The following is a 57,215-nucleotide window of genomic DNA, read 5'->3' as shown; positions in this document are numbered from 1 at the left end:
CAGTCGGAGGTGTCCGAAGCGTCGTCGTACCCGGCCAAGTACAGGGATTGGCGGCGCAGCAGGAATTGGTCCCCGCCCCGTGACTGCTCAGCGGCTCGGCGCATGCGCGAGAAGAAGAGCTTGCGGTCGGCAGCGGATAGTTCCGGCCCCTGCGGAGTGGGGCCTCTGCGCGGCCGCGAAGGGGCGGGAAGGGAACGCAGAGGTGTCGGAGCCACCCCGTTGAGTGGCCAGGACAGCAGCTCGACCAGCTCGCGCTGCATAACCCACGCGCCGATCGGGCTGGCCTCAATGCGTACGTTTTCGTTGAGAACGGACGCCAGCAGTACGTCGGCCTCCGTGGCTCTTTCCAGAGCCAGGAGCAAGGCAGGCGGACTGCCCAGGCGCAAGAGCTGATGGCGATGCACGAGCATCTGCCCGACAGGAACAGCCGTCAAGGATCGACGGCCCGATTCCCACCCTGCGACGGTGTCGGGCGAAACGCGCAACTGCTCTGCCAGGGTCTCCTGCGTGTGGCTCAACTGCTCCCGGATCAGACGGAATACGTACCCGGACACTGTGCCACTGCGGCTCGTCCGGGGCATTCCCCGACTGCTGGTCAGGGCGGCGCGTGATCCGCTGGCCATGGCGCCCCCTTTGCCCGGATGTCGCGGCTGGACACCCGTACCCACCGTCAGTTCAAGCGCTGATTGCTGCTCCGTACCGTCGTGAGGACAGTGACGAAACAACGACTGACGGTAGCGGAAGGCAGTTGTCGTGACGATGACGATCAAGGTGTACGAGGTGGATCGCGAGGGCCGTACTCAGGTCCTCCGACCGCAAAGCGAGGTGATTCCGCTGACGGAGCCGGAGCACTCGCACGCGTTTCCGGCCTGCGAGTGCCACATCTGCATCGGGTACGTGATGAAGACCGGCGCCGCGGAAGATGCGGCGTACCGAACGTGGCTCGGACACACTCAGTCCTGTGCGACCTGTCGTGTCGGAGTCTGTTGCCCGACGGCTGTGAGTCTGGGGCGGGCTTGGCGGGAGGCGCGGCGCGGATGAAGTGGTACGTGAACGGAGGGTCGCGTGAGTTCGCGTTCGACGACGGGGCGGGGGCTTGCTGTCCGGAGCGTGGGGTGACGTTGCTGTGGCGTGGTGATCCGATCACTGCCGGCGACAGGGCCGGAGGGCGGGTCGTTGCTCTGGATGCGTTGTCGGCGAGGCCGGACGGTCCGTGCAGTGTTGTCTGCCGTAGTGGGCTGGTGACGGACCTGGCCGGCGTGCACGCTCTGTGCCGCCTGCCGGGGTGTGCCTGCCCGTGCCACGCGGTGGCCGCCGCTCTTCGGAGCGGCGGGTGACGCTGGACTCGTCGGTCCCGGATGTCCGTGTCTGCGAGGCGTGCTGGCGATCCCCGGTGACCGCCGTGCGGCGCACCGCCGTCGGCCGGGATCCGTTGTGCCGGGCGTGTGCCGGGGGAGGTTGGCCGTGTCGGGTCGATCTGCTTCCGCCGTACGGGATCTTCCGGCTTCGCCGCCCGGTGAGCCGGTCCGTTGTACCGCATGCATCGATCAGAGGAGATGGATGATGACCACTGCTCCCGTACCGGTTGAGGCCGGGAAGCACGGCGGGGCTCCGTCGGACAGGCCGTGGACTCCGCCGCAGGAGCCGAAGCCGTCGCCGGACGGCAGCCGCCCTCAGTTCGTGCCGCAGTCGTGAGCGGCGTACCGCAGGCACCTACGTACCCGGATCTGGTGCGGGATCTCGCTGATCGCGGGCTGCTCACGGGTGGTTGGCGGCGGGTGTTCGAGGCTGTGCCGCGCAGCCGGTTCGTTCCGGCCGATGTGTGGCGGCAGCTTGCCGACCGGTGTGAGCCGGTGGTGGGGGCGGATGCGTGGTTGGCGTTGGTGAACAGTGATGAGCCGGTGGTGACGCAGCTCGACGACGGGGCCGAGGGCGGGCCCGGTGTGGCGACGTCGTCGAACTCGATGCCGTCGATGGTGGCCCGGATGCTCGGGCTGCTCGATGTCCGGGACGGGCAGCGGGTGCTGGAGATCGGCACCGGGACCGGGTACGTGTGCGCGCTGCTGTGCGAGAGGCTCGGCGATGATCTCGTCCACAGTGTCGAGCTGGATCCGGTCGTGGCCCGGCAGGCGGCGGAGGCGCTGGCCCAGGCCGGGTACCGGCCGCATCTGCGGGTTGGGGACGGTGAGCAGCCGTGGCCGGGGCTGGGTGTGGTGGACCGGCTGATCGCCACGTGCGCTCTGCGGTATGTCCCGTACGCGCTGCTGCGGCAGGTCCGTCCCGGCGGGGTGGTGGTGGCGCCGCTGGCCCGGGAGTTCTGGTCCGGGGCGCTGGTCCAGCTCCACGTCCGGGGCGACGGTACCGCCTCCGGCCCGTTCTGTGGCGGGGCCACGTACATGCCGATGCGGTCCCATCGTGTGCCCGACCTTCACGACGTGCGGGGGAAGGGGCGGGCGCGTGCGGCTGGTCTGGATCCCGCCCGGCTCCTGGATCTCGGGTTCGCCCTGTTCGCGGGGGCTCGGCTGCCCGGCGTGCGGCTCATTCACCAGGAGACTGCCGATGGTGTTCAGGTGTGGGTGACGCGTGAGGGCGGAGTCGGGGCCACGGCTGTTACGGGGGAGGAGGTGTGGCAGTACGGGCCGGGGCTGTTGTGGGAGGAGATCGAGCAGGCGTGGTGGGAGTACGAGGTGGCGGGCCGGCCCGATGCCGGGCAGTTCGGGCTGACCGTCACCGACCGGGGTCAGCACGTGTGGCTCCGGGACCCGGGTGAGGTCATCCGGCCCGCCAGGACGTGACTCCCAGGCTCCGGACGGGCCGGGTCTCTCCCCGGTCTCGTGCTGACTGCTCGCCGTCCCGGCGCGTGTGCCGGTCACCGCCCCGGGGGCCGGCGGCCGCTCCCCCGGCTCCACTCGTGCGCGGCCACCACCAGGCACACCGCCACCAGGACCACGTTCTTGACGACGTACTGCCCCTCCATCGTCGGGGCCGGCGAGTGGGGTTGCCACATCGCGTCGGGGAGGAGGAAGAGGGTCGAGAACACGCCGCCCATGTGCAGGAAGAACGCGACGAGGGCGGGGCGCAGCAGGCGGCGGCCGGCGATCAGGCCGATGCCGATGGCCGTTTCGAGTGCTGCGAGGGAGAGCAGCAGCACCGTCTCCGGGACGAGGCCCAGGGTCATCTTCGTCGCCGCGTCGACGGCCAGCTGCTCCGCCGGGCTGGCCGAGGGGAACAGCTTCAGGACGCCGAAGCCGACGAAGACGATACCGACCGTCGCCCTCAGCAGGGTGAGGGCGTGGACGTCGACCAGCTCGGCGAACCGCCCGGGGAACCGAGGGCCGGGAGGGCGGTGGGCCCGAGCCCGTTCCGGGCGCGGCAGCAGGGGTTCAGGCTCTCCGCCGGGCGGGGGCAGGCTCGGCTCTACGGTGTGGCTGCTCATGTGCGGTCTCCCGTGATGTCCGTGGGGGTGGGGAAACGTGCGTGGGTGGACCCGTGCGGCTCGTCGGGTTCCTGGAGGGGGGGAGCGGAGGGGGTGCTGTGCGTCAGGGCCGGGGCAGGTGGGTGCGCGCCTGGAGATGGGGCGGGGGCCGTACGTGATCGACGTGGCCCGACGCCCTTCCCTACTTGGTCTAGACCATACGGACGAGGGTTGGGCGGTCGTCAAGGGGCGTGTCTCGTGGCCTCCACCGTGAGCGGCGCATTCGCGCCATGTTGCTTCAGGGAGGGGAAGCGGTTGCCGATGCGGTCGCCGTACGGGGTGGGGAGCGACCTCCGTGGAGGTGGGCAGCGTTCATGCTCGGTTCACCGGGACGGATGGGCCACCGTTCGCCCGGACCCCCGTTTGGCCGCTGGTCCTGGCGCCGGCACCCCTCCCGTGCGACCCCGACCCTTCATCCGGCCGAAAGCCGCCCGGCCGAATCCGGGAGGAATCGGCCGCCGGGCACGCCGAAGAGCCCCGGAGCGTCCGCGCGCACTCCGGGGCCCTTCGACGGGTCGGGGGATCAGGCCCGCGCCAGCCCGCCCCGCCCGATCACCTCCGCGTACCACCGCGCGCTGTCCTTCACCGTCCGCCGCTGGGACGCGAAGTCCACGTGCACGATGCCGAACCGCTTGCTGTAGCCGTACGCCCACTCGAAGTTGTCCAGCAGCGACCAGAGGAAGTAGCCGCGTACGTCGACCCCGTCCTCGATCGCCCGGTGGACGGCCTCCAGATGCCCGTCCAGGTACGCCACCCGCTCCGGGTCGTGCACCTCGCCCTCCGGGTCCGCGTAGTCGTCGTACGCCGCCCCGTTCTCCGTCACCAGCACCGGCAGGGACGGGAGTTCGTCGCGCAGGCGGGTCAGCAGATCGTACAGGCCGTCCGCGTCCACCGGCCAGTCCATCGCCGTGCGCGGGCCCGCCGCCGGGGTGAACGCCACATGCTGCTCCGCGCCCGCCCACGGGGACGGGGACTCCGACGTACCCGCCGAGACCACGCTCGGCGAGTAGTAGTTGATGCCCAGCGAGTCGATGGGCGTCGACGCGACCTCCAGGTCGCCGTCCTTCACGAACGACCAGTCCGTCACCGCCGCCGTGTCCGCCACCAGGTCCTGCGGCAGCCGGCCGTGGAACACCGGGTCCAGGAAGATCCGGTTCGCCACCGCGTCGATCCTGCGCACCGCGTCCCGGTCCGCCTCGGTGTCGGTCAGGGGGCGCAGCGCGTGGAGGTTCAGGGTGAGGGAGACCTCCGCCGTCTCCGGGAGGCGTTCGCGCAGGACCTTCGCTCCCGCGCCGTGCGCCAGGTTCAGGTGGTGGGCGGCGCGCAGGGCCGCCAGGTCGCTGGTGCGTCCGGGGGCGTGGACCCCGTTGCCGTACCCCAGAAACGCCGCGCACCAGGGCTCGTTGAGCGTCGTCCACGTCGGCACCCGGTCACCCAGCGCCCCCGCCACCAGGCCCGCGTACTCCGCGAACCGGTGCGCCGTGTCCCGCTCCGGCCAGCCGCCCGCGTCCTCCAGCTCCTGCGGCAGGTCCCAGTGGTAGAGCGTCGCCACCGGCCTGATCCCGGCCGCCAGCAGCTCGTCCACCAGACGGCGGTAGAAGTCGAGGCCGCGCTCGACGGCCGGGCCCCGGCCGGTCGGCTGGACCCGGGGCCAGGAGACGGAGAACCGGTAGTCCGTGACGCCGAGTTCCTTCATCAGGCGTACGTCGTCCGGCATCCGGTGCAGATGGTCGGCGGCGATGTCTCCGGTGTCGCCGTTGCGCACCTTGCCGGGCGTCCGGCTGAAGGTGTCCCAGATGGACGGCGTCCGGCCGTCCTCGGCGGCCCCGCCCTCGATCTGATAGGCGGCGGTCGCCGTGCCCCAGCGGAAACCGGCCGGGAAGCGGAGCACCGTACCGGTCTCGGGGCGGGCAGCCGGGGTGGTCGCCGGGCGGGCTTCGTCGACAGCGGTCATGAGACGGACACTCCAGGGTGAGGGGAGGAGGGAGGGTGAGAAGAGGGAGAGGAGGGGAGGCGGGCGCTCGGATCAGCCCTTCACCGCGCCCTGCATGATGCCGCCGACGATCTGCCGGCCCAGCAGGCCGAAGACGAGCAGCACCGGTAGCGTGCCGAGCAGCGTGCCGGCCATGATCACCGACTGGTCGTTGACGTAACCGCCGCCGAGCTGGCGCAGCGCGACCTGCACGGTCGGCTCCTGCGAGGACAGCGCGATGATCGGCCAGAAGAAGTCGTTCCACGCCGTCATGAAGGTGAGCATCCCGAGCACCGCCATCCCCGGCCGGGCGATCGGGATGACGATCGACCAGAAGATGCGCGCGGTGGACGCGCCGTCGACCCGGGCCGCCTCGATCAGCTCGTCCGGCAGCGACTGCACCAGGTACTGGCGCATGAAGAAGACACCGAAGGCCGAGACCAGACCCGGCAGGATCACCGCCTGGAGCTGGTTCACCCACTGGAGTTCGGCGATCAGCATGAAGAGGGGGATCACACCGAGCTGCGGCGGGATCATCATCGTCCCGATCGTCAGCGTCAGCAGCGCGTTCCGGCCCTTGAACTTCAGCTTGGCGAAGGCGAAGCCGGCCAGCGTGCAGCACAGGACCGTGCCGATCGTGATCGACCCCGACACGATCAGCGAGTTCAGCAGCGCCTTGCCGATGTCCGCCTCTTCGAGGACCTGCTCGAAGTTCTTGATCAGGTTCGGGCCCGGCAGCAGGCTCGGCGGGACCTTCGCCATGTCCGCGTTGGACCGGCTGGCCGTGACGATCGTCCAGTAGAACGGGAACGCCGAGATGAGGAGGGCGAAGCCGAGGATGAGGTAGGAGAGCCAGCCGCCCTTCATCGTGCGGCCCGCGCCTGCCCTGCCGATGCGGCGGCCCGGCGGCGGGGTCTGCGCCGGCTCGCCCTTCGCGGGCGTGGCCGGCGGTGCGGCGAGTGCGGTCATCGGCCGGCCTCCTTGCGTGCGCGGCGGCGCGCGATCAGGGCGTTGACCCCGACGAGCACCACGATGAGGACGAACATCACCCAGGCGATGGCCGCGGCCCTGCCCAGGTGGAAGAAGCCCCAGCCCTGCTCGTACATGTACAGGCCCAACGTCTGGTACTGGTGCGAGATACCGCCCGACATCGACCCCTCGAACAGCAGCGGCTCACCGAAGAGCTGCGTCGCGCCGATCGTCGAGATGATGGCGGTGAAGACGATCGTGGGGCGCAGGCCGGGCAGCGTGACGTGCAGGAACTGGCGCCAGCGCGACGCCCCGTCCATCTCCGCCGCCTCGTACAGCTCGTGCGGGATCGACTGCATGCCCGCCAGATAGATCAGCGCGTTGTAGCCGGTCCACCGCCACACGACGATCGACGACACCGCGATCTGCGAGGCCACCGTGCCCGTCTGCCAGTCCACCGGGTCGAAGCCGACCAGCCCCAGCACGTAGTTGATCAGCCCGAAGTCCTTGCCGAAGAGCTGCGCGAAGACGAGCGTCGCGGCGGCCACGGAGGTCGCGTACGGGAGCAGGATCGCGGTCCGGATGAAGGTCCGGCCGCGCAGCTTGTAGTTGAGCAGGTGCGCGAGCCCCAGCGCCATCGCCAGCTGCGGGACCGTGGACAGCACGCCGATGGTGAACGTGTTGCGCAGCGCGGTCCAGAAGTACGCGTCGGTGAACAGCGCCGTGTAGTTGGCGATGCCCCGCCACTCCATCTCGCCGCTCGTCTGGAGCTCGACCCGGTAGAGCGAGACGAACGCGGTGTAGAGGAGCGGGAAGAGGCCGAAGGCCAGGAAGAGCGTGAAGAACGGGGCGATGTAGGCGTACGGGGAGGCCGTGCGCCAGGTGCGCCGGAGCGCGGCGGCCCGGCCGTCGTCGGGGCCGGGTCCGGTTCCGGCGGGCCTGCGGGGCCCGGCCTTCGCGGTGGCGGTGAGGGACACGGTGCGGCCCTTCGGGATCGGGGGCGGGAGTCACGGAGCCGGGGCCGGTCCGCCCGCGCGCTGCGGGGGCGGACCGGCCCGGGTGGGAGCGGGGGGATCGGGAGCGGCGTGTGCCGGTGTCGGACGGGCCGCCCGTTCCCGGGGGAGTGGCGGGGGCGGCGTGTGCCGGTGTCGGCTGGCGGGCCGTCCCGGGGCAGGGGGAGGGGCCGCGTGTGCCGGTGGCCGGGCCGCCCGTCCCGGGGAAGGGGGAGGGGCGGCGTGTGCCGGCGCCGGCCGGGCCGCCCGTCCGGGGCAGGGGGAGGGACAGCGCGTGCCGGCGTCAGCCGATCACGTTGTCCACGCCCTTCTTCGCCGTCCCCCACGCCTTGTCCGAGGACACGCCCTTGCGCTCGACCTCGCTCAGCGCGTTCGTGATCTGCTGCATCACGTTCTGGTCGTGCACACCCAGCACCTGGACCGGGGCCTCCTTCGCCGCGTCACCGAAGATCTGGCCGATCGGCGCGCCCGAGAAGTACGCGTCCTTCGCGTCCGCGATCGTCTCGATGGCGCCCGTCGAGGACGGGAAGTTGCCCTGCTTCTGGAAGACCTTCGCCTGCTGCTCGGGGGCGGTCAGCCACTCGATCAGCTGGTACGCCTCCTTCTTGTGCTTGGCCGCACGCGGGATGGAGAGGTACGAGCCGCCCCAGTTGCCCGCGCCGCCGGGCAGCTCGGCGATGTCCCACTTGCCCTGGCCGCCGTCACCGGCCTGGCCCTTGATGTAGCCGAGCATCCAGGCCGGGCAGGGGATGGTGGCGAAGGAACCGGCGGCGAACGCCTGGTTCCACTGCGGGGACCACTGGTCGAGCTCGGCGCTCAGGCCCGCCTCGGCCGCCTCCACCGAGGTGTCCCAGGCTTCCTTGACCGCCGGGTTCTTGTCGTAGATCAGCTCGCCGGAGGCGTCGTAGTATCGCTCCTCCTCCTGGCCGATCATGATCCCGTAGAGCGAGCCGACGCTGTCCAGCCAGGCGCTCTTGGCGGGGGCCTTCTTCTTGTACTCCTTGCCCAGCTCCAGGTAGCCGTCCCACGTGGCCCACTTCTCGGCGAGCTCCTCGCGGTCCGTGGGCAGCCCGGCCTCCTTGAAGAGGTCCGTGCGGTAGCACATCGCCTCGGGGCCGACGTCCGTGCCGAGACCGAGGATCTTGCCGTCCTCGGTGGTCGCCGCCGACCACTTGGCCTCGGCGAACTCGCCCTTGAGCTTGTCGGCCCCGAACTCCTTCAGGTCCTGGAACTTGTCGGACTGCTGCTGGGTGACCGACGCGATACGGCCCACCTCCACGCCCTGCACGTCCGCCAGGCCGCCGCCGCCCGCGAGCCGGGTCTGGAGCGACTTCCAGTAGTCCGCCTCGTCCTGGGTGTCGCTCTGCTTGATCGTGATGTTCGGGTTGAGCTTCTGGTACTCCTCGTAGAGCCCGGCCTCCTTGAAGCCGAAGGACCCGAAGAGGTCGACGTTGAGCGTGACCTTTCCGCCCGCGCTGTCGGAGGAGTCCGACGAGTCGCTGGATCCACAGGCGGCGAGGAGGGCCCCGGCGAGGACGACCGCGCCGAGGCGGGCGGTGGCTCTCTTGGCGGCTCGGGCGATGGGCATGGGAAGCCTCCCTTGGCTTCGGGATGAACCGAGCGCTTTGAGAGCGCTCTCAAACCTGCGTCTGGAGCGTCTCCCACCACCCCCCTCCCGTCAAGACTCGAACGCATAACAGCTTGGGGTTACATCGGACCACCTCCCAACTACCGCCCGTGTGCGTTCTCTTGACACTCACGTTTCAGGAGTTTTACGTTCCATGGCACCTGAGAGCGCTCTCGAACGCGCTCTTCCCCCCCCATGATCGAGGTGCTGCTCGTGCTGACCTCCCTCTCCGGACTCGTTCCCCGAGTCACTCCCAGACCCGCGGCCGCGACGCTCCTCGCGATCGCCGTGGCCGCCGTGGGCCTGGGCCCCGCCGCTTCCCCCGCTGCCGCCGCCACCGTCCCCGCCGGCGCCGGCAGCTACACCGACGCGCGCCCGGCCGGCGCCCAGGGGCCGACGACCAACACCGGGGCCCCCGTCACCCCGAAGGTCACCGCGGCCGCCCGGTCCAAGCCGGTCCCGACCAACGACTGGTGGTCCTCGCTGGCCTTCCAGCGCTACGGCGACAACCCGTACAGCACCCCCATGTACGGTCACCCGCTCACGTACCAGGCCAGGGCGTCCGGCCTGGAGGTCGGCTATCCGACCACGCCCGCGATCGTCGGCGACGGCCGCCAGTACGAGTACGCCCACAAGGCCGACCTCACCGTCGGGCTCTCCGGCCTGAACTCCCCCGACACCAAGGCCGACGCCTGGTCCGACTGGACCGTCACGCCCTACTGGGCCGACGGATCGCGCACCTTCCGGGCCACCATCGGCCACGGCATGCCCTTCGTGTACGCCAAGGGCTCCGGCGGCGACGCCCGCGTCACCACCGCCTCCGCGCCCACCGTCTTCTCCGACCAGGGCAACGTCCTCGGCATCACCGTCGCCGGGCACCACTACGCGCTCTTCGCGCCGACCGGCAGCGACTGGAACGTCTCCGGTTCCACGATCACCGCGGGCCTCGGCTCCAAGGACTACTTCTCGCTCGCCGTGCTGCCCTCCACCAACGCGCTGGCCACCTACCGGAAGTACGCCTTCAGCTTCGTCACCGGCTCCCAGGTGGCCTGGCAGACCACCGGCGGCACCGTGCGGGCGACCTACAGCCTGACCACCGAGGCCAAGGAGGGCACCGAGCGCGGCACGCTCCAGGCCCTCTACCGCCACCAGTGGCTGCACACCTCCGACGCGCTGACCCCGTACACGTACGTCTCGCCGCGCGGCACGATGAAGGTGCGCGAGTCCGCCACCTTCACCACCAGCCAGAAGAACAACGGCGTCGTGCCCGCCCTGCCCGCCTCCAGCGGCGTCGACAAGGCCCGGCTGACCGGCTATCTCAACGAGGTCGCGAACGCCTCCGACCCGCTCGTAGGGGCCACCGACACCTACTGGACCGGCAAGGCGCTCGGCCGGCTCGCCCAGCTGGTGCCCGTCGCCGACCAGATCGGTCAGACCGCTACCCGCGACAAGCTCCTCGGCCTGATGAAGGGCCGCCTCCAGGAGTGGTTCACGGCGGGCGGGGCCAGTGAGTTCAGCTACGACAAGGACTGGAAGACCCTCACCGGCTACCCGGCCTCGTACGGCAGCGACACCGAGCTCAACGACCACCACTTCCACTACAGCTACTACGTCTACGCGGCGGCGGTCATCGCCCAGTACGACCAGGCCTGGGCGGCCGACCCGGCCTGGGGCACGATGGTCAAGCACCTGATCCGCGACACCGCCAACCCCAGCCGCACCGACTCGGCCTACCCCTTCCTGCGCGGCTTCGACGTGTACGCGGGCCACAGCTGGGCCTCCGGCCACCAGGGCTTCGCGGCGGGCAACAACCAGGAGTCGTCCTCGGAGTCCATCAACCTCAGCGCCGGTCTGGTGCTCTGGGGCTCGGCCACCGGTGACAACGCGCTGCGGGACCTCGGCAGCTACCTGCTGACCACCGAGTCCGAGGCGATCACCCAGTACTGGTTCGACGCCTCGCAGCAGGTCTTCCCCGCCTCCTTCGGCCACGACACGGTCGGCATGGTCTGGGGCAGCGGCGGCGCCTACTCCACCTGGTGGACCGCCAACCCGGAGGAGATCCACGGCATCAACGTCCTTCCGGTGACCGGCGGTTCGCTCCACCTCGCCCGTGAGAAGGCCGCCATCAAGCGGAACATCGCCGAGATGGAGCGCGAGAACGGCGGGCCCGCCCAGGAGTGGCGCGACCTGCTCTGGGAGTTCGAGTCGCTCTCCGACCCGGCGGCCGCAAAGGCCAAGTGGGACGGGGTGAACGGGAACTACACCCCCGAGCAGGGCGAGTCCAGGGCGCACACCTACCACTGGATCAACACCCTCGCGGCGGTCGGCGCCCCCGACATGACGGTCAGCGGCGACATCCCGACCTCCGCCGTGTTCTCCAAGGACGGGACGCGCACCTACACCGCGCACAACCACGGCTCCACCGCCCGTACGGTGACCTTCTCCGACGGCAAGACCCTGTCCGTGCCCGCCCGTTCGACGGCCACGAGCACGGGCCCCGGCGGCAGTGACCCGGACCCGGGGGAGCCCGGGGAGCCGGGCACCGGCAACACCTTCCGCCTCAAGACCGGCGGCGTCCTCACCACCGCCACCACCGACCCGGCGGGCGTGGACACCATCGCCTCGGCCGACGGCGTCAACCGGGACGGCACCCCGTACCGCCCGAACGTCTACGAGGTGAAGAAGGTCAACGGCAAGGTCGCCGCCGGGGCCGCCACCACGTTCCGCCTCCGGGTGGACGCGGGCACGCGGGTCGGGCTCGCCCCGCAGGTCCGGGTCAGCTACGACCTGACCGGCGACGGCACGTTCGACCGGACCGAAACCTTCCGCTACTTCGCCACCGACCCGGTGAACGGGTGGGAGGAGTACACGCAGGCGTCCGGGGTCAAGGCGACCACCGGCAGCCTGGGCGAGCTGCGGAACGGCACGGTCCGGCTGGAGATCTGGAACGCGCTCGGCAACGGCACGTCCCAGGTGCAGACCGGCACGGACGCGGCGGTGCTGCGGATTCCGTACCAGTGACCGGCGGCCGGTGACCTGTACCGGGCGAGGGCCAGGGGGAGGCGGCCGGTACAGGTGACGCAGACACGGCGGGTCTCCGGTTCCTCAGGCGGAGGCCCGCCGTACGCGTGCGGGTGCGCGGGGCCGGGGCCGCTGCCCCGTACGTGTGGGCCTGCGGGCGCGTGTACGCGTGTACGTGTACATGTTCGCTCGGGGCCGGGGCCCACGAGCCCGGCCGCGCTGGAGTACGTACGTCTGTGCGGGTGCGGGTGCGGGTGCGGGTGCGGGTGCGGGTGCGCGGGCCGGGCTCGTGGGCCCTCAGGCCGAGGCCCGCCGGACCAGGGTGGTCGGGGTGATCACCGACTCCGGGACGTCGCCGTCGCCCGTGCGCTCCCGGTCCAGGGTGCGCAGCAGCAGGCGGGCCATGAGCCGCCCCTGTCCCTCGATCTCCTGGCCCACGGTCGTCAGCGGCGGATCGGTCTCCGAGGCCACCGAGTCCATGTCGTCGAACCCGACCAGCGCCACCTGCTCCGGCACGGAGATCCCCCGCTCGCGCAGGACCCGCAGCGCGCCCGACGCCATCAGGTCGTTGGCGGCGAACACCGCGTCCAGGTCGGGCCGCCGCTCCAGCAGCTCCGCCATCGCCCGGGCCCCGCTCTCCACGGTGAACGCCCCGTCGGCGACGAGCGTCGGGTCCACGTCCAGCAGCACGTCCCGGTAGCCGTCCAGCCGGTCCATCGCCGAGGTCTGGTCGGCGGGCCCGGCGATGTGCGCGATGCGCCGACGCCCCAGGTCCCGCAGATACTGCACGGCCAGCCGCGCCCCGCCCCGGTTGTCCGCGTCGACGTAGGGAACGGCCTGGTCGCCCGGGTCGGCGGTCCAGCTCGGCCGGCCTCCGTACACCGCCGGGATGCCCGCCCTGCGGGTGATCGCGGGCACCGGGTCGTCGGTGTGCAGCGAGAACGCGAGGGCCCCGTCGACATGCCCGCCGGCCAGATACCGGGCGATCCGGTCGAAGTCCCCGGGCCCCTCCACCAGCAGCAGCACGAGCTGGGTGTCGTGGGCGGTGAGCTCCTTGCTGATGCCCCGGATCTGCTGGGAGAAGAAGGGGTCCGAGAAGAACCGGGTCTCCGGCTCCGCGATCACCACGGCCACCGCCCCGGTACGCCGTGTGACGAGGGTCCGCGCCGCGTGGTTCGGGATGTAGCCCAGCTCGTCGACGGCCTGGAGCACCTTGTCCACGAGCGGCTTGCGGACGCCGTCGCCCCCGTTGACGACCCGGGAGGCAGTGGCCCGCGACACCCCCGCGCGCGCCGCGACGGCTTCCAGGGTGGGGCGGGACCCGGGGGACTGCTCGGGCAAGGCGGACGCTCCTTGTCGACGGGGGCGGCGACACGCGGGCCGTGCGTGCGTCCGCGTCTGTGTCCGCGCGTACGTCTGCGTGAGTGCGTCTGTGCGTGTGTGCGTGGTGCGTGCCCGGTGTCGCCGCCGGATCGTCTACAGCCTAGCGCCGGGCGCCGACAGTGCTGAGAGCGCTCCCAGAAGTGGCCGCCGGATCGCCGTCGCGCCGTGCGGGACCCGGTCCGAGTCGCGCGGGGCGCGGTCCGGGGCGTGCGGGGGCCGGTCCGAGCGGTGCGGGGCCCGGTTCGAGCGGCGCGGGGCGCGGTCCGGGGCGTGCGGGGCCGGTCCGAGCGGTGCGGGGCCCGGTTCGAGCGGCGCGGGGCGCGGTCCGGGGCGTGCGGGGCCGGTCCGAGCGGTGCGGGGCCCGGCCGGAGCGATGCGGAGTACGGGGCCGGGCCACCCTGGCGGGCCGAGGGCCGCACGGTCGCGTCGTCCGGGCCGCCTCGTTCAGGTCGCACGGCCTGCGGGGTGCCCACGCGTGAGGCGGCGGGGCCGGCCCCTCCTCGGGGTCGGGCCCGCCGCCGCTCGGGGGCGTACGCCGGTCTCCGTCACATGATGCGGAACGCCAGGTAGTACGCGGACAGTTGCTCGTGGTAGCCCGGGTCCTCGGCCTGCCGGTGGCGGTCGAACTCCGGGGAGTCCTTGACCTGTTCCTTGGTGAGGTCGACGTGGACCCGGCGGTTCTCCGCGTCGATCCGCTTCACCGTGCCCGCCGGCAGCAGGACGTCCTTGCCGAAGATCCAGACCCCGATGTCGACGAGGAGGTAGGCCGAGCCCACCTCGTCGGAATACTTGTCGACCTTTCCGATACTGCCGTCGGTCGCCTCGACCGAATAGCCGGTCAGGTCGATTCCTGCGGTATGACCGCTCGATGGCTGGTAGACCCACAGGGAGTCGCTCATGGTGGCTCCTTTCGCGAAGGTCGCCTGGGCCATTCTTTCGCTGGTGTCCCGGTTTCCTCGTTCCGGTTTCCTTGCGGCGGATTCACCGGCGCCGTGCCGCTGTCTCCGTCGGACTTCGTGTGCCCGGGGAGAGGGGGCCTACACCTGGTGCGACCACCGGTGTTCCTTCCCGGCCGGGCCTGCGGGCCCGGCGCGGCGGGCCGGCCGGGGGCGGTATGTGGGGAAACCAGGTGACCGGCCTCCGGGAATCCGGATTCCCGGAGGTGGTTTTCCTCCGCGCGTATATGTGCGGGAATTCCCCTCCGAAGGCGGGGTGATAGGAAGGGCGGAGCCGAAGGACGGAGAAGAGAAGGTGCCCGAAGACGTACAGGGGTGGCTCACCCCCAGGGCGGTCGCCGCCGAGGCCGGGGTCAGCCAGGAATTCGACCTGTCGCAGTGTGTGCGCGAGCCGATCCACCTGCTCGGCGGTGTCCAGTCGTACGGGGCGCTGATCGCCGCGCGGTGGGACGACGCCGTCGTGGACACCGTGAGCCGGAACGTGGCCGAAGTGGTGGGCCGGGCGGCCGGAGAGGTGCTGGGCCGGCCGGTCACGGAGCTGATCGGCGACGAGCAGTGGGCGCGGGCCCGGGAGAGCGCGCAGGCGGTGACGGACTCGGGCGCGGCCGCACCGCAGGAAGGGCCCGCGTCCTCCGGTGTGCTGCCGCTGACCCTGGGCGGCGAGGACGGCGGCGAGGACGGGGCCCGGCTGTTCGACGTGACCGTGCACCGGAACGGGGACCTGCTGGTGTTGGAGTTCGAACCGCGCTCCGACGACGGGCCGTTCGTGTTCCAGCACTTCTACCCCCGGGTGCGGCGCGCCCTGCAGAAGCTCCAGGGGGCGAGGGACGTCACCGAGTGCTGTGAGGCCGCCGTCCGGGAGATCCGGACGCTCACCGGCTACGACCGGGTGGTGGCGTACCGCTTCGACGGCCGCGACGGACCCGGCCAGGTGATCGCGGAGACCCGCAGCGAGGGACGCGAACCGTGGCTGGGGCTGTGGTTCCCGGCCACCGACATTCCGCCGCAGGCCCGCCGTCTCTACGCCCGCAACTGGATCCGGGTCATCGGCGATGTGGACGACCGCACGGCGGGGCTCGAACCGGCGCTGCGTGCGGACACGGGGGAGCCGCTGGACCTCTCCGCCTCCGTGCTGCGGACGGTCTCCGGCTACCACCTGGAGTACCTGCGCAACATCGGGGTGGCCTCCTCCATGTCCGTATCGCTCCTGCACGAAGGGGAGTTGTGGGGGCTGATCGCCTGCCACGGCGACGAGCCGAGGCGGCTGTCGCCCGAGGTGCGGGCGGCGTGCGAGTTCTTCGGGATCGCGCTGTCCCTGCAACTCGCCGCCGTCGCCGGGCGCGAGGAGGCGGACGAGCTGGCCCGGAGCCGGGGGGCGCTCGCCGCCGTGCTGGCCCGGCTGACCTCCTGGGCGCCGGACGACCTGATGAGGCCCGGGTCCGGTCTGGCCGAACTGCTCGACGCGGACGGGGCGGTGCTGCTGCGGGGCACGGAGATGCTGACGGCCGGGGCCCCGCTGCCCGAGGCGCTGCCCGGACTGCTGGCCCGGCTCGCGCAGGACGGGCCCGTCGGCGAGGTCTGGAGCAGCGACCGGCTGCCCGAAGCGCTGGGCCTGGAACCGGAGGAGGCCGAGGCCGAAGGGGTTCCCGCCGGGCTGCTCCTCCTCCCGTTCAACCGGGACGGCGACCTGCTGGCCTGGTGGCGCCGTGAGCGCCCCGCGCCCCGGGAATGGGCCGCCGACCCGTCCCGGCCGGTGCGTACGGGCCCCGGGGGTGAGCGGCTGACCCCGCGCGGTTCGGCGGCGGTCTACCGGGCGACCGTACGGGGGCGGAGCGCGCCGTGGAGTCCGGCCCAGCGGGTGGTCGCCGGTGAGCTGTGGCGGGAGGTGTCGGGTCTGCTGACCCGCCAGGTGGTGGCGCTGGAGGCGCGGAACACGGAGCTGGCCCGGACGAACGAGGACCTGGACTCGTTCGCCCACGCGGCGGCGCACGACCTCAAGGAGCCGTTGCGGGGGATCTCGAACGCCGCCGCGTTCATCGTCGAGGACGCCGGGACCGCCCTGGACACGACGTCCCTGCGCCGGCTGACCACCGTGCGGCGCCTCGCGGAGCGCATGGACGGCCTGCTGGACTCGCTGCTGCACTTCTCGCGCCTGGGGCAGGTGGGCCTGGAGCGGGAGGCGTTGTCGGTGGACGAGGTGCTGGACGACGCGCTGGTGGTGGCCGGGGGCCGGCTGGCGGAGCAGGGGGTGACGCTGGTGCGCCCGGCCGCCCTGCCCCGGCTGCGGGCGGACCGGGAGCGGCTGCGCGAGGTGCTGGAGAACCTGCTCGTGAACGCGGCCAAGTACGCGGCGGACGAGGGCGCGGGGGAGCGGCGGGTGTGGGTGGACGCGGTACGGGTCACCCCGCCGGGGCAGGAGGGCCGTGGCGCGGACGGGGGCGCGGTGACGGCTCTCGTCGTCCGGGACAACGGCATCGGGATTCCCGCCGGGCAGCAGGCGGACGTCCTTCAGCTGTTTCGCAGGCTGCACCGCCGCGACGAGCGGGGCGGCGGTTCGGGCGTCGGCCTCGCCGTGGTCAAGCGGATCGTGGAACGGCACGGGGGCCGGCTGTGGCTGGAGAGCCCGGCCGCCGCGCCGGACGCGGACTCCGGCGGCGGGCCCGGCACCGCCGTCTGGTTCACGCTGGAGGAGCCGCCGGAGGCGCGGCCGTGACCGCGCCGTCGGCCGCGCGCGGCAGCCAGAAGTCGACGGCGCCCTGCAGAACGGTCTGGAACAGCTCGAAGTTGACGGGCTTGTAGATGTAGCTGTCCGCGCCCGCCGCGTAGCAGGCGTCCTCCTCCGCGGAGGCCGTGGAGGAGGTGAAGACCACCACGGTCAGTGACGCGCACGCGGTGTCGGCGCGCAGCCTCGACAGCAGCGTCAGGCCGTCCGTGCCCGGCATGTTGAGGTCGAGGAGCAGCAGATCCGGGCGCCGCGCGTCCGGATCGAGGAGCCGGGGGAGCACGTCCTCGCTGCGCGGGGCGAACTCCAGGTCCAGGAAGGGGTGCGAGCGGGACAGGGCGCGCTGGATGGCCTCGGTGTCCTCCTCCGAGTCCTCGACCACGAGGATCAGTCCGCCACGGGTCATCGCAACGCCGCCTGTTCGAGGAGGGTGTGAAGGGGGGCCAGGCCCTCGGAGGGCGTGTTGCCGTTCCAGCGGGCCACGAGCAGGGCGATGTCGTCCTGCCCGGAGGCGCGGAAGGCCCTGGCCTGCCGGGCCAGGCTCTCCGCGACGTGGGCGGCGTCGCTGCCGCGCAGGGCGGAGAGGCGCTCGGACAGGACGCTCTCGAAGTACGTGCCGCCCGCCCCCCGGGACTCCGTGAGCCCGTCGGTGAACAGGACGAGGGTGTCGCCCGGGGCGAGGAAGTCCTCGTGGCTCTCGTACGAGACGTCGTCCAGGATGCCGAGGAGCAGACCGCCCGAGACGACCTCGTCGGTGGTGCCGTCCGCGCGGAGCACCAGCGGCCGCGGGTGGCCGGCGCTGCACGTGGTGAGGAGCACGGTGCCGTCGGCCCGGGGCGTCATCGTCACGACGACCGCGGTGAGGAAGCGGGAGGCTCCCTCCTGGCGCAGCGCCCGGTTGAGGCGGCTCAGCGCGGTGCCCGGGTCGGTGCCCTCCTCCAGCAGCGTGCGCAGGGTGTGCCGGGCCAGTCCGGTGAGGGCGGCGGCCTCGGCGCCGCGCCCGCAGACGTCGCCTATCAGCAGCGAGATGGAGCCGTCGGGGCGGGGCACGGCGTCGTAGAAGTCGCCGCCGACATCGAGCATCGGGTCGCCGACCTCGTAACTCGCCGACAGGTCCCAGCCCGCGGCGGACGGGAGCCGGGAGGGGAGCAGGTGCTCCTGGAGCGAGAGGACGGCGTGCCGGCGCAGCTCGTACAGCAGCGCGTTGTCGATGGCGAGGGCGGCACGGGTGGCGAGACTGTCGAGGAAGGCGCTGTCGGGCAGCCGGTCCTCGGGGCGCTGGTAGACGAAGGTGATGCTGCCGACGACGCGGCCGCGGGCGTGCAGGGTGCTGACGCTGACCACCGTGGGGTGCCGGCCGTCCCCGGCGGGAGCGGGGCCGGCGAACGGGGACCCGTCGAGTGCGGCGCCGCTCAGGAACAGGGCCTGGTCGCCGTCGTCGCGCCGGGTGAGCAGGGAGGTCAGCCACGGGTCGTCCCGGCCCGCCTCCTCCAGGGCGCGCTGCTGCCGGACGGCGACGTGGGTGGCGGCGACGAACTCGGGGCCGTCCTTGCGCAGCAGATGGACGAGGCAGCCGTCCGCGACGGCCGGGACGGCGATCCGGGCCACCCGTCTGAGGGTGTCCTCGACGTCGAGGGACGAGTCCATCTGGAGCGACGCCTCGGCGAGCAGGGCGTCGTCGGCGCCCCGGCGGGCCTCGCGGCCGCGCTGGAGGATGCCGGTGTGGCACGCGACGATGACGTCGATGGCCTGAGCCAGACGGCGTGCGACCTCCTCCGTGTCGGCCGAGGCGTCCACGGCGACGCTGAGCCCCGCCCAGCCGTTCCGGTCGAGCCGGAAGGTGCACGCCACGACGGACGCCCCCGGCGAGCGCCGCAGGAACTCCGCCTCCGGCCACGCCGCGTCGTCGAGCTCCGCGACGGCGGACCGGGTCACGACCGGTTCGCCGTCGGGTTCACGGACGGCGGCCCCCGGCATCGAACGGGCCGTCGCGACGATCACCGGTGCGCCGCCGTCCGCATCGAGCGCCCGCATGTACCGCAGGGTCGCGTCCTCGTCCCACCGCGTGCCCACGACGAGGTGGACGCCCGGGGTGGCGAGGAGCGGTGCGTAGACGTCGTCCGCCAGCGCGGCGACCTCCTCCGCCCGTGAAGCGGCCTGCCAGAGCCGGTGCAACGCGCCGGACCACGTGTCGTCGACCATGCCCCGCCCTCCGATGCCGTGCGTCGGTCACCCGCTCGCAGCTGTCTGTCCTGGGCCAGTATGACCGGGGGGCCGGAATTCATTCCTGGGGCGGGGGTGCCGGTACCGGGCGGTAGGGGCGTGCTGCCTGCGCGCGACCACTCGATCGTGGGACGCTGGTGGGGAACGGCCGGCGGCCGTGAAACCCCGATCTAGCCTGCTCGGCAAGGCCACGGAAGAAGGGACCCGCGATGACCGCAGCGTTTGTCGAGAACGGCCAGGCATCGGATGGGCGCGCGTGGGACTACCTCCTGCAGACATGGCGTGAGCTGGACGTGCCCGAGGGGTGGCGCGCCGAGATCGACGAGGGGCAGATCGCTTTGGTACCGCCGCCGCACGCACATCACAACGGGATCGCTGCCAGGGTTCAGCGCAGGCTCTACGCGACGCTGCCAGAGGATCTGGAGATCTACCAGACCCTCGGCGTCCATATCGCGCCGCTCGGCAAGCTGTACGTCCCCGACCTGGTAGTCATGCCGACCGAGCTGATCGCGGCCGCCGATCCCGAGACCAGCGACCCGATGGACGCCTCGGAGGCCCTGCTCGTCGTCGAGATCACCTCGCGGGGCAACGCCCGGGAGGACCGCACCAAGAAGTACCGCGCGTATGCCCGCGCGGGCGTCCCGATGTACCTGCTGATCGACCGGTTCGACACCCGGGGGCCGATGGTCACGCTGTTCACCGAGCCGAACGAGGACGGCACCTACAAGCACACGGACGCGGTGCCGTTCGGCAAGCCGCTGACCGTGCCGTCCCCGTTCGACGTACAGCTGCCGACGGAGGAGTTCCCGGGCCTCGGCTGACGGGTGGAGGTGCCGAGGCCGGGTGGCCACCTCGATGGCGGAGGCGCGGGAGTTCACCCCGCCCGCGATCCCCGTGAATCAGGAACCGCTACGTGCGCCTCCCGGCTCCGCGCTGGTCAGGCCGCTGTGCGGGATTCTCAGACCCGGACCGGTGCCTTCTCCGGGGAACCCGGGTCCGTGTCGCCGGAGTCCGGGCCGCCGCGGGTGCCGGGTGTGGCCTCCCGGGGCGTGCCGCCCGTCGCCGCGATCGTGGACGGGGCCGGTTCCTGGGAGACGTTGAACTCGGTCAGCAGGTCCTTGCCGAAGCCGAAGAAGTACGTGGCCAGGAAGCCGGCGACGTAGCCCGCCAGCAGGCCGCCCGCGTAGATCGCGAGCGTCGAGCCCAGGCTGTGGTTGCCGTCCAGGAGCGGGAACAGGGCCCAGCCGGACGGGCCGATGGCCGTCGAGCCGACCGTGTCGCCGAGCTGGTGGAACAGGCCGACGAAGCCGCCGCCGAACGCCCCGCCGACGCACGCCGTGACGAACGGGCGGCCCAGCGGGAGCGAGACGCCGTAGATCAGGGGCTCGCCGACGCCCAGCAGACCCGCCGGGAGCGCCGACCTGATCGTGCGGCGGATCGACTCGTTGCGGGGGAGGCGGACGTAGACCGCCATCGCCGCGCCGACCTGGCCCGCCCCGGCCATCGCCAGGATCGGCAGCAGGACCGTGTAGCCCTGCTGCTCGATGAGGGTCGTGTGGATCGGGATCAGCGCCTGGTGCAGGCCCAGCATGACGAGGGGGAGGAACAGCCCGCCGAGGACGAAGCCCGCGCCCGCGCCGCCGTTGGAGAGCAGCCAGTCGGCGAACGTGCCGATCGCGGAGGAGATCTCCCCGGCCACGTACATCAGGCCGAAGATCGTCGCCAGGCCGGAGATCAGGACGGTCAGGGTCGGGGTGACCAGGACGTCCAGCGCCTCCGGCACCCAGCGGCGGCACCACTTCTCCACGTACACCGCGAGCACCGCCGCGCCCAGGGCGCCGAGCACACCCCCCTGGCCGGGCGAGAGGGTCTGGCCGAAGGCGTCGATGTTCGCGACGCCCGGGAAGACGATGATCGCCGCGACCGCACCGCCCAGGATCGGCGTACCGCCGAACTCCTTCGCCGTGTTGTAGCCCACGAACACCGCGATCAGCGCCATGAAGCCCGATGCCATCGCCGCCAGCGCGGGCGTCACGGCGGGCAGCCACTCCAGGTTGACCAGCAGGCCGTTGAGGCCCGCGATGATCCCGCAGCCGATCAGCGCCGGGATCAGCGGCACGAAGATGTTGGCGATTCTCCGCAGGAACAGCTTGAAGGGGGTCGTGTTCTTCGCCTTCTGCTGTGCCTTGATCGCCGCGCCCTGCGCCGCCAGCTCCTCGGCGGAGACGGCGGAGACGGCGGGGGCAGAGGAGGCGGTGGAGGCGGCGGCCGGTGCGGGGGCCGCCTCCCGTCCCTCCTCGACCAGGTGCTCGAACTCCGGGGTGACCCGGGCGACCGTGCCCGGCCCCAGCACGATCTGGTACGTGTCGTCCTCGACGACGCCCATGACGGCGGGCAGGGCCTTCAGCGCCTCGTCGTCGACGAGGGACCGGTCGTGCAGCCCGAGACGGAGCCGGGTCATGCAGTGGGCGATGGAGGCGACGTTCGCGGCCCCGCCGACGAGCGGCAGGATCGCGGCCGCGGTGGCGCGGTTCTTGTCTTCAGTGGCCATGGTGCTCGGTGCCTTGCTGTGCGGGGCGTGGGGGCCCGGGGTGGGTCAGGTGGTGCGTACGGCCGCGAGCGCGGCGCGGAGGTGGCCGTCGGACTCGGTGAGGAGCCGGGCGGCGGTGGGGCCGTCGACCTGGCCGAGGAGGACCAGGATGGCGTTCTTGACCTCGCCGTCGGTGGCCGTGAGGGCGGTCTCGATCTCGGCGTCGGACGCGCCGGTGGCCAGGGAGACGATGTGCCGGGAGCGGGCCCGCAGCTTCTCGTTGGACGCGCGGACGTCGACCATGAGATTCCCGTACGTCTTGCCGAGCCGGATCATCGTGACCGTCGAGATCATGTTGAGGACCAGCTTCTGTGCCGTGCCCGCCTTCAGCCGGGTCGAGCCGGTGAGCAGCTCGGGGCCGGTGACGACCTCCAGGCCGTGTTCGGCGGCGGCGGCCAGCGCGGAGTCCGCGTTGCAGGAGAGCCCGACGGTCAGCGCGCCCCGGGCGCGGGCGTGCTCGACCGCGCCGATCGCGTACGGCGTGCGGCCGGAGGCGGAGATGCCGACCACCGTGTCGTCGGCGGTCAGCTTCAGCGCGTCCAGGTCGGCGGCGGCCAGCTCCTTGCTGTCCTCCGCCCCCTCGACGGCCGTGACCATGGCGGAGGGTCCGCCCGCGATCAGACCGACGACCTCGGCCGGGTCGGTGTTGAAGGTGGGCGGGCACTCGCTCGCGTCCAGCACCCCGAGCCGGCCCGCCGTGCCCGCGCCCGCGTAGACCAGCCGGCCGCCGCGGGCCATGCGCGCGGCGGTGGCGTCGATGGCCGCGGCGATCTGCGGCAGCCGCTCGGCGACGGCGGCCGGGACCGTGGCGTCCTCGCCGTTCATGATCCGCGCGATCTCCTCGGTGGGCAGCCGGTCGATCTCGGCCAGCTCGGGGCGGAACGCCTCGGTGGTGAGGGCGGCCAGCTGGGCGCGGAGCTCGCCGTACGTCCCGGAGGTGTCGGTGGCGCCGGGGGTGTCGGTGGTGGAGGTCATGAGGTGCGGCTCTGCTTTCTCGGGGTGCTCGGTTCGTACGCGTACGGGTGGGGCGGCGGGCGGTCAGCGGGTGCGCGGGGTGTGGCGGTGGGCCAGCGCCTCGTAGGAGGCGGCCAGGGCGGGTGCGGCGGTCTCGTACGTGCGCTGCGCGACGCCTATGAACAGGCAGTCCACGACGAGCAGCTGGCTGGTACGGCTCGACATGGCGGCGGGGCGCAGCTCGCTCTCGCGCGCGGTGGACGTCGTCAGCACGTGGTCGGCGTACTGCGACACGGGCCCGTCGGGCCGTCCGGTGATCGCGACCGTCGTCGCCCCGCGGTCGAAGGCGACCCGCAGCGGCTCGATCACATCGCCCGTGGAACCGGAGTGGGTGATCGCGATGGCCACGTCGCCGCTGCGCAGCTGCACGGCGTTGGTCACCGCGAGATGCGGGTCGGTGTGCGCGTGGGCGATCAGCCCGATCCGGAGTAGCTTCTGCGCCAGGTCCTGGCCGACGAGGGAGGACGCCCCGACGCCGTAGATGTCGATGCGGCGGGCGGTGGAGGCGGCGGCGACGGCCGCCCCCAGCTGGACGGTGTCGAGGCCGGCGGCGGTGTCGGCGAGGGTCTGCTGCTCGTCGTAGGCGAGCTTGGCGACCACGTCGGCGATGGGGTCGTCCACCGCGATGTCGGCGGTGACGGCCGGGGCCCGCCCCGACTCCTGGTGCGCGGCGAGACCGGCCAGGGCGAGGCGCAGGTCCCGGTAGCCGGGGTAGCCGAGGAGGCGGGCGGTGCGGACGACGGTGGCTTCACTGGTGCCGGTGCGCTCGGCGAGACCCGTGACGGTGAGGGCGGCGCAGCCGGCCGGGTCGCCCGCCACGGCTTCGGCGACCAGTTGCATCGAGCGGGTCATGGAGGGGGCGAGGGTCCGGACCTTGGCGGCGAGGGCCGCGGGGGCGGGCGGCGTATCGCTGCTGAAAATTTCCTTCACATCACTGGTCACACCTGAAAGATATTTTCACCCCGGGGGTGCGTCAACCCCCTGTGGTCCCTGCCTCCGGCGGGATCCCCGGCGGGAGCTGCGGATGAGCCTTCTGCGCGCGGGCGCACAATGGGGGGCATGGAGTTGAACGCCCTGGAGCAGTCCCTGCACACCGCCCGCGCCCTCGTGATGGCCGACCTGGCGGCGGCCGACGTCGCCGAGGCGGACATCGTCTCGCTGGTCGAGGACGCGGTGACGCACCGGCGGTGGTGGGTGGAGCAGTGGCCCGAGGGGGCGGAGTTCGTCGCCGGTCTGGTCGCCCAGGACGTCCAGGACGCGCTGCTGGAGCGGTACGGCCGGTGGCCGCTGTGCCCCGCGTGCTCGCCGGAGGACGAGCCGCACGCCCTGGACGTCGAGCCGGAGCTCGGGCCCGACCCGCACTGGGTCTGCACGAAGGCGGCCGTGGCGGTGGCGCCGGTCGGGGCCCTGGGTGAGGTGCTGCGGCGGTGACGCTGTACATCGACCCGCCCACCTGGCCCGGACACGGCCGCCTCTGGTCGCACCTGGTGAGCGACGTCTCGTTCGAGGAGCTGCACGCCTTCGCCGCGGTGATCGGGTGCCCGCCGCGCGCCTTCGAGCGCGACCACTACGACGTACCGGAGGCGCATTACGCGGACGCGGTACGGGCCGGGGCCCGCGAGATCGGCTCGAAGGAGCTGGTCGGGCGCCTCACGGCGGCGGGGCTGCGGAGGCCCAAGGGGCGGCCGGCGCCGGGGTAGCGGCCCCGCAGGGGCCTCCTGCGGGGGCCCGCCTGAGGGGCGTACGCGGTCTCGGCGCGGGCCGCCCCTCCCGCGGTCCCGGCCCGCCGGCTAGGAGAGCGCGCCGTCGTAGTCCGGGAGCTTGAAGCCGCGTTCGGCGTGGCCGCCGACGAGGTCGGTGGTGTTGTTGCCGATATTGGCGATGATCGTGTAGCCCTTCGCCTCGATCTCCGCCCGCTGTTCGGTCTTGTAGGCGCTGACCTCCTCGAAGAGGTCGGGCAGGCTGCGTACGCGCAGGCCGTCGACCGGGTAGCCGGCCTTCTTCAGGTTCCAGTCCGTGAGGGAGTGGATGATGCCCGGCCGCGCGGTGACGAAGAAGACGGCCGCGCCGCGCGCGTCGGCGTAGCGGGCCAGTTCGCGGACGTCGTCCACGGCGGGGGTGGGCAGCTTCCAGAACGGGTGGAAGTGCGTCTCCAGCGCCGTGTTGTCGATGTCGAGGACGATCGCCTGCCTCTCGCCCCCGGCGTTCGCCGTCCGGGCCTCGATCCAGGGGCGCGCCTCGGCGACGACCGCCGCGACGTCCCGCCGCCAGGCGGCGTAGTCGACGTCCGCGGCGAGGGCGGCGGGGGCCGCGGAGGCGGTCACCGGGGCGGGGGCGGCCGGTGCCGTCATCTCCGTCGCTCCGGCCGAGGCGACGGGGACCGCGACGAGGGCGAGTGTCGCGGTCAGCGTCGCGGCGGTGCGCTGGACGGTGGCGCCTGCATGCATGAGGACTCCTGAAGGGGAAACCTGCGATGGCCCGTGCGTCGACCGGACGACGGGTTGTCATGCTCGCGCTCAATGGTGAAGGGCGGGTGGCCGTATCACTACCGGCCGGTAGTGACTTTTTCGGCTGCTGTTCGACGACCCGTCGGCTATCGGCCGGGCGGCGGCCGAAAGCCGACGGGCGGGCCCGGGGCTACGGAGTCACGCGCCCGTCGACGGAACGGAATCGGCTCGCGCCGGGCGCCCGGGGGCCGCCGTGCTCCTCGCGACGAGCCGCGAGCGGGACCGGACGCCCGCGCCGCCGGCCCCGCCCGTGCCGCCGCGCTGGAGGCGCAGCGCCACGCCCACCGCCGCCAGGGCCAGGGCGGTCATCGCCGCGCCCGCCCAGGCCGTGGAGGCGAAGCCGAAGTCCAGGTCGATCACCGTGCCGCCGAGCCAGGGGCCGCTCGTGTTGCCCAGGTTGAACGCGGCCGTCGTGGTGGCTCCGGCCAGCGTGGGAGCGGCCCCGGCCACGTTGAACATCCGGGCGTTCAGGGCGGGAGCGGTGAAGAAGGCGGACAGGCCCAGCAGGAACGACAGCGCGACCACCGCCGCCTGACCGGAGGCGAACAGGGCCAATGCCACCAGGAACACCGTCGACGCCGTGATCCCGCTCAGCAGCACCCCGAAGAGGTGTGCGTCCGCGACCCGGCCGCCGATCATCGTGCCGATCAGCGCGCCCGCCCCGAACAGGCCGAGGATCCACGGCACCCAGCCCGAGTCCAGGCCCGCCACGTCGGTCAGCAGCGGCGCCAGGTAGCTGAACGCGCAGAACACCCCGCCCGCCGCGAGCGCGGTGATCACGATGGCCAGCCAGACCTGCCGGTCCCGGTAGATCGTCAGCTCCCGCTTCAGCTCGGGCTTCTTCCCGGGCAGCGGGATGTGCGGGATGCGGGTGACCACGCCCGCCAGTGCCACCGCCGAGGCCGCGCCCACCGCCCAGAACGCCGAGCGCCAGCCGAGGTGCTCGCCCAGGAAGGCGCCCAGCGGCACGCCCAGCACGTTGGCGACGGACAGGCCGCCGATCATCACGGCCATCGCCCGCGCCCGCTGGTTCACCGGGACCATCGCGATGGCCACGGCCGCCCCGACCGCCCAGAAGCCGGCGCAGGCGAGCGCGCTCACGACGCGGGAGGCGAAGAGGACCTCGTACGTCGGCGCCAGCGCACCGGCGATCTGGCCCAGGCCGAACACGGAGATCAGCGCGATGAGGGTGGTGCGGCGCGGCAGCCGCAGCGTGGCGACGGCCAGCAGCGGGGCGCCGACCACCATGCCGATCGCGAACGCGGATATGAGAAGCCCCGCCTGCGGGATCGACACGTCCATGTCGTCGGCGATCGGCGGGAGCAGGCCCGACAGCATGAACTCACTGGTGCCGAGGGCGAAGACCGAGAGGCCGAGAATGTATACGGCCAGGGGCATGGGCGCGCGGCGCGAGGGAGAGTCGGGCATGACTCGTCCCAACGCCGGAGATTGCGTCCGCATTCCCCGGCGCCGGGCGGAGGGAGCGCCTGTTCACACCCCCGTCACGTGGGCTGTCCGTGACGTGGGCCGTCTGTCACGTGGGCCGTGCGTGACGTGAGCCGCCCGTCACACGGGCAGCGCGTGCAGCTTCTTGCCGTGCAGGGCGTAGACGCGCTTCCCGTCGGTGGCCACCAGCCAGGCGTGGTGGTCGCCGGACCGGTCGTTGAACGTCCAGCGCAGGGCGCCCGTCCTCGCGTCGATGGCGTGGACGCCGCCCTGCGGGTCCAGGTCGGTGGCCGCGTAGAGGGTGCCGCCCGCCGTGACGAACTGCCGGGGCACCTGCGCGCTCGCGTCCTTCAGGGCCGTGGACTGCCAGACCTTCTTCCCCGTCCCCGGCCGCAGAGCCCACAGGGTGCGACCGCTGTCCGCGATGTACAGCACGCCCTCCACGAGGCTCGGCTCCCGGAACAGGGCGAACTCCTCGGCCTCCACGGACCACTTCTCGGTCCCGTCGGACAGCGCGAAGGCCTGGAGCCGCTGCCCCTGCGGGACGATCACCAGATCCTGGTGCACGACGAACGGCCCGTAACTCGTCTTCGTCGTCTTCTGCGTCCACACCTGCCTGCCGGTGGCGGTGTCGCGGACCGTCAGGTTGTTCTTGAAGTCGGTGTAGACGAGGTGACGGCCCCGCACGGCGGCGTGGATGCCGTTCTGCTGGGTGCCGAGGTCGCGCTGTTCCTTCCAGGCGACCTTGCCCGTGGTGCTGTTCAGCGCGGCGATCACATTGGTGCGGGACGAGCCGTCGGCCTCCAGGATCTCGGCGATGACGTACACCTGCTCCCCGTCGACTGCGATCGGCCTCGGCTGCCGGTACTCCTTGCCGAGGCGGCTGCGCCAGGTCTCCTTGCCGGACCCCGGTACGTACCCGATGACGTTCCCGTCGTACGCGCCGCTGGCCAGGTACAGCGTGCCGTCGCCGAGCAGCAGCGGCGCACCGGGCACCGCGCCGCCCGGCAGCGACCACCTCTCCTTGCCGGTGGCGCCGTCGAGCGCCGCCAGCGGATCCCCGCTCGCGATCACCACGCCGTCCACGGCCACCAGCTCGTCGTTGTCCCCGTACGTCTGCGCCGAGGTCGACGTGGTCCACAGCGGTGCGGGGGCCCCGCCCTCGGAGGGGGCCTTGCCGTTGTCGGGGGACGCGTCGCGCGGCTTCGGGGTGCTGCCCTCCCCGCCGGTCGCGAGCTCGTCCTCGCAGCCGGTCAGTCCGGCCCCGAGCGCCGCCATCGTGAGACCGCCCCCGGCCAGTCGCAGTATTCGCCGCCGGGAAGTTCTGCCGACCGTCATGCCGAGCCCCTTGGACATTGCGTCTTACCCCCGTGGAGTTGTCTGAGCGGAAAGAGGAACAGGCTGCCTTCGCAGAGTGTGTGCATCTGCGATGCGAGACGTTAGCGGTCGAGGGGCTTCACCGGCCGGGCGAGGGCGCGACCGGGACGACACCGTGAACGAACCGGAACATTCGCGGGGCCGGTCGCGAGGCCGGCCGGTGCCGTGTGTCCCGCACACGGCCACCGGGTCCGATGCCGGGGCCCATACCTGTGCCGGTGTCAGGGGCCGGTGCGCCGGGGGCCGGCGTCCGTACCGAAGCCGGGCGCGGACGAGGTCAGCAGCTCCAGTTCCGTCGCCAGGTTGTGCCGCGCCCGCGCCTCCCACTCCGCAGCGCCGTACGGCGTACGGAACAGCCGTGGCAAGTCGAGGAGTTGTCGCAGCACCGCCGCCCGGCCCGCCCGGAACGCCTCGTCCGGCACGAAGCCGTACTCCTCCCGCACCTGCGCCGCGTACGCCCCGTACTCCTGCGGCCCGCCCGCCAGGACCGCCAGGTCCGCGTCGCACAGCACCTCGCCGTTGCGGTCGCCCCCGGCCGGGTCGTGCGTGACGGTGAGCCGGACCAGCCGGGCGACCTCCGCCGTCACCGCCTCCGGCACCCCCGCCTCGGCCAGCGCGCGCTCGGCGAGAGCGGCGCTGCGCTCCTCGTTCTCGCTCCGGTCCGGCCGGTACACCGCGTCGTGGAACCAGGCGGCGAGCCGCACCGCGTGCACGTCGTCGGCGTGGCCGGCCAGCGTGTCGACCCGGTCCAGGACCGCGCTCAGATGGGCGGTCGTGTGGTAGCGGCGCTGTGGTTCGGCCCAGCGCGCGAGGAGGTTCTCGGCGTACGGCAGCGGATCGGGGTCGTCCGCCCCGGCGCGTGCGGCCACCAGCGTGTCGTGCCAGCGGTCCCGGAGGCCGGTTCCGGGGTCGCCGTCGGATCTCCGGGGCGGGAGGGGGCTGTGGTCCGTCATGGGGGCGACTCTAGGGGGTCCGCCGGACGGGGGAGGGGCGCCGGGAGCGGGGTCGAGGGAGGTCCCGCCCACCGGACCGGCCTTGTCGCCCGGCCGGGACCCGGCCTACCGTGCGCCCGTGATGATGGATCTCAACGCCGATCTCGGCGAGGGCTTCGGCACCTGGACCCTGACCGACGACGACGCGCTTCTCGCCTGTGTCACGAGCGCCAACGTGGCCTGCGGCTTCCACGCGGGCGACGCCTCCGTGATGCGGCGGGTCTGCGATGCCGCGGCGGCCGGTGGGGTCCGGATCGGGGCGCAGGTCTCCTACCGGGACCTGGCCGGGTTCGGGCGGCGGTCGATGGATGTGCCGCCCGCCGAGCTGACCGCCGAGATCGCCTACCAGATAGGCGCGTTGCGGGTCTTCGCCCAGGCCGCCGGGTCCACCGTCTCGTACGTCAAACCGCACGGCGCGCTCTACAACCGGGCCGTCTGGGACGACGACCAGGCCGCCGCCGTCGTCGCGGGCGTCCGGCTCGCGGGCGGGGGCCTGGCCGTGCTCGGGCTCCCCGGCTCCCGGCTGCTCGCCCACGCGGCCGAGGCCGGACTGCCCGCAGTGGAGGAGGCCTTCGCCGACCGCGCGTACACCCCGCAGGGCACGCTCGTGCCGCGCCGTGAGCCGGGCGCGGTGGTGCACGACCCGGACGACGTCGTACGCCGGAGCGTCACGATGGCCGTCGAGCGGGCGGTCACCGGGGCGGACGGCAGCCGGATACCGTTGTCGGCGCGTTCGCTCTGCGTCCACGGGGACACCCCCGGCGCGGCGGCCCTGGCACGCCGGGTGCGGACCGCGCTGGAGGAAGCGGGCGTCGCGGTACGGGCGTTCGCATGACCGGCGCCTCCGTTACGGGTGCTCGCGCGCCCGGCTCGGGTGTCCGCGCGGCCGTCCCCGGGGGGCCGGGCGGTGGCCCCGCCGGTGCGGGCGGTGGCCCCGGGGGTGCGGGCCGCGGCTACGGCGGTGCGGGTGGTGGCCCCGGCGGTGCTGGAGCCGGTCCCGGCAGCGCGGGTGGTGGTGTCAGCCGTACGGGCGGGGGGCCCGGCGGGACGGGCAGTCCCGGTCGTGCTCCGGGCGGTCCCGGCCGTGCGGGGGAGGTGCGTGTCCTGCCCGCCGGGCCGCACGCGCTGCTCGTCGAGCTGGCCGACGGCGAGCACACCGATGCCTTCCACGCCGAACTGCTCCGGCGCCGCGAGCGCGGCGAACTCCCCGCCGTACGCGACATCGTCCCCGCCTCCCGCACCGTCCTGCTCGACGGGATCGCGGAGCGCACACCGGGAACGCGGGACCGCCTGGCCCGCGAGCTCGCCTCGTGGCGGGTGGAACCGCTGCGCCGGGAGGACCGCGAGCCGGTGGAGGTCCCCGTGGTCTACGACGGCCCCGATCTCGGCGAGGTCGCCGCGCACTGGGGCGTCGGGGCCGACGAGGTGGCCGCCCTGCACTCCCGTACCGCGTTCCGGGTGGCGTTCTGCGGGTTCGCCCCCGGGTTCGGCTATCTCACCGGGCTGCCCGAGCGGCTGCACGTGCCCCGGCGCACGACCCCGCGCACCCGGGTCCCGGCCGGGGCGGTGGCCCTCGCCGGGCCTTACACGGGGGTGTACCCGCGCCCCTCGCCCGGCGGCTGGCAGATCATCGGGCGGATGCCGGACCCGGGGGCCCTGTGGGATCCGGGCCGGGAACCGCCGGCGCTCCTGGTGCCGGGCACGCCGGTGAGGTTCGTCTCCGTGGAGGCGGGGAAGGCGGCCGCGCTGCCCGCACCCCGCACCGGTGACGTCCGGGCGGACGCATGAGTGCGGACACCGGACGCCCCCCGCTCGCCGTGCGCGCCGCGGCCCTCACCCTCCACCACCTGCACGTCGTACGCCCCGGAGCGCTGACCACCGTGCAGGACGCGGGCCGCCCCGGCCGGGCCCACCTCGGGGTCGGACGGGCCGGGGCACTGGACGCGCCGGCCGCCCGGCTGGCCAACCGGCTGGTGGGCAACCCCCCGGACGCCGCCGTCCTGGAGACCACCCTCACCGGGTGCGCGGTCCGCCCGGACCGGCCGGTCGTCGCCGTCGTCGGCGGGGCGGGCTGCCGGGTGACGGTCGACGGGTGGCCGGTGGCCTGGGGCGCCCCGGTCCGGGTGCCGGCGGGCGCGGTGCTGGACGCGGGCCCCGCCGGGACCGGCCTGCGGAGCTACCTGGCGTTCGCGGGCGGCCTGGTGCCGGAACCGGTGCTCGGCAGCCGTTCGACGGACCTGCTCTCCGGCCTCGGGCCCGCCCCGCTGAGCGCGGGCGACGAACTCCCCCTGGGCGATGCTTCGGCGGTCGGTGAACCGCCCGCCGCCGGACCCGTCCCCTGGCCGGGCGCCCCGGCCGAGCTGGTGCTCCCGGTCCGTCCCGGGCCCCGCGACGACTGGTTCACCGAGGCGGCTCTCCGGACGCTCCTCACCGCCGCCTATCGGGTGTCGCCGGACAGCAACCGGATCGGCCTGCGGACGGAGGGCCCGCCGCTGGAGCGGTCCCGTACGGAGGAACTGCCGAGCGAGGGCATGGTGTTGGGCGCGATCCAGGTGCCGCCGGACGGCCGGCCCGTCGTCTTCCTCAACGACCACCCGACGACCGGCGGTTACCCCGTCGTCGGCGTCGTCCTGGAGCAGGCCCTTGCCGCGGCGGCGCAGGCGGCGCCGGGGACCCGGCTGCGGTTCGTCCGAGGCTGACCCCGGCCCGTACCCGTCCCCGCGCAGGGGCGTGCCCGCACCCCGGCCCCGTACCCGTCCAGACGCACCGGCGCGGCGGGACCGGGAGGGTTCCGCCGCGCTCCGGGCTCTGTGCCTCACGCCCCCTTGAAGGTGCGCAGCCGCAGGGAGTTGCCGACCACGAAGACCGAGGAGAAGGCCATCGCGGCCCCGGCGATCATCGGGTTGAGCAGCCCGGCGGCGGCCAGCGGGAGGGCGGCGACGTTGTAGGCGAAGGCCCAGAACAGGTTGGTGCGGATGGTGGACAGCGTGCGCCGGGAGAGGCGGATCGCGTCGGCGGCGGCGGTGAGGTCGCCCCGGACGAGGGTCAGGTCCCCGGCCTCGATGGCGGCGTCGGTGCCGGTGCCCATCGCGAGCCCCAGATCGGCCTGGGCCAGGGCGGCGGCGTCGTTGACCCCGTCCCCGACCATCGCGACCGAACGGCCCTCGCCCTGAAGGCGCTTGACCACGTCGACCTTGTCCTGCGGCATGACCTCCGCGTACACCTCGTCGATGCCGACCTCGGCCGCGACCGACTCCGCCACGGCCCGGTTGTCACCGGTGAGGAGGATCGGGGTCAGACCGAGGGCGCGGAGCCGGCGGACGGCCTCGGCGCTCGTGTCCTTCACCGCGTCGGCGACCTCCAGCACCGCTCGTGCCTCCCCGTCCCAGGCGACGGCGATCGCGGTGCGCCCGGCGGCCTCCGCGGCCTGCTTCGCCTCGGCGAGGTGGGCGGGAAGCCGGATCTCCCACTCGGCCAGGAGCTGTTCGCGCCCGACGAGGACGGCGTGTCCCTCGACGGTGCCCTGGACGCCGAGGCCGGGGATGTTGGTGAAGTCCTCGGGGGTGGGGAGGGGGCCGGTGGTGTCGGTGGCTGCGGTGGCGACGGCTTGGGCGATGGGGTGTTCGGAGGCGTTCTCCAGGGCTCCTGCCAGTCGTAGGACTTCGGTCTTGTCGGTTTCGTGGGTGGTGTGGGTGGTGTGGAGGGTCATGCGGCCGGTGGTGACGGTGCCGGTCTTGTCGAGGACGATGGTGTCGGCGTGGCGGGTGGTTTCCAGGACTTCGGGGCCTTTGATGAGGATGCCGAGTTGGGCGCCGCGGCCGGTGCCGACCATGAGGGCGGTGGGGGTGGCGAGGCCGAGGGCGCAGGGGCAGGCGATGATGAGGACGGCGACGGCTGCGGTGAAGGCGGTGGTGAGTCCGGCGCCGTTGCCGAGCCAGTAGCCGAGGGTGGCCAGGGCGAGGGTGATGACGACGGGGACGAAGACGGCGGAGATGCGGTCGGCGAGGCGTTGTGCGGAGGCTTTGCCGTTCTGGGCGTCTTCGACGAGTCGGGCCATGCGGGCGAGTTGGGTGTCGTTGCCGATGCGGGTGGCTTCGACGAGGAGGCGTCCTCCGGCGTTGAGGGTGGCGCCGGTGACGGTGTCGCCGGTGGTGACCTCGACGGGTACGGATTCGCCGGTGAGCATCGAGGCGTCCACGGCGGAGGAGCCCTCGACCACGGTCCCGTCCGTCGCGATCTTCTCCCCGGGACGGACCAGGAAACGGTCTCCGACCTGCAGCGCGGAGACCGGGATCGTCGACTCCGCACCGTCACGCAGAACGGTGACCTCCTTCGCCCCCAGCTCCATCAGGGCCTTCAGCGCCGCCCCGGCCTTCCGCTTCGAGCGCGCCTCGAAGTAGCGCCCGGCGAGGATGAACGCCGTCACCCCGGCCGCCGCTTCCAGGTAGATGTTCCCGGCGCCGTCGCTGCGGGCGATGGTGAACTCGAACGGGTGCGTCATCCCGGCCATGCCCGCCGTCCCGAAGAACAGCGCCCACACCGACCACAGGAACGCGGCCGACGTGCCGACGGAGATCAGCGTGTCCATCGTCGCCGCGCCGTGCCTCGCGTTCGTCCAGGCGGCCCGGTGGAACGGCCAGGCGGCGTAGGTGACGACCGGTGCGGCCAGCGTCAGGGAGAGCCACTGCCAGTAGTCGAACTGGAGCGCGGGAACCATCGCCATCGCGATCACCGGTACGGCGAGGAGGACGGCGGTGACCAGCCGCCGGCGCAGGTCCGTGAGCCCGTCGTCCTCGGTCGAGCCCTGTTGCGGGTCGCCGCTCCCCGGTGGTGGGGCGGCGGTTTCGACGGCGGGAGGGGCGGGCTGCCGGGCGGTGTATCCGGTGGCCTCGACGGTCGCGATCAGATCCTCGACGGACACGTCGGCGCCCGCATAGGTGACCTTCGCCTTCTCGGTGGCGTAGTTGACGGTGGCTTCCACGCCGTCCATCCGGTTGAGCTTCTTCTCGATCCGGGCCGCGCACGAGGCGCAGGTCATCCCGCCGATCGCGAGCTCGACCGCCGTGCCGCCGGCCCCGGCGGAGGTTGCGGCGGCGGTGGTTGCGGTGGTGGCGGAGTGCGCGGACACGGGGTCCTCCCTGAAGCCGTCCCAGATACCCCTAGGGGGTATCTCTGTCTGTCGTCATGTATACCCCCCTCCCCTATGAAGCGCAAGGCGTGGCGGGAGAGGTGCGTCACCCGCCTGCGGGGCCGGGTCGCGCCCCGTCGCGCACGTGGGTTCAGATAGAGGGCTGCGCCGCCCGTCGGCCACCCGTAGGCTGACCATTGGACTAGACCTATAGCCGTGAAGGGCTGTAGCTGTGTATCGGAGGAATGGGGACCCATGAGCAACCGTGCAGTCCTGGAGGTGATCGCTCTCGACGCAGAGGACGCGGTCGCTGCCCAGGCCGGAGGTGCAGACCGCCTCGAACTGGTCACGGACATGGCCGCCGACGGTCTCACCCCGTCCCGGGAGACCTTCACGGCGATCAGGTCCGCCGTGGACATTCCGCTGCGCGTGATGCTGAGGACGGCGGACGGGTTCGCCGCCGGTGACATCGATGTACTGGTCGGCCGGGCCCGTGAGCTGCGGGCGGCGGGGGCCGACGAGTTCGTGTTCGGCTTCCTCGACGCGGAGGGCCACGCCGACCTCGTCGCCGTCGAACGGCTCGTCGCCGAGCTGGACGGCTGCCGGTGGACGTTCCACCGGGCGATCGACCGGGCCACGGACCGTGACGCCCTGCGCAAGCAGCTCGCGGAGATACCGGGCCTCGACACGTTCCTCACGGCGGGCTCCCCCGCCGGGGTGGACGCGGGCATCCCGACCCTCGTCGCCGAAGCGGCCCGGAGCGGTGAGCCGGGATACCGGGCGCAGGTCCTGGTCGGCGGCGGCCTCCACCTGCACCACCTGCCCCGGCTGCTGGCGGCGGGGATCGACGCGTTCCACATCGGCGGCGCGGCGCGGCCGGCGGGCTGGTCGGCCCCGGTCGACGCGGCAGCCGTACGGGAGTGGCGCACGGCGCTGGACGCCTGAGCCCCGATCGGGTGCGGGACCGGACGGCCCCGCACCCGAGGGACCTACGCCCGGACCAGCACCTCCGGCAGCGGCGCCGCGTGCAGCACGGTCAGCCCCGACACCGCACGGGTCAGCGCCACGTACAGCCGCCGCAGCCCGGTCCGCTCGTCCGGCTCACCGTCCACCACGGCCGCGGGCTCGTCCAGCACCACGTAGTCGTACTCCAGGCCCTTCGCCAGCGACGCGGGCACCAGCGTCAGCCGGGAGGCGGCGGTGGTCTCCTCCCCGGGCGAGAGATACGCGTGGCCCGCCGCCGCCAGGGCCGCCCCCAGCACCGGGATGCGGGCGTCGGCGGCGATCAGCCCGATCGACCCCGCGTGGCCGAGCGACTCCTCGCAGGCGGCGACGACGGCCGCGTCCAGCTCCTCCACCCCGCCCGGCACCTCCCGTACGGCCAAGGAGCCCGGCGACTCCCGCACCGACTCCACCGCCGCGAGCCCCGGCGAGATCGCGGGCAGCAGCCGGGAGGCGTACGCGATGACCTCGCGCGGCACGCGGAAGCCCGCCGTCAGCTCCTCCACCACCGCGTCCGCCTTGCCCAGGTGGAACAGCGCCTCGCCCCAGCTCTCGGTGGACCACGGGGTCGTCCCCTGCGCGAGGTCGCCGAGGACGGTGGCCGAACCGGTCGAGCAGCGCCGCCCCACCGCCCGGTACTGCATGGGGGACAGGTCCTGTGCCTCGTCGAGCACGACATGACCGAGAGAGTGCGTCCGGGCGATCAGGTCACCGGCCTCGTCGATCAGCACGGCGTCGGCCGCCGACCACTTCGCGGACTTCACGCTGCGGGCGGGCTTCGCCCACAGCAGCCGCTTCTGCTCCTCCCCGCTGAGCAGCCCCTCCGCGTGCGCGGCCAGGAACTCCGCGTCGGACAGCAGCCGCAGCACGACCTTCGCCGGGTCCACGGCGGGCCAGACCGCCTTGACGGCGGCCTTCACGGCGGGGTTCCGGGCCACGGCGTTCTGCACCCGGTCGTCGGGGGCCTCCCCGGCCTCCTCCATCCGTACGAGAACGGCGTGCGCGATCCGCTGCGGCAGCGCCTCGTGCGCGGCCCCGTACCGCATGTCGCGGGCCAGCAGTTCGTCGACCATCTCCTGGATCTCGTACACGGGCACCCGCCAGCGCCGGGAACCGCGCACCACGACGACCGGCTCGACGGGAGCGGTCACATGGGAGCGGACGGCCCGCCGCAGCACCTCGGCCATGCGGGCGTCGCCCTTGACGACGGCGGTGGCCGCCTCGTCCTCGCCCCGGACCTCGACGCCGGTGCGCACCAGGTCGTCGACGGTGGCCTGCTTCACCTCCAGCTCACCCAGGGCGGGCAGCACCTGCTCGATGTAGTGCAGGAAGGAACGGTTCGGTCCGATGACGAGGGTGCCGGTGCGGGCGAGCCGCTCACGGTGCGCGTACAGCAGGTACGCGACCCGGTGCAGGCCCACGGCGGTCTTCCCGGTGCCCGGCCCGCCCTGCACGCAGACGGTGCCGCCGAGGCCGCCGCGGACGATCTCGTCCTGCTCGGGCTGGATGGTGGCGACGATGTCGCGCATCGGGCCGACACGCGGCCGCTCGATCTCCGCCTGGAGGAGCCGGCTGGTGTGCTCGGCCTCGGCCGGGTCGGCTAGGTGCTCGTCCTCGTACGCGGTCAGCTCGCCGCCGGTGTACCCGAAGCGGCGGCGCAGCCCCACGTCCCGGGGGTCGGTGCGGGACGCCTGGTAGTACGGCTGGGAGACCGGCGCACGCCAGTCGATGACCATGGGGTCGCCGGCGGCGTCGTGGACGTGCCGGCGCCCGATGTAGAACCGCTCGCCGTCCGTGCCCTCGGCCAGGTCGCCCCCGACCGCGTGCAGATAGTCGAGGCGGCCGAAGAACAGCGGGGTGTGCGAGAGGTCGGCGAGCGCCTTGATGCGGTCGTCGATCTGGGCCTGGAGCACTGTGGCGTTGACCCAGTTCGCGGTGACGTCGCGGATGTCCAGGGCCTGGACGTCCTCGCGCATCCCGCGCAGTGCGGCGCGGGACGCGGCGAGGTGGGCACGTTCGCGCGCCAGGGGGTCGGCGGGATCGGGGGTGGAATCGCTCTCTGCTACGTGCGCGGGCACGGTGTTGCCTCCGGCTCTTCAACGCAGGACGGCGGACCGTTCGTCGGTGCCGGCGGGAGCCGGAGCAGGACGGTCCGCTCGGAAGGTTCGATCGCGTAGGTGTCGGCCGGTTTCCGTCCGGTCGGCGGCGCTCCCGGGGCCGTGGACACGGCGCGGGAGGCGGGCAGACCGGCGATTGTAGCCACAGGGCGGGGCGCGGGCGAAACGGATTCCGGTGCTCCCGGAGGGGGAGAGGGCAGGGATACCCGTAGGGGATGCGCGCGGCCCGAGCGGTACCGGAGGGCTACGAGCCCGGAGTGCGGCTTCCGTCTGCGGGCCGACGCGCCCGAACGGGTGACGGGAGCACCATGGATACATGAGCACAGCCGCCCTGAACCCACGCACGACCGGCCCCGCGCACGGCGCGACCGCGGTGACCGGTGACCACCGACCCCACCGTGTCGGCGACGCGCTGCGCGCCGTGAGGGTGTTCGTGACGACGGCGTTCGGCGTCGCCGTCCTGGGGGAGTACGCGGAGGAGGCGGGCGTGCGGCGGGCCCGCTGAGGCCCGCCGCAGGACTCCCGTCCGGATCATGCCGGGCCGGACCCGAGGGGAAGGCCCCGGCCGTCCCGTTCCTCAGCTCTCCGCGAGCAGCTCGTCCGCGTCGACGATGCGGTAGGCGTACCCCTGCTCGGCCAGGAAGCGCTGGCGGTGTGCCGCGAAGTCCTGGTCGATGGTGTCGCGGGCGACGACCGAGTAGAACCGGGCCTCGTGCCCGTCGGCCTTCGGCCGCAGGACGCGGCCCAGCCGCTGGGCCTCCTCCTGCCGGGACCCGAAGGTGCCGGAGACCTGGATGGCGACGGTGGCCTCGGGCAGGTCGATGGAGAAGTTGGCGACCTTGGACACGACGAGAACGCTGATCTCCCCGTTCCGGAACGCGTCGAAGAGCTTCTCGCGCTGGGCGTTGGTGGTCTCGCCCTTGATGACCGGCGCGTCCAGGTGTTCGCCCAGCTCGTCGAGCTGGTCGATGTACTGCCCGATGACGAGGGTCTGCTCGCCCCGGTGCTTGCGCACGAGCGCCTCGGTCACCTTCCGCTTGGTGGCGGTGGTGGCGCAGAACCGGTACTTCTCCTCGGTCTCGGCGGTCGCGTAGGCGAGCCGCTCGGAGTCGGTGAGGTTGACGCGGACCTCGACGCAGTCGGCGGGCGCGATGTAGCCCTGCGCCTCGATCTCCTTCCACGGGGCGTCGAACCGCTTGGGCCCGATGAGCGAGAACACGTCCGACTCCCGCCCGTCCTCACGCACGAGGGTCGCGGTGAGCCCGAGCCGCCGCCGGGCCTGGAGGTCGGCGGTGAACTTGAAGACGGGCGCGGGCAGCAGGTGCACCTCGTCGTAGACGACGAGGCCCCAGTCACGGGAGTCGAAGAGCTCCAGGTGCGGGTAGACGCCCTTCCGCCGGGTGGTCAGCACCTGGTAGGTGGCGATGGTGACCGGCCGGATCTCCTTCTTCGTACCGCTGTACTCGCCGATCTCGTCCTCGGTGAGGGAGGTCCGCTTCACCAGCTCGTGCTTCCACTGCCGGGCGGAGACGGTGTTGGTGACGAGGATGAGCGTGGTGGCCTTCGCCTCGGCCATGGCACCGGCGCCGACGAGCGTCTTGCCCGCGCCGCAGGGCAGCACCACGACCCCCGACCCGCCGTGCCAGAAGCCCTCCACGGCCTGCTTCTGGTACGGCCGGAGCGCCCAGCCGTCCTCGGCCAGCTCGATCGGATGGGCCTCGCCGTCGACGTACCCCGCGAGGTCCTCGGCGGGCCACCCCAGCTTCAGCAGCGTCTGCTTGACCTGCCCGCGCTCCGAGGGGTGCACGGCCACGGTGTCCGGGTCGATCCGGGCCCCGACCAGCGGCTGGACCTTCTTCGACCGGAGGATCTCCTCCAGCACGGGCCGGTCGGTGGTGGTGAGCACGAGCCCGTGCACCGGGTGCTTGGACAGGGTGAGCCGCCCGTACCGCGCCATCGTCTCGGCGATGTCGACCAGGAGCGCGTGCGGTACGGGATACCGGGAGTACTCGACGAGCGCGTCGACGACCTGCTCGGCGTCGTGCCCGGCGGCGCGGGCGTTCCACAGCCCGAGCGGGGTGACCCGGTAGGTGTGGATGTGCTCGGGCGCACGCTCCAGCTCCGCGAACGGCGCGATGGCACGACGGCAGGCCTCGGCCAGCTCGTGGTCGACTTCGAGGAGCAGCGTCTTGTCGCTCTGGACGATGAGGGGTCCGGTCACGCGCTTCGGCCCTTTCTGCGGGGTACGGCCACGACTGCGGCCAAACGTCCAGTGTGCCGCATCCGGGGCCGGGACGGGATGGCCGATCGGGCGGGGGCCGGGGCCGTGGTCAGGGCCGGGGCCGGGGCCGGGCCTGGGGCCGCCGCCCGGTACACCCGCCTGATCCGGGCCGGCCGCCTCCGCACGGTCGGCCGTACGCCCTCGTCGACGGGCAGAGCCGCACCGGAACGCCGGAGAGTGTGCCGGCCCCGGTGTTCCCGTCACCAGGCAACTTCCGGTGGATGAGGGGCTGATACAAAGAGGTGGAGTGCCGGCAGGGGGCCGGTGCGGGGGAGGTCACGCGTGTCCCAGCCGTACGACGAGAAGCCGCCGGTGCCGCAGGGGCAGCAGCCCTTCGGCGCACCGCCGCCGATGCCGCCGGGGCCGCCGATCCCGCCGGGGCCGCCGGGGCCCGCGCAGCCCGGCTACGGCGCACCGCAGCAGCCGGTCGCCGGGAATCCGTACGCCCAGCCGGTGCAGGGCGCACAGCCGCAGGGGTACGGATACGGCGGCGGCCAGGAGCAGCCCCACGGCCCGTACGGGACCCCTGGGACCTCCGGGCCCCCTGGGGGCTTCGAGCCCGGAGGTTTCCCGCCGCCGCAGCCGGGGACGCCCGCCCCGCGGAAGAGGACGGGGCTCATCGCGATCGCCGCCGTGCTGGCCGTGGCGGTCATCGGCGGCGGGGTCTGGTTCGCCGTGGGGCGGGGGAGCGACAGCGGGAGCGACGACGCCAAGTCGCCGACGTCCGTGGGGACTCCCGGCGCGACCGGGTCCGCCGGAAGCACCGGGGAGACCCCGGAGGCGACGGACCCGACGACGGCCCCGTCCGATGAGCCGACCGCCTCACGGCCCGCCCGCTCGGACAACCCGCTCGTGCCCCAGCCCACCGGCACCGGGCTTCAGGCGGTGTGGAAGATGCCGGACTCCACGATGCTCGGGCTCGGCGAGGCGTACACCGACGAGCCCGCGAGGATCAACGCGATCCTCACTATCCGCGATGGCTTGGAGTGCGAGGGCCGGTGGCAGGAGGACGAGAGCGGCGACTTCCTGGAGATGGCTCTGCTGTGCGAGCAGGACGGAGTCCGGGTCGCGAGCAAGGACCGGGTGGGCAACCTGCGGCAGAACGGCGACACGTTGACCGTCACCTGGAAGAAGGGCGCCACGGGGACGGACACCTTCGAGCGGTTCTCGGACATGAACCCCGGCTGACGTCGGTACGGGGCCGGGGCCTCAGCCACCGCGCCGCTGCGGCCCGAACCGCACCGGGACGCCGGGGGAGTACAGCACGCTCATCGGCGCCCCGGCCGGCGCCGGCAGCCCGCCCGCCGTCACCAGGTCCTCGTCGCACTCCAGCAGCTCCGCCCGGTGGAGCGGCCACCGGGGGTGGACGTTGGGCAGATACGCGGTCCGCCCGAAGAGCGAGGTGTGCAGGGCCCACCGGGCGGTCAGGAAGTGTTCCAGCGGCGTGGGCCCGGCGATCGCGTCACCGGGCCGCAGCACGATCCTGCTCCTCGCCCCCCGCGGACCGGGCCACCGGCGCCTGCTCGTGTACGCGACGGTGCCGCCGGACCGCTCGAAGCCCATCCGGGACCACATGTACGGCAACCGGAGCGCGGCCCGCGCCACGAGGACCGGGATGAGCCGGGAGGCGTCCAGGGACCGGAAGACGACCCCGCGCCGCCCGTGGCCGTCGACGGTGTAGAGCCGGACGTTGGTCTCGGGGAAGGTCCCCAGATACGGAATCCCCGGCAGCCCGAGCACGCCCACCCGGTACATCCGGAACGCCACGAGCCCCACGTACGTCGTCGCCCCGTCGAAGGTGTCGGGCACGGTGCCGGGCGGCAACAGAGGCGCGACGTCCGCCGGGTCGGCCGCCCAGTGCAGGAACGCCAGATCCAGCCAGGACTGGGTGAGCAGCGGGGGCATCGGCCCGCCGGGCGGGCGCGGCGAGACCGGTTCGGGGGACACCGGGCCGGGAACGGGGCGGGGTGCGGGCATGCCCGCAGCATCGCAGACCGGGGCGGGAACGCTCGTGTGAGACGGCGGGAGCGGGCGATGTCCTGCTGCACGGTGACACATCCGTCAGGGTCCGGCCGATGATTGACACGGACGAGTGTCATCTCTATGCAATGTCGTTTCGCTGGCGCTATCGTCAGGCTATGACGATATGACCCTTGGAGCGACATCAATCGATGCTTGGAGAGGCTGGCCATGCTGCTGCGGTTCCAGGTCACGAATCACGCCTCGCTGCTGGACGAGCAGGAACTGTCCCTCATGGGCGCTGACCGGCACCCGGAGCGCGCGGAGTTCCCCTCGTCGGCCGCGGGCGAGTTCGCCGTCCCCGTTGCCGCGATCTACGGCACCAACGCCTCCGGAAAGTCCAACGTCATCGACTCCATCGGCTGGATGCGGACGGCGGTCCTCACCTCGTTCCGCCAGTGGGATCCCAGCGGAGGAGTCCCGCGACGTCCTTTCGCCCTCGGCCACGGAGCCTCCGGGCGACCCAGTTCCTTCGCGGTCGATTTCCTCGTCGGTGGGGTGCACCATCAGTTCGGCTTCTCGGTCGATGACGAGCGCGTCACCGAGGAATGGCTGTACTACTACCCCGAGGGGCGGCAACGTCGTCTGTACGAGCGCGGTGCTGATGATGTGGTCACCTTCGGGCGATGGCTCACCGGCCGAAGGAAGCTGATCGCCGAGCTGCTCCGGCCGAACAGCCTGTATCTGTCCGTTGCCGCAGCACAGGGACACGATCAGCTCGGTGAGATCTTCCGATGGTTCCGGTCCGGTCTGCGGATGGCCACCGACCACGACTTCCCCCAGCGTCTGGACCACACGGTCCGACTCTGTCTCGACGGCGCGGACGGCCGAAAGGGCCGACCGGTGCTCGACCTCCTCCGCTTCGCCGACCTCGGCGTGTCCGGCCTGGAGATCCAGGAATGGGACGAAAGCATCCGGGAGGACCACCAGCGGATCACCAAAGCGCTCCGTGATGCGCTGGGGGACAAGGTGCGTGTCCAGGAGGACGCCGAACAGCGGGTCAGGGTGGAGCACCGGACGGCCGAGGGCGTCTTCCCGCTGGATCTGGCGTACGAGTCGAGCGGCACGCGTACGTGGATCGGCCTCATCGGCCCGGTCATCACCACGCTTGCCGCGGGCGGGGTGCTCTGCGTGGACGAGCTGGACGCCAGACTGCACCCCTACCTGGTGGACGCTCTCGTCGGTATGTTCCAGTCGCCCGAGACGAACACCAGGGGGGCGCAGCTGGTCTTCAGTACCCACGAGGCGGCGTTGCTCGGGCGCAATGTACGCACCGAACTCTTCAGGGACCAGGTGTGGTTCACCGAGAAGGACCCGAGGACTCTGGCCACGAGGCTGTTTCCCCTGACCGAGTTCTCGGTGCGCAACTCGGCCGACAACCTGGAAAGGCGCTATCTGGGCGGGCGCTACGGGGCCGTGCCGCATCTGGACGACGACCTGCTGCGGGAAGTGACCGTGGCGTTCCGGCATGGGGGTGGGCGTGAAGCGGGGAAAGCCGCTGAAGAGGACGAAGGGCGCACGTCCGGAGCAGCGTAGATTTCTCATCTACTGCGAAGGGGAGCGCACCGAGAACCAGTACTTCAAAGGTCTCAGCGCGGATCTGCGGACTCTCCCCGTCGCCATTCGTCTCGGCGGCGAACACGGAGAGCCTCAGTCGCTGGTCCGTGCGGCGATCGAGCACAGGAAGCGCGCTCCGCGCTCCCCGGAGGATCGCCGTACGGCCTACGACGAGGTCTGGTGTGTGATCGATGTCGAAGCGCCGAGGCCGCACGACGGCTTGGACAGCGCGCTGGAGCTTGCCAGGCAGCATGGGATCGAGGTGGCGCTCACCAACCCCTGCTTCGAATTGTGGATCATGCTCCACTTTCACGACGTCACGGGATACAGGACGTCGGATCAAGCGCAGAAGGAGTTGGAGCGGCTCGGTGGCTGCGGATACGCGACCAGTCGAAAGCACCTGGTGTACGACACTCTGCGGGACGGCTTCGAGCAGGCGCGGAATCGTGCGGAGATGCTGAGATCACGGTCCTCGAAGGGCCACCGCCACAACCCGTGGACGGATGTCGACAGGCTGGTGGATCTGCTGAGAGCAGCCCGGCCCGCGTGAGGCCGAAGTGCGTTCAAGGCCCGCGCGGGTGCGGACCTCCTCCCTACCCCTCCCCGTCCTCCGCCAGCTCCGCCACCCCCGTGATCCGGTGCAGCGGATACGTGCGGACCTCGTCGGCCGTGTGGTCATAGGCCGTGACGAAGCCGCCCTCCACGCGGACCGGGGCGATCACGCGCTGGCTGGCCGCGCCGTCCGCGTTGACGTAGCCGATCCAGACCGTGGAGCCCGTCAGCGCGGCCGCCTGGACCGTGGCCAGGGTCTCGGCCGCGGTGGTGCGGGGGAGGGAGCCGGAGGGCGCGGTGGAGGAACCGCCCTCCGTCGGCTCCTTGCGGGCCACCGTGGCGGCCGTGTCGCCCGCGCGGATCGCCCGGACCGCCGCACCGAGGAGCGTGTCGTCCGGGACCGGCGGGCCCTCGGGGACCGGGACCGGAGGGGTGCGGGGCGGGGTGCGGCGGGCGCCCGCGCGGGTGATCAGGACATCGCCCTCCGCGGATTCGGCTGCCGGTGCGTAGCCCATGTCGCGCAGGGCTTCGAGGAGGGAGCCGGGGTCGGCCTGGGCGGCCAGGACCGTGGGGGCCAGGCGGCGCAGGCGCAGGCCCGAGGAGCGGCGGTCGGCCAGGATCTCGTTGAGGACCGCCTCGTCGTCGCAGCGTACGTACGCGGACGCCGCCCCGATCCGCAGGTGCCCGTGGCGGCGGGCCACGTCGTCGATGAGGTAGCTCAGCGGCTGCGGCACCGGCGTACGGCTGTGCGCGGCCAGGAACGCGTGCAGGTCCGCCGCCGCCTGCCCGGCGTCCAGGGCGCGGCGCACCGAACCGGGCGTGAAGCGGTACACCGTCGCCCCGCCCTTCGACTCCACGTCGGCCAGGACGGAGAGCATGTCCGCCAGCGGGCGTTCCAGCGGCCCCGGGGCCACCGCCGTCAGGTCGGCCTGGAGCAGGACGTGGTCCAGGGGGTCGGGGAGGAGGGGTGACAGAAGGGCCGCCGCCGTGTCCTCGTCCTGGTCCAGGAGCGCGCGGGTATGTGCCGCCAGCGCGCCCCGGCCCGTGATGCCCAGCAGCTCCGCCTCGTTGAGCGTCCACAGGGCCAGACGGGAGCGGAGGTCCGTGCCCTCCGCCGTCGGGGCCGAACCGCGCAACGGGCGTTCCCAGCGCAGCCGTCGCAGCAGCGACTCGGCCTCCGGCGCGGTGCCCGGCGGGAGTTCGGTGAACAGGGCCAGGACCCGTCGGCGTACGTCGGGGGCGGCCGAGCGGTCCAGCTCCGGGCCGAGCGCGGACAGGGCCCGGCCCTTGGCGTCCTGGCCGCCGACCAGGCCCGGGGTCCGGGTGGCGGCGAGCCACGCGGTGGACAGATGCGTCCAGCGGCCCTCGGCGGACAGGTCGAGCCACTCGTCGGACGCGGGCGTCGGCGCGTACCGTTCGTCGGTCTCCCCGTCGGAGGCCAGCAGCCCCGCGCCGTAGGCCAGTTCGATCCAGAACGCGGCGACCGGCTCGGTCACGTCCAGCGCCGTCGCGGCGCGCTTCAGCTCCCGTACGCTCAGGCCGCCCGCGCGCAGGACCGTGGGGCCGCCGCCGTCCCACAGCTTCAGCAGCTCCTCGACCGTGGACAGCGCCGTGAACGCCTGGCCCGCCGCCGCCCTGTCCACAGCCTGTGGATCGCGTTCCGCCGCCGCCACGACGGCCGGAGGGACCGGTTCCGGCACGCGGTGCGCGCGCCCGGCGCGCAGGTGGAGCGCCGCCTCGCGTGGCAGGACCACCGTCCGCGTCGACACCGGCAGGAGCAGTCCCCGGTCCCGTAGCCACTTCACGGGCGGGGTGGGGTTCGGGGTGACCTCCCCGTACGGCGGCCCCCACACCAGCCGGTCCAGCACCGACAGCGCCTCCACCGGCGCCGTGTCCAGCAGCTCCGCCATCCGCGTCCGGTCCGTGAACAGGGCGGACAGCGCGGCCACCGCCGAGACAGGATCGTGCGTCGGGGGCAGGCCCGTCGCCGCCAGGATCTCCTGGAGCCGGCCCGGCGACATGCCCGCCGTCGCCTCCGCGACCGTGGGGCCCAGGCCCGTGGGGGAGGGGTGCTGCGGGGACGGGGCGAGCAGTTCGCGGGCGGTGCGCACCAGCCGCAGCCGGTCGTCCTCGCCCCAGACCAGGGCCTGTTCGCGCAGCGTCGCCAGCGCGCCCGGCAGGGCGGCGGTGACCGCCGCGCCCACGTCGTCGCGCTGCTCGCCGTCGTCCAGTCCGTCGCCGGTGAGCAGGGCGAGCAGCGTGCCGTACGGGGCCGGGTCCGGCGCCACCGCCAGCGCCTCCGCCGTCTGCAGGGCGAACCGGTCCAGATGCTCCAGCGCGCGGACGACGGACGCCCGGGTACCGGCCCGCGTGGCGAGCTGGGTGATGTCGTTCGGCACCGGGTTGAGGAGGTCGGGGCGGGCACGCAGCAGCCCGGCCAGCGATGTGTCGCCCCGGGCGCGCAGGGCTTCGGCGAGCGTGCGCGGTGGTGTGGTCGTCCCCATCCGTCCCACGTTAGCCGCTGGAACGCTACCGTCGGGGCAGGGCCGGGTAGAGGGGACGCACCGCGTGGGGATCGAGAGCGACCAGCTCGTGCACGACTACCTGAGCCGGGTCGGCGACCTGGCTCAGCAGCAACAGCTCCCGTCGGGCGCCCGGATGAGGCTCGTCTCGACGCTGCGGGGCGAGATCGACCGCCGCCGCACCACGGAGGGCGCGGACTCCCCGGCGGCTGTGCGCCGCATCATCGGCAGGCTCGGCAGCCCCGACGAACTGGTCGCCGCGGCGGCGCGGTCCGGCGACGGAACGGTCCCGCTGCCGTCCGCCCCGAGCGGGACGGGCGGCGAGCCGCAGCGGCGGGGTGTGCCCCGGCCCCGCAGCGGGCTGCTGCGCAAGGAGCCCAAGGAATCCGGCCCTCACGGGGGCGAGGGGCGGGAGGCCACGGGCCCCCGGAAGCCGAAAGCCGGATTCGGGTGGGGCGCGTCGCGCCGCGCGCCGGAGGGGCGGACGGGTGGGGGTGCGGCGGCCGGTGGGGCGGGAGCCGTTCCCCCTGACGGTGGAGCCCTTGCGGACGGTGCCGCTTCCGCTGACGGTGCCGCATCCGCTGACGGTGCGGCCGCCGTGCCCCGTCCCGGGCCCTCCCCCGACGAGGCCCCTGCTGTCGGCGGCGCCTGGCCCGACCCCTCTGCCCCGCACATGCTCGGGCAGAGCGGGCAAGGGGGCGCGGACGACGCGACCGACTGGTGGCGCCTGGAGCGGGGGCCCTTCGACGAGGGGACGGCCGTCCCCGGGTTCTTCGGCGGCATCGAGGCCCCGGAGCTGCTCGGCAGGCGGCCCAGGGCCGTCGACATGGACAAGGAAGGCGCGAAGGACAAGGAGGGCGCGAAGGGCGAGGGGGACGGGAAGGACGGCACGGCAGGCGGCCCTGAAGGCACGGGCGGGGCGAAGGCCGGCCCGGCCGGGACCGGCGAAGGCGCCGCCCGCCGCCGCGCCCTGCGTCTCGTCAAGCTCCGCCGCCGCAAGCCCGTCCCCGTCGTCGTCGAACCCGTGGTCGCCGCTCCCGGCCCGCGCGGCGGCTTCGCCCACCCGCTGCTGCTCCTGGCCGCCGTCCTGCTCGTCGCCGGCGTGGTCACCGGGTCCTGGCTGCCGCTGGCGGGCGGCTGGCTCATCGCGTACAGCTCGCGCACCCTCTCCCGTACGGAGGCGAAGTGGGCGGCTCTCGGCCTCCCGGGCGTCGTCGCTGCCGGGGCCCTGGTGTGGGTGTGGGGGCGGATGGAGGGGCGCTGGGGCGAGCCGATCCGCGAGGGCGCGATGCGGGACGTCCTGCTGGAGGCCTGGCCGGTGGTCGTCCGGGTCGCCGCCGTCGCCTCCGCGCTCTACCTCGTGTGGCGGGCGCGCAGGCGGGCGTGACCGGGCGCCGGAGCGGGTTCCGGCCCTCGTGGTCGGCCGGATGTCCTCGGCGGATCCCCGCAGAACTCGGCGGGCCTCTGCGGAGTTCGGCGGGCCCCCACGGAACAACTCCGCGGGCCTCCGTGCGTCGGACCGGCCGCAGCGGTGATGGACCCGCCGTCGTGCCGAGCTGCGTACCGGCCGGAACGGTACCGGGCCCGCCGTCATGTCGTGCGGCGGATTCCGGCGAGCAGGGCGGCGACCATCCGCCGGGCGTCCGCCCGGTCGTAGTCGGGGCCGGTGATGCACAGGTTCCCGATGGCCCGCATCAGTGTGTACGCGGTGATGCCGGGGTCGGTCTCGCCGGCCTCGGCGCAGGCGTCGAGCAGCGTCGCGCAGGCCGGGACCAGCGTGTCGAGCATCAGGGCGTGCAGGTTCTCCAGCCCCGGGTCGCCGGACCCCAGGGCGGCGCCGAGACCGTGCTTGGTGACCAGGAACTCCACGAACGCGTCCGCCCAGCGGGTCAGGGCGGTGAACGGGGACGCCGATTCCGCCAGCAGCCGGGGCGCGAGCGCGCTGCAGGTGTCGATCTGGTGCCGGTAGACCGCGGTGACCAGGTCCGCCCGGGTGGGGAAGTGGCGGTAGACCGTTCCGACGCCCACATCGGCGCGCTCGGCGATGTCGCGGATCGGCGCCTGGACGCCCTGGTTCACGAAGACCGCGGCCGCGGCCGCCACCACGGCCTCGCGGGTGCGCTGTGCGCGGGCCTGGCGTACTCCGAGCGATTCCGGCACGGGCCGGTCCTCCTTCACGGGTCCTGCTGCACGATTCCTGCTTCACGAGTCCGGCCTGCGCGGACCCCTCCTTGCTCGCGGAACATTGTTCCGCTAATTTGGCGGAACAGCGTTCCGCGAAAGTGTGCGGGGCGGCTCACCTGCGGCAGAGCCGGCGGTTTCGCCCTGCCCGGGAAGCGGCGGCACGTCCCCCCCCCAGCGGCAGAGCGCCCAGGACAGAAGAGGCGGCGGCGCGCCCGAGCGAAGAAGAAGCAGCCGCACGCCCTACGGAAGAAAGTGGCTCCCCATGTCAGCTCAGTACCCGGACCGACGCATCGTCGCGGTCAAGCCGATCCCCGTGCCCGCCCCCGACCGTGGCGTGGACCTCCAGGTGAAGGTCACCGCCCCGCTGACCGGCCGGAACCTCCCCGTCATCGTGTTCTCGCACGGCAACGCGTGGTCCATGGACGGATACGAACCCCTCGTCGACCGGTGGGCCGCCGCCGGGTTCGTCGTCGTACAGCCCACCCACTTGGACTCCCGCCGCAACGGCATCGGGTGGGACGACCCGCGTTTCGCCACCGTCTGGCGCGTCCGGATATCCGACCTCCACGCCGTTCTGGACGGCCTGGGAGGCATCCTCGCCCAAGTGCCCGGCCTCGAGGACCGCGCCGACCTCGGCCGGGTCGCGGCCGTCGGCCACTCCTGGGGAGCGCAGACCGTCGGCACACTGCTCGGCGCGCGGGTGCTCGACGCCGACGGGGTACCGGGGGCCGACTTCACGCACCCCGCGGTCGCGGCCGGCGTCCTGATCGCCGCGACCGGAACGGGTGACTCCCTCACCCCGTTCGCGGTCGAGCATCTTCCGTTCATGCGGCCGGACTACTCCACGATGACCATGCCGGCCCTGGTCGTGGCGGGCGGCCGGGACCGGTCCCAGCTCTCCACCCGGGGGCCGGAGTGGTTCACCGACGCCTACCGGCTCGGCCCGTCCCCGAAGAGCCTGCTCACCATCGACGAGGGTGAGCACACCCTGGGCGGTCTCGCCGGGGAGAAGGTCGCCGAGACCACCGACGAGGACCCCGCCCGGGTCGCCCTCGTCGCCGACGCCGTCTCCGCGTACCTCCTCGACGCCCTCGGGCTCGACGCCTCGGAGTGGGCGGCCTTCGGGAAGGCCGCCGCCGCGGACGGCGCCGGCTGGGACGTCACCGGCAAGTGAGAGCGCCGGGGCGTCCCCGCCCGCGATACGTCAACCCGTCAGGCTCCGGTGGAGTTCGCCGAGGATCCTGTCGGCCGCGGTGTAGCCGATGCCCTGGATCCACAGCTGGTCGTCGACCGCGAAGACCCTGCCGTTCTTCACGGCGTCCATGTTCTTCCACAGGCCGCTGCCGGTGGTCGTCGTCTCCTTGGCCTTCTTCGGGTCGCCGTACGTCGAGTGGAAGACCACGTCCGCGTCCGCGAGGTCGATCCTCTCGGGGCTGACGTCGTAGGAGAACCCGTCCTTGGCCTGGTCGGTGATCGCGGGGCGGCCCAGCCCCACATCGGCCAGGATGGTGGCGATGTAGTTCTTCCTGCCGTAGATGCGGATGTCCGCTCCCTCGACGAAGCGGACCATGCTGACCTCGGTCGCGGCGGCCTTCTCCTCGCCGCCGAGCGCCTTCGTCACGTCCGCCACGTGGTCGGCGTAGCCGTCCGTGACCATCTCCGCCTCGGCCTGTTTGCCGAGGGCCTCCGCGTGGACCCGGAAGTTCTCCTTCCAGGGGTAGCCGGTGCTCTCCGTCATCACGGTCGGCGCGATCCTGGACAGCTCGGCGTACTTGTCGCCGTGCCGGATCTTGCTGGTGAGGATGAGGTCGGGCTTCAGACCGGCGATGGCCTCCAGGTTCGGGGTCATCATCTGCCCGACGTCCTCGATGCCCGCGACCTGGTTCTTCGGCAGGTAGTTCAGGAAGCCCGAGGCCACGTCCGCGTGGGTCGCGCCGACCGGCTTCACCCCGAGGGTGAGGGCCGAGTCCAGTTCGGCGGTGTCCAGGACGACCACCCGCCGGGGCGCCTTCGGGACCTTCACGTCGCCCATCGCCGTCTTCACCGTACGGGTGGCGTCGGAGGCGGGCGCGGAGTCGGAACCGGAGCCGCCGGACGAGCCGCAGGCGGCCAGGGTCAGCGCGGCGACGGTCATCAGGGACACGGCGGCCAGGGCGCGGGGGCGGAAGCTGCGCTGGGTCATGGTCGGAGGGCCTTTCCGGGAGTCGGAGCGGAGGCTGGGGCGGGACCGGAGGCAGAGGAGGAGGCGGAACCAGGGGCCTCCGAGGAAGCAGAGGCCGATGAGGGAGTGGAAGGCGACGAGGGAGCGGAAGGCGACGAGGACGTCGGCGCGGAGGGCGGCGACGAGGGAGCGGAAGATGACGAGGACGCCGGCGCGGAGGGCGGCGCAGGACTCCAGGGAGCGCCCGGGACGACCAGCGGCGAACCCGTCACCGGGTCCGGGACGATCACCGCCTCCAGGCCGAAGACCTCGCGGACGAGCTCGGCCGTGACGATGTCCCCGGGTGCGCCTTCCGCCACGATCCGGCCGTCCCTCATGGCGACGAGGCGGTCCGCGTACCGGGCGGCCTGGTTGAGGTCGTGCAGCACGGTGACGACGGTACGGCCCCGGGTGCCGTCCGCGGCGGGGGCCGCCAACTGGCGCACCAGGTCGAGGACTTCCACCTGGTGCGCGATGTCCAGGTACGTCGTCGGCTCGTCGAGCAGCAGCAGGTCCGTGTCCTGGGCCAGCGCCATCGCGATCCACACCCGCTGACGCTGACCGCCCGACAGCTCGTCCACCGCCCGGTCGGCCAGCGCCGTCACATCCGTACGGGCCATGGCGTCGGTCACCGCCCGCTCGTCCTCGTCCGACCACTGCTGCCACCAGCTCTGGTGCGGCTGCCGGCCCCGCGCGACCAGGTCGGAGACGGTGATCGCCTCGGGCGCCACCGGGGTCTGCGGGAGCAGTCCGATGGACCGGGCGATCTGCTTCGTGGGTATCCGCGCCAGCTCCGTACCGTCCAGCAGGACCGCCCCGCCGCGCGGCTTCAGCAGCCGGCCGAGCGCCCGCAGGGTGGTGGACTTGCCACAGGCGTTCGGGCCGACGATGACGGTGACCTGTCCGTCGGGCACGGTGAGGTCCAGTTCGTGGACCACGGTGCGGTCCTCGTACGCGAGGGTGAGGGAGCGCGCGGCCAGGCGGGAGCCCGGCTGCGCCGCGTCGTTCGTCGGGCTCATGCGGTGCCTCCACTGCGGCTACGGTGGCCGCGGATGATCAGCCAGATCAGATACGGGGCGCCGACCGCCGCCGTGAGGACGCCCACGGGCAGTTCGGTGGGCGAGAACAGCCTGCGAGCCAGCAGGTCGCCGAGGACGACGATCACGGCACCCAGCAACGCCGAGGACAGCAGGGGGATCTGCGCGGTCCGGGTCATCCGGCGGGCGATCTGCGGGGCGAGCAGCGCCACGAAGTCCACCGGGCCCGCCGTCCCCGTCGCCACGGACGCCAGGACCACGCCGAGGGCGACGAGCCCGAGCCGTACGCGCCCCAGGCGCACGCCCAGGCCGGTCGCCGTGTCGTCGTCCATCGAGACGGTGCGCTGCGCGCGGGCCGCCCAGGCGACGGCGGGCAGCAGCACCAGCAGCGTCCAGCCGATCGGGGCGGCCTCCGACCAGCCCCGCCCGTTCAGCGAACCGGTCATCCAGATCTGCGCCTGCTGGGCGACGAGGTAGTCGCCCTTGGTCAGGAACAGCGTGGTCACCGACCGCAGGGCGACGGCGAAGCCGATGCCGATGAGGACGAACCGGGTGGCGTGCAGGCCGCCGCGCCACGCGAAGACGTGGACGAGGGCCGCCGCGGCCACTCCGCCGATGACGGAGAGGTAGGGCAGGACGGTGTACGAGGTGATGCCGAAGGTCATCGCACCGACCGTGAGCGCGCTCGCGCCCTGGCTGATGCCGATGATGTCGGGGCTGGCCAGAGGGTTGCGGGCGACCGTCTGGATCAGCGCCCCGGCGATCCCGAACGCGGCGCCGACCAGCAGCCCGACGACCAGGCGCGGCAGCCGCAGCGTGCCCACGACCAGCTCGGCCGACGACGGCTGCCCGAGGATCACCTTCACGACCTCGCCGGGCGCGACGAAGCTCTCCCCGACGCAGAGGTAGGCGACGCAGACGGCGGCCAGGAAGACGGCCAGGGCCGCAGCCGCCACGGACGCCCTGCGGTGCAGCAGGAACCGGCCGCGCGGCCCGGCCTTCACGAGCACGTACCCGGCGGGCCGGACCCGCACGGATGCCGAGGCCGCCCCGGATATCGAAGCCGCTCCGGCCCCCGAGGCCGTCCCGGACATCGAGGTCTTCGCGGCCCCCGAGGTCGCCCCGGACTCCGAGGTCGCCCCGGATATCGAGGTCTCCCCGGCCCCCGAGCTCTCCTCGGCCTTCCCGGCCGTCCCGGCCTTCCGGTCCGTCCCGGCCTCCGAGGGCGTACGGGCGTCGTTCACGCGGGCACCGCTCCCCGGTGTACGGGTGCCGCTCATGCCGGCACCGCCTTCCGGCGCACCAGGGCGACCAGGAACGGCACCCCGATCAGCGCTGTCATCACACCCGCCGGTACCTCGCTCGGCGGGAACACGATCCGGCCGACGACGTCCGAGACGAGCAGCATCACCGGCCCGATCAGGGCCGCCATGGGCAGCACCCAGCGGTGGTCGCTGCCGACGACCGCGCGGGCGATGTGCGGGACGGCGAGCCCGATGAACGCGACCGGCCCGGCGGCGGCGACGCCGACCCCGGTCAGCACGGTCGCCCCGGCGCCGCCGACGATCCGGACCGCCGCGACGTTCTGACCGAGCCCCTTCGCCACGTCCTCGCCGAGCGCGAGCGCGTCCAGGCCGCGGGCGACGGCGAGCACGAGCACCGTGCCGACGAGGAGGAACGGCCACACCTGCTGCACGACGTCCGCCTGACGGCCCGCGATCGAACCGACCTGCCAGAAGCGGAACTCGTCCAGCGCCGACGCCTTCGTCGTGAGGATCCCCATCGTCACCGACACCAGCAGGGCGTTGATCGCCGCGCCGCCGAGTGCGAGCTTCACCGGGGTCGCGCCGCCGCGCCCCCGGGAGGCGATGGCGTACACGGCGACCGAGGCGACGCCCGCGCCCGCGAAGGCGAACCACACATAGCCGGTGAGCGTGTGGACCCCCGCGAACGCGATGGCCGTCACCACGGCCACCGAAGCGCCCTGGCTGATGCCGAGGATGCCGGGGTCGGCGATGGGGTTGCGGGTGATGCCCTGGAGCACCGTGCCCGCGAGCGCCAGTGCCGCGCCGACCATCAGCCCGACGAGCGTGCGCGGCACCCGCAGGGAGCGGATCACCTCGGCGGCGTCCGAGTGCCCGCCGTGCAGCAGGGCGTCGAGCACCTCGCCCGGCGGGATGGAGCGCGCGCCCACGGCGAGGCTCAGCAGGACGGCCAGCAGCAGGGCGACGACGGCCGCACCCGTCGCGGCCGCGCGTCGGGAGAGGCGGGGTGCGCGGGGCGCAACGGGCGCACCGGGCGGCGCGGCGGCCCGCACGGGCGCGGACGCTGACATGGGAACCAATCGGGTCGGACGCGGGGGACGAGCGGGCGGTACGGACCGGGCCGGTCCGGTAAGGCTTGGCTAAGTGCGCGCCTCAGTCTAGGCGGCGCGATGTCGCCGCCGACGGGGGCCGGTCGGCAGAATGGCGGGCATGGCTTCTCCCGTTCAGCACCCCGCCCACCGGCCCCTGACGGTCGGCTTCGACCTCGACATGACGCTCGTCGACTCCCGCCCCGGCATCGCCGCCGCCTACCGCGCCCTCGCCGCCGAGACGGGCGCGCGCATCGACGTCGATCTGGTGGTGAGCCGGATCGGCCCGCCGCTGGAGACGGAGCTCGCGCACTGGTTCCCGGCCGACAGGGTGCCGGCCGTCGCCGACCGCTACCGGGAGATCTACCCGGACCACGCGATAGCCCCGAGCACGGCGCTCGACGGGGCGCGGGAGGCGGTGGCGGCGGTCCGGGAGCTCGGCGGCCGGGCGGTCGTCGTCACGGCGAAGCACGAGCCGAACGCGAAACTGCACCTGGCCCACCTCGGCATCGAGCCGGACACGGTGATCGGCTCGCTGTGGGCGGAGGCCAAGGGCGAGGCCCTGCGCGAGCAGGGGGCCCAGGTGTACGTCGGCGACCACACCGGCGACGTGCGCGGGGCGCGGGTGGCCGGAGCACTGTCGCTCGGGGTGACGACGGGCCCGTGCGACGCGGCGGAGCTGCGGGCGGCGGGCGCGGACGTGGTGCTGGCGGACCTGACGGGCTTCCCGGCCTGGCTGGCCGCTTTCGAGGCCGGCCGGGCGGCGTAGGCGCCGGGGAGGCCCTGGATGTATGGATCACGAGCGTTCACCACGCTCGTGATCCGTACACCTAGGAGCCTGCGGCCCGCTTCGGCGAGTTCGCCCACGCCGAGCGGACCACGCCCGCTCCGGCGATCAGGAACCCGACGCCCATCAGCATGCAGACGCCGTACGCGATCGGCGGGAACGGGTCCGTACCGAGGAACAGCGGGGCGACGGTGACCAGTGTGGCCAGTGCGCCGACGAAGAAGACGATCGCGCCGACCTGAACGAGCCGGTCGCCTGCGCCTGAAGGAGTAGTACTCACGCGACCAGGGTAGTTCCCAGCCCGGAGGAACTCTCCGGCGGCGTCTTGTCACCGGCCGTAGGGCCATTAGCCTGGGACCGGGCGGGTCACGGTGACCCGCTGTATTGCTATCCGGTGCTTTTCGGAGCCGTTGTTCCGGCTCTCCCGCACACCGACGAGTACGAGGACGAGGACAGACGTGCCCACCGGCAAGGTCAAGTGGTTCAACAGCGAGAAGGGCTTCGGCTTTCTCTCCCGCGACGACGGCGGCGACGTCTTCGTCCACTCGTCGGTACTCCCTGCCGGAGTCGACGCGCTCAAGCCCGGCCAGCGCGTGGAATTCGGCGTGGTCGCGGGCCAGCGCGGCGACCAGGCCCTTTCCGTGGTGGTCCTCGACCCGACCCCGTCCGTCGCGGCCGCACAGCGCCGCAAGCCCGACGAGCTGGCATCGATCGTGCAGGACCTGACGACGGTCCTGGAGAACATCACGCCGCAGCTGGAGCGGGGCCGCTACCCGGACAAGGCCGCGGGCGCCAAGATCGCGGGCCTGCTGCGGGCGGTCGCCGACCAGCTCGACGTGTAGGGGCGCGACACGTGCACAGGGGCCTGACCCGGCCGGCCGGGTCAGGCCCGAAGCGCCGGGCCGGACCCGGCGCCCGCCCGTCGTTCAGGGAAACGCCAGCGCGTCCGGACCCAGCGGCGGTACCAGTCCCTCCGCCGCCGCGCGGGTGAGCAGGCCGCGGACCGCCGCGTAGCCGTCCTCGCCGAGGTCGGCGGTGAACTCGTTCACGTACAGCCCGATGTGCTGGTCCGCGACGGCCGGGTCCATCTCCTGGGCGTGCTCCAGGACGTACGGCCGGGAGACCTCCGGGTGGTCCCAGGCGAGGCGGACCGAGCTGCGGGCGGCGTCGGCCAGGCGGCGCAGGGTCTCCTCGCCCAGGGAGCGCTTGGCGATGATCGCGCCGAGGGGGATCGGGAGACCGGTGGTGTCCTCCCAGTGCCGGCCCAGGTCGGCCAGGTTGTGGAGCCCGAAGTTCCGGTACGTGAAGCGGGCCTCGTGGATGACCAGGCCGGCGTCCACCTTCCCGTCCCGTACGGCGGGCATGATCTCGTCGAACGGCATCACGACGACCTCGCCGACGCCGCCCGGCACCATCTCCGCCGCCCAGAGCCGGAACAGCAGGTACGCCGTCGAGCGCTCGCTCGGCACGGCGACGGTCCGGCCGGTCAGGTCGAGGCCCAGCTCCTTGCCGAGGACCAGCGGCCCGCAGCCCCGGCCCAGCGCCCCGCCGCACGGCAGCAGCGTGTACTCGTCCAGGACCCAGGGCAGGACCGCGTACGACACCTTCAGGACGTCCAGCTCACCGCGTTCGGCCATGCCGTTGGTGATGTCGATGTCGGCGAAGGTCACGTCCAGCGCGGGCGCGCCGGGGACCCGGCCGTGCGCCCAGGCGTCGAAGACGAAGGTGTCGTTGGGGCAGGGCGAGTAGGCGATCCGGAGCGCGTCCCCGGCCGGGCTGTCGCCGGCCGCGGTGCCGGTGTCGGTGTCGTGGGTCATGCCGGTTCAACCTTCCGGGTTCTCGTGGCTGTTCCAGACGTCCAGTACGGGCGCCGCCGCGCCGAACGCGTCCGTGAGCGCGGCCAGCGCGTCGCCGACGCGCCAGGCGTCCCGGTCGCGGGGGCCGACGGCGTTCGAGACGGCCCGCACCTCCAGTACGGGCACGCCGGCCCGGGCGGCGGCCTCCGCGACCCCGAAGCCCTCCATCGCCTCGGCCAGCGCCCCCGGGTGCGCGGCGAGCAGGGCGGCGGCGCGTTCGGCGCTGCCGGTCACGGTGGAGACGGTGAGCACGGGGCCGGCGGCCGCGCCGGTGGCGGCCGAGACCTCGCGTACCAGCGCGGGCGGCGGGGTGAAGCGGTCCCGGCCGAAGCC

48 protein-coding genes (2 of these 48 only partly in view) are annotated in these 57,215 nt (G+C 73.1%); 18 read left to right on the top strand and 30 right to left on the bottom strand.

Features of this window, described 5'->3' with window-relative positions; genetic code table 11:
- Positions 1-581, bottom strand: the 5' portion of a protein-coding gene (locus tag KME66_RS14125; RefSeq protein WP_253208587.1) for a DNA-binding transcriptional regulator. It extends 496 nt beyond the left edge of the window; 581 of the gene's 1,077 nt are visible here — the first part of the coding sequence; it begins with the start codon at positions 579-581; its stop codon lies off the left edge, out of view.
- A gap of 1,110 nt (positions 582-1,691) precedes the next feature.
- Here KME66_RS14125 and KME66_RS14120 point away from each other — a divergent pair.
- Positions 1,692-2,795 carry a methyltransferase domain-containing protein gene (locus KME66_RS14120; RefSeq protein ID WP_216322426.1) on the top strand — a complete coding sequence of 368 codons (1,104 nt, stop codon included), beginning with the start codon at positions 1,692-1,694 and terminating at the stop codon, positions 2,793-2,795.
- A 74-nt stretch (positions 2,796-2,869) separates the two neighbouring features.
- On the opposite strand, the gene KME66_RS14115 is transcribed toward KME66_RS14120, so the two are convergent.
- From KME66_RS14115 to KME66_RS14095, 5 genes are all read right to left on the bottom strand, one after another.
- A complete protein-coding gene (locus KME66_RS14115) occupies positions 2,870-3,436 on the bottom strand; it encodes a DUF417 family protein (protein ID WP_216322424.1) in 567 nt (188 codons plus the stop codon).
- A gap of 562 nt (positions 3,437-3,998) precedes the next feature.
- Entirely contained in the window at positions 3,999-5,429 is a 1,431-nt protein-coding gene (locus KME66_RS14110; protein ID WP_216322422.1) for a GH1 family beta-glucosidase, read from the bottom strand.
- A 72-nt stretch (positions 5,430-5,501) separates the two neighbouring features.
- Positions 5,502-6,416 carry a carbohydrate ABC transporter permease gene (locus KME66_RS14105; RefSeq protein ID WP_073219445.1) on the bottom strand — a complete coding sequence of 305 codons (915 nt, stop codon included), beginning with the start codon at positions 6,414-6,416 and terminating at the stop codon, positions 5,502-5,504.
- Positions 6,413-7,393: a carbohydrate ABC transporter permease gene (locus KME66_RS14100; protein WP_073219447.1), complete on the bottom strand. Its 981-nt coding sequence runs from the start codon at positions 7,391-7,393 to the stop codon at positions 6,413-6,415. The genes KME66_RS14105 and KME66_RS14100 overlap by 4 nt, the downstream gene beginning before the upstream one ends.
- A gap of 319 nt (positions 7,394-7,712) precedes the next feature.
- Positions 7,713-9,017, bottom strand: a complete 1,305-nt coding sequence (locus KME66_RS14095; RefSeq protein ID WP_073219449.1) for an ABC transporter substrate-binding protein — start codon at positions 9,015-9,017, stop codon at positions 7,713-7,715.
- Between the two features lie 234 nt (positions 9,018-9,251).
- On the opposite strand from KME66_RS14095, the gene KME66_RS14090 reads away from it, so the two are divergent.
- Entirely contained in the window at positions 9,252-12,077 is a 2,826-nt protein-coding gene (locus tag KME66_RS14090) for a glycosyl hydrolase (RefSeq protein WP_216322419.1), read from the top strand.
- A gap of 297 nt (positions 12,078-12,374) precedes the next feature.
- Here the strand turns inward: KME66_RS14090 and KME66_RS14085 are convergent, their stop codons facing one another.
- Positions 12,375-13,418, bottom strand: a complete 1,044-nt coding sequence (locus KME66_RS14085) for a LacI family DNA-binding transcriptional regulator (RefSeq protein ID WP_073219455.1) — start codon at positions 13,416-13,418, stop codon at positions 12,375-12,377.
- A 587-nt stretch (positions 13,419-14,005) separates the two neighbouring features.
- Positions 14,006-14,359, bottom strand: coding sequence for a PRC-barrel domain-containing protein (locus KME66_RS14080; protein ID WP_073220391.1), 354 nt, complete (start codon positions 14,357-14,359; stop codon positions 14,006-14,008).
- Positions 14,360-14,711: 352 nt separating this feature from the next.
- Here KME66_RS14080 and KME66_RS14075 point away from each other — a divergent pair, with 352 nt between their 5' ends.
- On the top strand, positions 14,712-17,129 hold the full coding sequence (locus KME66_RS14075; protein ID WP_216322415.1) for an ATP-binding protein: 2,418 nt from the start codon (positions 14,712-14,714) through the stop codon (positions 17,127-17,129).
- Here the strand turns inward: KME66_RS14075 and KME66_RS14070 are convergent.
- Complete coding sequence (locus KME66_RS14070) at positions 17,095-17,544, bottom strand: response regulator (protein ID WP_216322411.1); 450 nt, start codon at positions 17,542-17,544, stop codon at positions 17,095-17,097. The two genes, KME66_RS14075 and KME66_RS14070, sit on opposite strands and share 35 nt — an antisense overlap.
- Positions 17,541-19,340, bottom strand: a complete 1,800-nt coding sequence (locus tag KME66_RS14065; RefSeq protein ID WP_216322407.1) for a PP2C family protein-serine/threonine phosphatase — start codon at positions 19,338-19,340, stop codon at positions 17,541-17,543. The genes KME66_RS14070 and KME66_RS14065 overlap by 4 nt, the downstream gene beginning before the upstream one ends.
- Positions 19,341-19,570: 230 nt before the next feature.
- Here KME66_RS14065 and KME66_RS14060 point away from each other — a divergent pair, with 230 nt between their 5' ends.
- Positions 19,571-20,182, top strand: coding sequence for a Uma2 family endonuclease (locus tag KME66_RS14060; protein WP_216322404.1), 612 nt, complete (start codon positions 19,571-19,573; stop codon positions 20,180-20,182).
- A 137-nt stretch (positions 20,183-20,319) separates the two neighbouring features.
- Here the strand turns inward: KME66_RS14060 and KME66_RS14055 are convergent, their stop codons facing one another.
- The 3 genes from KME66_RS14055 to KME66_RS14045 all read right to left on the bottom strand — a co-directional run bounded on the left by KME66_RS14055 (position 20,320) and on the right by KME66_RS14045 (position 23,907).
- Positions 20,320-21,912, bottom strand: coding sequence for a PTS transporter subunit EIIC (locus KME66_RS14055; protein WP_216322401.1), 1,593 nt, complete (start codon positions 21,910-21,912; stop codon positions 20,320-20,322).
- 45 nt (positions 21,913-21,957) lie between these two features.
- Positions 21,958-22,926, bottom strand: a complete 969-nt coding sequence (murQ, locus tag KME66_RS14050; protein ID WP_073219473.1) for an N-acetylmuramic acid 6-phosphate etherase — start codon at positions 22,924-22,926, stop codon at positions 21,958-21,960.
- Positions 22,927-22,989: 63 nt separating this feature from the next.
- Entirely contained in the window at positions 22,990-23,907 is a 918-nt protein-coding gene (locus KME66_RS14045; protein WP_073219476.1) for a MurR/RpiR family transcriptional regulator, read from the bottom strand.
- Positions 23,908-24,024: 117 nt separating this feature from the next.
- Here KME66_RS14045 and KME66_RS14040 point away from each other — a divergent pair, with 117 nt between their 5' ends.
- Complete coding sequence (locus tag KME66_RS14040) at positions 24,025-24,396, top strand: hypothetical protein (protein WP_006126530.1); 372 nt, start codon at positions 24,025-24,027, stop codon at positions 24,394-24,396.
- Complete coding sequence (locus KME66_RS14035; protein WP_216322398.1) at positions 24,393-24,665, top strand: DUF4031 domain-containing protein; 273 nt, start codon at positions 24,393-24,395, stop codon at positions 24,663-24,665. Before KME66_RS14040 ends, KME66_RS14035 begins: the two co-directional genes overlap by 4 nt.
- A gap of 90 nt (positions 24,666-24,755) precedes the next feature.
- Here KME66_RS14035 and KME66_RS14030 read toward each other — a convergent pair whose 3' ends face one another.
- The 4 genes from KME66_RS14030 to KME66_RS14015 all read right to left on the bottom strand — a co-directional run bounded on the left by KME66_RS14030 (position 24,756) and on the right by KME66_RS14015 (position 29,248).
- Positions 24,756-25,412, bottom strand: coding sequence for an HAD family acid phosphatase (locus KME66_RS14030; protein WP_216322395.1), 657 nt, complete (start codon positions 25,410-25,412; stop codon positions 24,756-24,758).
- Between the two features lie 198 nt (positions 25,413-25,610).
- Positions 25,611-26,870, bottom strand: coding sequence for a Cmx/CmrA family chloramphenicol efflux MFS transporter (locus tag KME66_RS14025; RefSeq protein WP_178378986.1), 1,260 nt, complete (start codon positions 26,868-26,870; stop codon positions 25,611-25,613).
- 168 nt (positions 26,871-27,038) lie between these two features.
- On the bottom strand, positions 27,039-28,274 hold the full coding sequence (locus tag KME66_RS14020; RefSeq protein WP_216322392.1) for a PQQ-binding-like beta-propeller repeat protein: 1,236 nt from the start codon (positions 28,272-28,274) through the stop codon (positions 27,039-27,041).
- Positions 28,275-28,516: 242 nt separating this feature from the next.
- Entirely contained in the window at positions 28,517-29,248 is a 732-nt protein-coding gene (locus tag KME66_RS14015; RefSeq protein ID WP_216322389.1) for a hypothetical protein, read from the bottom strand.
- Between the two features lie 124 nt (positions 29,249-29,372).
- Between KME66_RS14015 and KME66_RS14010 the strand changes: the two genes are divergently transcribed.
- The 3 genes from KME66_RS14010 (at position 29,373) to KME66_RS14000 (ending at position 31,986) form a co-directional block, all read left to right on the top strand.
- Complete coding sequence (locus KME66_RS14010; RefSeq protein WP_216329336.1) at positions 29,373-30,122, top strand: LamB/YcsF family protein; 750 nt, start codon at positions 29,373-29,375, stop codon at positions 30,120-30,122.
- 260 nt (positions 30,123-30,382) lie between these two features.
- The gene (locus KME66_RS14005; RefSeq protein WP_216322386.1) at positions 30,383-31,075 is read left to right on the top strand and encodes an allophanate hydrolase subunit 1; all 693 of its coding nucleotides are present in this window, start codon (positions 30,383-30,385) and stop codon (positions 31,073-31,075) included.
- Entirely contained in the window at positions 31,072-31,986 is a 915-nt protein-coding gene (locus KME66_RS14000; protein WP_253208329.1) for a biotin-dependent carboxyltransferase family protein, read from the top strand. The genes KME66_RS14005 and KME66_RS14000 overlap by 4 nt, the downstream gene beginning before the upstream one ends.
- 116 nt (positions 31,987-32,102) lie before the next feature.
- Here the strand turns inward: KME66_RS14000 and KME66_RS13995 are convergent, their stop codons facing one another.
- Complete coding sequence (locus KME66_RS13995; protein WP_216322383.1) at positions 32,103-34,415, bottom strand: cation-translocating P-type ATPase; 2,313 nt, start codon at positions 34,413-34,415, stop codon at positions 32,103-32,105.
- A 255-nt stretch (positions 34,416-34,670) separates the two neighbouring features.
- Between KME66_RS13995 and KME66_RS13990 the strand changes: the two genes are divergently transcribed.
- Positions 34,671-35,360, top strand: a complete 690-nt coding sequence (locus KME66_RS13990) for a copper homeostasis protein CutC (RefSeq protein ID WP_216322380.1) — start codon at positions 34,671-34,673, stop codon at positions 35,358-35,360.
- A gap of 44 nt (positions 35,361-35,404) precedes the next feature.
- On the opposite strand, the gene KME66_RS13985 is transcribed toward KME66_RS13990, so the two are convergent.
- Positions 35,405-37,495 (bottom strand): ATP-binding domain-containing protein, encoded by a 2,091-nt coding sequence (locus KME66_RS13985; RefSeq protein WP_216322378.1) that lies wholly within the window; start codon positions 37,493-37,495, stop codon positions 35,405-35,407.
- 355 nt (positions 37,496-37,850) lie between these two features.
- Between KME66_RS13985 and KME66_RS13980 the strand changes: the two genes are divergently transcribed.
- Complete coding sequence (locus tag KME66_RS13980) at positions 37,851-38,039, top strand: hypothetical protein (protein ID WP_073219507.1); 189 nt, start codon at positions 37,851-37,853, stop codon at positions 38,037-38,039.
- 72 nt (positions 38,040-38,111) lie between these two features.
- On the opposite strand, the gene KME66_RS13975 is transcribed toward KME66_RS13980, so the two are convergent.
- Positions 38,112-39,755, bottom strand: a complete 1,644-nt coding sequence (locus KME66_RS13975; protein ID WP_073219509.1) for a DNA repair helicase XPB — start codon at positions 39,753-39,755, stop codon at positions 38,112-38,114.
- Between the two features lie 342 nt (positions 39,756-40,097).
- On the opposite strand from KME66_RS13975, the gene KME66_RS13970 reads away from it, so the two are divergent.
- A complete protein-coding gene (locus tag KME66_RS13970; RefSeq protein ID WP_216322375.1) occupies positions 40,098-41,003 on the top strand; it encodes a hypothetical protein in 906 nt (301 codons plus the stop codon).
- 21 nt (positions 41,004-41,024) lie between these two features.
- Here KME66_RS13970 and KME66_RS13965 read toward each other — a convergent pair whose 3' ends face one another.
- Positions 41,025-41,792: a YqjF family protein gene (locus tag KME66_RS13965; RefSeq protein WP_073219514.1), complete on the bottom strand. Its 768-nt coding sequence runs from the start codon at positions 41,790-41,792 to the stop codon at positions 41,025-41,027.
- Between the two features lie 198 nt (positions 41,793-41,990).
- Here KME66_RS13965 and KME66_RS13960 point away from each other — a divergent pair, with 198 nt between their 5' ends.
- Both KME66_RS13960 and KME66_RS13955 read left to right on the top strand, forming a co-directional pair.
- Complete coding sequence (locus KME66_RS13960; protein WP_236726292.1) at positions 41,991-43,370, top strand: ATP/GTP-binding protein; 1,380 nt, start codon at positions 41,991-41,993, stop codon at positions 43,368-43,370.
- Entirely contained in the window at positions 43,315-43,941 is a 627-nt protein-coding gene (locus KME66_RS13955; protein ID WP_216322372.1) for an RloB family protein, read from the top strand. The genes KME66_RS13960 and KME66_RS13955 overlap by 56 nt, the downstream gene beginning before the upstream one ends.
- A 43-nt stretch (positions 43,942-43,984) precedes the next feature.
- Here KME66_RS13955 and KME66_RS13950 read toward each other — a convergent pair whose 3' ends face one another.
- The gene (locus KME66_RS13950) at positions 43,985-46,447 is read right to left on the bottom strand and encodes a helicase C-terminal domain-containing protein (RefSeq protein ID WP_216322369.1); all 2,463 of its coding nucleotides are present in this window, start codon (positions 46,445-46,447) and stop codon (positions 43,985-43,987) included.
- 64 nt (positions 46,448-46,511) lie between these two features.
- Here KME66_RS13950 and KME66_RS13945 point away from each other — a divergent pair, with 64 nt between their 5' ends.
- Positions 46,512-47,852, top strand: coding sequence for a hypothetical protein (locus KME66_RS13945; protein WP_216322366.1), 1,341 nt, complete (start codon positions 46,512-46,514; stop codon positions 47,850-47,852).
- A gap of 203 nt (positions 47,853-48,055) precedes the next feature.
- On the opposite strand, the gene KME66_RS13940 is transcribed toward KME66_RS13945, so the two are convergent.
- Positions 48,056-48,625 carry a TetR/AcrR family transcriptional regulator gene (locus KME66_RS13940; protein ID WP_216322363.1) on the bottom strand — a complete coding sequence of 190 codons (570 nt, stop codon included), beginning with the start codon at positions 48,623-48,625 and terminating at the stop codon, positions 48,056-48,058.
- 286 nt (positions 48,626-48,911) lie between these two features.
- On the opposite strand from KME66_RS13940, the gene KME66_RS13935 reads away from it, so the two are divergent.
- Positions 48,912-49,823 carry an alpha/beta fold hydrolase gene (locus KME66_RS13935; RefSeq protein WP_216322361.1) on the top strand — a complete coding sequence of 304 codons (912 nt, stop codon included), beginning with the start codon at positions 48,912-48,914 and terminating at the stop codon, positions 49,821-49,823.
- A 30-nt stretch (positions 49,824-49,853) separates the two neighbouring features.
- Here the strand turns inward: KME66_RS13935 and KME66_RS13930 are convergent, their stop codons facing one another.
- The 4 genes from KME66_RS13930 to KME66_RS13915 all read right to left on the bottom strand — a co-directional run bounded on the left by KME66_RS13930 (position 49,854) and on the right by KME66_RS13915 (position 54,221).
- A complete protein-coding gene (locus tag KME66_RS13930; RefSeq protein WP_216322358.1) occupies positions 49,854-50,831 on the bottom strand; it encodes an ABC transporter substrate-binding protein in 978 nt (325 codons plus the stop codon).
- The gene (locus KME66_RS13925) at positions 50,828-51,868 is read right to left on the bottom strand and encodes an ABC transporter ATP-binding protein (protein WP_216322355.1); all 1,041 of its coding nucleotides are present in this window, start codon (positions 51,866-51,868) and stop codon (positions 50,828-50,830) included. Before KME66_RS13925 ends, KME66_RS13930 begins: the two co-directional genes overlap by 4 nt.
- Positions 51,865-52,980: an iron chelate uptake ABC transporter family permease subunit gene (locus KME66_RS13920; RefSeq protein WP_216329331.1), complete on the bottom strand. Its 1,116-nt coding sequence runs from the start codon at positions 52,978-52,980 to the stop codon at positions 51,865-51,867. The genes KME66_RS13925 and KME66_RS13920 overlap by 4 nt, the downstream gene beginning before the upstream one ends.
- A gap of 182 nt (positions 52,981-53,162) precedes the next feature.
- On the bottom strand, positions 53,163-54,221 hold the full coding sequence (locus KME66_RS13915; RefSeq protein ID WP_216322352.1) for an iron ABC transporter permease: 1,059 nt from the start codon (positions 54,219-54,221) through the stop codon (positions 53,163-53,165).
- Between the two features lie 139 nt (positions 54,222-54,360).
- On the opposite strand from KME66_RS13915, the gene KME66_RS13910 reads away from it, so the two are divergent.
- Positions 54,361-55,008 carry an HAD family hydrolase gene (locus KME66_RS13910; protein WP_073219543.1) on the top strand — a complete coding sequence of 216 codons (648 nt, stop codon included), beginning with the start codon at positions 54,361-54,363 and terminating at the stop codon, positions 55,006-55,008.
- A 61-nt stretch (positions 55,009-55,069) separates the two neighbouring features.
- Here the strand turns inward: KME66_RS13910 and KME66_RS13905 are convergent, their stop codons facing one another.
- On the bottom strand, positions 55,070-55,306 hold the full coding sequence (locus tag KME66_RS13905) for a hypothetical protein (RefSeq protein WP_073219545.1): 237 nt from the start codon (positions 55,304-55,306) through the stop codon (positions 55,070-55,072).
- Between the two features lie 178 nt (positions 55,307-55,484).
- On the opposite strand from KME66_RS13905, the gene KME66_RS34410 reads away from it, so the two are divergent.
- Complete coding sequence (locus KME66_RS34410) at positions 55,485-55,868, top strand: cold-shock protein (protein ID WP_006126557.1); 384 nt, start codon at positions 55,485-55,487, stop codon at positions 55,866-55,868.
- An 84-nt stretch (positions 55,869-55,952) separates the two neighbouring features.
- Here the strand turns inward: KME66_RS34410 and KME66_RS13895 are convergent, their stop codons facing one another.
- Positions 55,953-56,843: a 1,4-dihydroxy-6-naphthoate synthase gene (locus KME66_RS13895; protein ID WP_216322348.1), complete on the bottom strand. Its 891-nt coding sequence runs from the start codon at positions 56,841-56,843 to the stop codon at positions 55,953-55,955.
- A gap of 6 nt (positions 56,844-56,849) precedes the next feature.
- Positions 56,850-57,215, bottom strand: the 3' portion of a protein-coding gene (locus KME66_RS13890) for a futalosine hydrolase (RefSeq protein WP_216322344.1). The gene runs 339 nt beyond the window's last position; 366 of the gene's 705 nt are visible here — the last part of the coding sequence; its start codon lies beyond the right edge, outside the window — the gene reads right to left on this strand; the stop codon is at positions 56,850-56,852.

Origin of the sequence: Streptomyces sp. YPW6 (assembly GCF_018866325.1) — a bacterium.
Classification (GTDB): Bacteria; Actinomycetota; Actinomycetes; order Streptomycetales; family Streptomycetaceae; genus Streptomyces.
Note: the sequence above shows the minus strand (reverse complement) of the source record. Positions and strands in the feature narration are given on the sequence as shown.

What these genes read in the sequence shown, in the direction of transcription:
- KME66_RS13980 (WP_073219507.1), top strand. Translation starts at nt 37,851, where the DNA reads ATGAGCACAGCCGCCCTGAACCCACGCACGACCGGCCCCGCGCACGGC.
- KME66_RS14040 (WP_006126530.1), top strand. Translation starts at nt 24,025, where the DNA reads ATGGAGTTGAACGCCCTGGAGCAGTCCCTGCACACCGCCCGCGCCCTC.
- KME66_RS13915 (WP_216322352.1), bottom strand. Translation starts at nt 54,221, where the DNA reads ATGTCAGCGTCCGCGCCCGTGCGGGCCGCCGCGCCGCCCGGTGCGCCC.
- KME66_RS14065 (WP_216322407.1), bottom strand. Translation starts at nt 19,340, where the DNA reads ATGGTCGACGACACGTGGTCCGGCGCGTTGCACCGGCTCTGGCAGGCC.
- KME66_RS14020 (WP_216322392.1), bottom strand. Translation starts at nt 28,274, where the DNA reads ATGTCCAAGGGGCTCGGCATGACGGTCGGCAGAACTTCCCGGCGGCGA.
- KME66_RS14115 (WP_216322424.1), bottom strand. Translation starts at nt 3,436, where the DNA reads ATGAGCAGCCACACCGTAGAGCCGAGCCTGCCCCCGCCCGGCGGAGAG.
- KME66_RS14070 (WP_216322411.1), bottom strand. Translation starts at nt 17,544, where the DNA reads ATGACCCGTGGCGGACTGATCCTCGTGGTCGAGGACTCGGAGGAGGAC.
- KME66_RS14105 (WP_073219445.1), bottom strand. Translation starts at nt 6,416, where the DNA reads ATGACCGCACTCGCCGCACCGCCGGCCACGCCCGCGAAGGGCGAGCCG.
- KME66_RS14025 (WP_178378986.1), bottom strand. Translation starts at nt 26,870, where the DNA reads ATGCCCCTGGCCGTATACATTCTCGGCCTCTCGGTCTTCGCCCTCGGC.
- KME66_RS13895 (WP_216322348.1), bottom strand. Translation starts at nt 56,843, where the DNA reads ATGACCCACGACACCGACACCGGCACCGCGGCCGGCGACAGCCCGGCC.
- KME66_RS13910 (WP_073219543.1), top strand. Translation starts at nt 54,361, where the DNA reads ATGGCTTCTCCCGTTCAGCACCCCGCCCACCGGCCCCTGACGGTCGGC.
- KME66_RS14000 (WP_253208329.1), top strand. Translation starts at nt 31,072, where the DNA reads ATGAGTGCGGACACCGGACGCCCCCCGCTCGCCGTGCGCGCCGCGGCC.
- KME66_RS13965 (WP_073219514.1), bottom strand. Translation starts at nt 41,792, where the DNA reads ATGCCCGCACCCCGCCCCGTTCCCGGCCCGGTGTCCCCCGAACCGGTC.
- KME66_RS14055 (WP_216322401.1), bottom strand. Translation starts at nt 21,912, where the DNA reads ATGGCCACTGAAGACAAGAACCGCGCCACCGCGGCCGCGATCCTGCCG.
- KME66_RS14080 (WP_073220391.1), bottom strand. Translation starts at nt 14,359, where the DNA reads ATGAGCGACTCCCTGTGGGTCTACCAGCCATCGAGCGGTCATACCGCA.
- KME66_RS14110 (WP_216322422.1), bottom strand. Translation starts at nt 5,429, where the DNA reads ATGACCGCTGTCGACGAAGCCCGCCCGGCGACCACCCCGGCTGCCCGC.
- KME66_RS14095 (WP_073219449.1), bottom strand. Translation starts at nt 9,017, where the DNA reads ATGCCCATCGCCCGAGCCGCCAAGAGAGCCACCGCCCGCCTCGGCGCG.
- KME66_RS13950 (WP_216322369.1), bottom strand. Translation starts at nt 46,447, where the DNA reads ATGGGGACGACCACACCACCGCGCACGCTCGCCGAAGCCCTGCGCGCC.
- KME66_RS13935 (WP_216322361.1), top strand. Translation starts at nt 48,912, where the DNA reads ATGTCAGCTCAGTACCCGGACCGACGCATCGTCGCGGTCAAGCCGATC.
- KME66_RS14090 (WP_216322419.1), top strand. Translation starts at nt 9,252, where the DNA reads ATGATCGAGGTGCTGCTCGTGCTGACCTCCCTCTCCGGACTCGTTCCC.
- KME66_RS13990 (WP_216322380.1), top strand. Translation starts at nt 34,671, where the DNA reads ATGAGCAACCGTGCAGTCCTGGAGGTGATCGCTCTCGACGCAGAGGAC.
- KME66_RS14030 (WP_216322395.1), bottom strand. Translation starts at nt 25,412, where the DNA reads ATGCATGCAGGCGCCACCGTCCAGCGCACCGCCGCGACGCTGACCGCG.
- KME66_RS14010 (WP_216329336.1), top strand. Translation starts at nt 29,373, where the DNA reads ATGGATCTCAACGCCGATCTCGGCGAGGGCTTCGGCACCTGGACCCTG.
- murQ (WP_073219473.1), bottom strand. Translation starts at nt 22,926, where the DNA reads ATGACCTCCACCACCGACACCCCCGGCGCCACCGACACCTCCGGGACG.
- KME66_RS13925 (WP_216322355.1), bottom strand. Translation starts at nt 51,868, where the DNA reads ATGAGCCCGACGAACGACGCGGCGCAGCCGGGCTCCCGCCTGGCCGCG.
- KME66_RS13930 (WP_216322358.1), bottom strand. Translation starts at nt 50,831, where the DNA reads ATGACCCAGCGCAGCTTCCGCCCCCGCGCCCTGGCCGCCGTGTCCCTG.
- KME66_RS14060 (WP_216322404.1), top strand. Translation starts at nt 19,571, where the DNA reads ATGACCGCAGCGTTTGTCGAGAACGGCCAGGCATCGGATGGGCGCGCG.
- KME66_RS14015 (WP_216322389.1), bottom strand. Translation starts at nt 29,248, where the DNA reads ATGACGGACCACAGCCCCCTCCCGCCCCGGAGATCCGACGGCGACCCC.
- KME66_RS13920 (WP_216329331.1), bottom strand. Translation starts at nt 52,980, where the DNA reads ATGTCCGGGACGGCCTCGGGGGCCGGAGCGGCTTCGATATCCGGGGCG.